52 protein-coding genes, 2 pseudogenes, 1 riboswitch and 3 other annotated features (1 of these 58 running past the window's edge) are annotated in these 57,671 nt (G+C 30.7%); of the genes and pseudogenes, 50 read left to right on the forward strand and 4 right to left on the reverse strand.

Going from position 1 to position 57,671, the window contains the following annotated elements; all coding sequences use genetic code 11:
* Positions 1 to 42: 42 nt before the first annotated feature.
* Positions 43 to 456, reverse strand: coding sequence for a universal stress protein (locus HMPREF3131_RS07195; RefSeq protein ID WP_048679566.1), 414 nt, complete (start codon positions 454 to 456; stop codon positions 43 to 45).
* Positions 457 to 672: 216 nt separating this feature from the next.
* Here HMPREF3131_RS07195 and HMPREF3131_RS07200 point away from each other — a divergent pair, with 216 nt between their 5' ends.
* The 8 genes and pseudogenes from HMPREF3131_RS07200 (at position 673) to pyk (ending at position 11,550) form a co-directional block, all read left to right on the forward strand.
* Positions 673 to 1,971: a DRTGG domain-containing protein gene (locus HMPREF3131_RS07200; RefSeq protein ID WP_061544566.1), complete on the forward strand. Its 1,299-nt coding sequence runs from the start codon at positions 673 to 675 to the stop codon at positions 1,969 to 1,971.
* A gap of 30 nt (positions 1,972 to 2,001) precedes the next feature.
* A complete protein-coding gene (locus tag HMPREF3131_RS07205; RefSeq protein ID WP_048761533.1) occupies positions 2,002 to 2,940 on the forward strand; it encodes a DHH family phosphoesterase in 939 nt (312 codons plus the stop codon).
* A 20-nt stretch (positions 2,941 to 2,960) separates the two neighbouring features.
* On the forward strand, positions 2,961 to 6,164 hold the full coding sequence (locus HMPREF3131_RS07210) for a DNA polymerase III subunit alpha (RefSeq protein ID WP_054105796.1): 3,204 nt from the start codon (positions 2,961 to 2,963) through the stop codon (positions 6,162 to 6,164).
* A 194-nt stretch (positions 6,165 to 6,358) separates the two neighbouring features.
* Positions 6,359 to 6,517: pseudogene (locus HMPREF3131_RS11330) on the forward strand (NAD-dependent malic enzyme); the annotation flags it as partial.
* 310 nt (positions 6,518 to 6,827) lie between these two features.
* Positions 6,828 to 7,694 carry an acetyl-CoA carboxylase, carboxyltransferase subunit beta gene (gene accD, locus HMPREF3131_RS07215; protein ID WP_017176124.1) on the forward strand — a complete coding sequence of 289 codons (867 nt, stop codon included), beginning with the start codon at positions 6,828 to 6,830 and terminating at the stop codon, positions 7,692 to 7,694.
* Complete coding sequence (locus tag HMPREF3131_RS07220) at positions 7,687 to 8,631, forward strand: acetyl-CoA carboxylase carboxyltransferase subunit alpha (RefSeq protein ID WP_017176125.1); 945 nt, start codon at positions 7,687 to 7,689, stop codon at positions 8,629 to 8,631. Before accD ends, HMPREF3131_RS07220 begins: the two co-directional genes overlap by 8 nt.
* A 172-nt stretch (positions 8,632 to 8,803) precedes the next feature.
* Positions 8,804 to 9,772: a 6-phosphofructokinase gene (gene pfkA / locus HMPREF3131_RS07225; RefSeq protein WP_017176126.1), complete on the forward strand. Its 969-nt coding sequence runs from the start codon at positions 8,804 to 8,806 to the stop codon at positions 9,770 to 9,772.
* A gap of 17 nt (positions 9,773 to 9,789) precedes the next feature.
* Entirely contained in the window at positions 9,790 to 11,550 is a 1,761-nt protein-coding gene (gene pyk, locus HMPREF3131_RS07230) for a pyruvate kinase (protein WP_017176127.1), read from the forward strand.
* 306 nt (positions 11,551 to 11,856) lie between these two features.
* On the opposite strand, the gene HMPREF3131_RS07235 is transcribed toward pyk, so the two are convergent.
* A complete protein-coding gene (locus tag HMPREF3131_RS07235) occupies positions 11,857 to 13,209 on the reverse strand; it encodes an amino acid permease (protein WP_017176128.1) in 1,353 nt (450 codons plus the stop codon).
* A gap of 349 nt (positions 13,210 to 13,558) precedes the next feature.
* On the opposite strand from HMPREF3131_RS07235, the gene HMPREF3131_RS07240 reads away from it, so the two are divergent.
* The 28 genes and pseudogenes from HMPREF3131_RS07240 (at position 13,559) to HMPREF3131_RS07375 (ending at position 45,488) form a co-directional block, all read left to right on the forward strand.
* The gene (locus HMPREF3131_RS07240; RefSeq protein ID WP_017176129.1) at positions 13,559 to 14,677 is read left to right on the forward strand and encodes a citrate synthase; all 1,119 of its coding nucleotides are present in this window, start codon (positions 13,559 to 13,561) and stop codon (positions 14,675 to 14,677) included.
* A 35-nt stretch (positions 14,678 to 14,712) separates the two neighbouring features.
* Positions 14,713 to 15,984: an NADP-dependent isocitrate dehydrogenase gene (gene icd / locus HMPREF3131_RS07245; RefSeq protein WP_049381990.1), complete on the forward strand. Its 1,272-nt coding sequence runs from the start codon at positions 14,713 to 14,715 to the stop codon at positions 15,982 to 15,984.
* 224 nt (positions 15,985 to 16,208) lie between these two features.
* Positions 16,209 to 16,919 carry a response regulator transcription factor gene (locus HMPREF3131_RS07250; RefSeq protein ID WP_017176131.1) on the forward strand — a complete coding sequence of 237 codons (711 nt, stop codon included), beginning with the start codon at positions 16,209 to 16,211 and terminating at the stop codon, positions 16,917 to 16,919.
* Complete coding sequence (gene pnpS / locus HMPREF3131_RS07255; protein ID WP_048681004.1) at positions 16,919 to 18,616, forward strand: two-component system histidine kinase PnpS; 1,698 nt, start codon at positions 16,919 to 16,921, stop codon at positions 18,614 to 18,616. The genes HMPREF3131_RS07250 and pnpS overlap by 1 nt, the downstream gene beginning before the upstream one ends.
* 180 nt (positions 18,617 to 18,796) lie before the next feature.
* Positions 18,797 to 21,433 carry a DNA polymerase I gene (gene polA / locus HMPREF3131_RS07260; protein WP_049419697.1) on the forward strand — a complete coding sequence of 879 codons (2,637 nt, stop codon included), beginning with the start codon at positions 18,797 to 18,799 and terminating at the stop codon, positions 21,431 to 21,433.
* A gap of 15 nt (positions 21,434 to 21,448) precedes the next feature.
* A complete protein-coding gene (gene mutM / locus HMPREF3131_RS07265) occupies positions 21,449 to 22,321 on the forward strand; it encodes a bifunctional DNA-formamidopyrimidine glycosylase/DNA-(apurinic or apyrimidinic site) lyase (protein WP_002449011.1) in 873 nt (290 codons plus the stop codon).
* A gap of 21 nt (positions 22,322 to 22,342) precedes the next feature.
* Positions 22,343 to 22,945 carry a dephospho-CoA kinase gene (coaE, locus tag HMPREF3131_RS07270; protein ID WP_070436588.1) on the forward strand — a complete coding sequence of 201 codons (603 nt, stop codon included), beginning with the start codon at positions 22,343 to 22,345 and terminating at the stop codon, positions 22,943 to 22,945.
* A 188-nt stretch (positions 22,946 to 23,133) separates the two neighbouring features.
* Positions 23,134 to 24,159: a type I glyceraldehyde-3-phosphate dehydrogenase gene (gene gap / locus HMPREF3131_RS07275; RefSeq protein WP_002448943.1), complete on the forward strand. Its 1,026-nt coding sequence runs from the start codon at positions 23,134 to 23,136 to the stop codon at positions 24,157 to 24,159.
* A gap of 289 nt (positions 24,160 to 24,448) precedes the next feature.
* Positions 24,449 to 24,919 carry a transcriptional regulator NrdR gene (gene nrdR, locus HMPREF3131_RS07280; protein WP_002448939.1) on the forward strand — a complete coding sequence of 157 codons (471 nt, stop codon included), beginning with the start codon at positions 24,449 to 24,451 and terminating at the stop codon, positions 24,917 to 24,919.
* On the forward strand, positions 24,920 to 26,290 hold the full coding sequence (locus HMPREF3131_RS07285) for a replication initiation and membrane attachment family protein (protein WP_049437856.1): 1,371 nt from the start codon (positions 24,920 to 24,922) through the stop codon (positions 26,288 to 26,290). It begins immediately after the preceding gene.
* Complete coding sequence (gene dnaI / locus HMPREF3131_RS07290; RefSeq protein WP_019835439.1) at positions 26,291 to 27,211, forward strand: primosomal protein DnaI; 921 nt, start codon at positions 26,291 to 26,293, stop codon at positions 27,209 to 27,211.
* 310 nt (positions 27,212 to 27,521) lie between these two features.
* Positions 27,522 to 29,459, forward strand: a complete 1,938-nt coding sequence (gene thrS / locus HMPREF3131_RS07295; RefSeq protein WP_070436589.1) for a threonine--tRNA ligase — start codon at positions 27,522 to 27,524, stop codon at positions 29,457 to 29,459.
* A gap of 48 nt (positions 29,460 to 29,507) precedes the next feature.
* A riboswitch (Lysine riboswitch) is annotated at positions 29,508 to 29,683 on the forward strand.
* Positions 29,684 to 29,835: 152 nt separating this feature from the next.
* Positions 29,836 to 31,329, forward strand: coding sequence for an amino acid permease (locus HMPREF3131_RS07300; protein ID WP_002448996.1), 1,494 nt, complete (start codon positions 29,836 to 29,838; stop codon positions 31,327 to 31,329).
* 63 nt (positions 31,330 to 31,392) lie between these two features.
* Positions 31,393 to 31,520: a sequence feature (ribosomal protein L20 leader region), on the forward strand.
* 23 nt (positions 31,521 to 31,543) lie between these two features.
* Positions 31,544 to 32,071 carry a translation initiation factor IF-3 gene (gene infC / locus HMPREF3131_RS07305; RefSeq protein ID WP_029376817.1) on the forward strand — a complete coding sequence of 176 codons (528 nt, stop codon included), beginning with the start codon at positions 31,544 to 31,546 and terminating at the stop codon, positions 32,069 to 32,071.
* Positions 32,072 to 32,098: 27 nt separating this feature from the next.
* Positions 32,099 to 32,299, forward strand: coding sequence for a 50S ribosomal protein L35 (gene rpmI / locus HMPREF3131_RS07310; RefSeq protein WP_002448990.1), 201 nt, complete (start codon positions 32,099 to 32,101; stop codon positions 32,297 to 32,299).
* Between the two features lie 53 nt (positions 32,300 to 32,352).
* Entirely contained in the window at positions 32,353 to 32,709 is a 357-nt protein-coding gene (gene rplT, locus HMPREF3131_RS07315; RefSeq protein ID WP_002448983.1) for a 50S ribosomal protein L20, read from the forward strand.
* Positions 32,710 to 32,890: 181 nt separating this feature from the next.
* The gene (locus HMPREF3131_RS07320; RefSeq protein WP_017176142.1) at positions 32,891 to 33,502 is read left to right on the forward strand and encodes an NUDIX domain-containing protein; all 612 of its coding nucleotides are present in this window, start codon (positions 32,891 to 32,893) and stop codon (positions 33,500 to 33,502) included.
* 12 nt (positions 33,503 to 33,514) lie between these two features.
* A complete protein-coding gene (locus HMPREF3131_RS07325) occupies positions 33,515 to 34,432 on the forward strand; it encodes a hypothetical protein (protein ID WP_017176143.1) in 918 nt (305 codons plus the stop codon).
* A 154-nt stretch (positions 34,433 to 34,586) separates the two neighbouring features.
* Positions 34,587 to 35,903 carry a trigger factor gene (gene tig / locus HMPREF3131_RS07330; protein ID WP_017176144.1) on the forward strand — a complete coding sequence of 439 codons (1,317 nt, stop codon included), beginning with the start codon at positions 34,587 to 34,589 and terminating at the stop codon, positions 35,901 to 35,903.
* A gap of 156 nt (positions 35,904 to 36,059) precedes the next feature.
* Positions 36,060 to 37,322, forward strand: coding sequence for an ATP-dependent Clp protease ATP-binding subunit ClpX (gene clpX / locus HMPREF3131_RS07335; protein ID WP_002448985.1), 1,263 nt, complete (start codon positions 36,060 to 36,062; stop codon positions 37,320 to 37,322).
* 151 nt (positions 37,323 to 37,473) lie between these two features.
* Complete coding sequence (gene yihA, locus HMPREF3131_RS07340; protein ID WP_002448982.1) at positions 37,474 to 38,064, forward strand: ribosome biogenesis GTP-binding protein YihA/YsxC; 591 nt, start codon at positions 37,474 to 37,476, stop codon at positions 38,062 to 38,064.
* 136 nt (positions 38,065 to 38,200) lie between these two features.
* Positions 38,201 to 39,538, forward strand: a complete 1,338-nt coding sequence (gene hemA, locus HMPREF3131_RS07345; RefSeq protein ID WP_002488006.1) for a glutamyl-tRNA reductase — start codon at positions 38,201 to 38,203, stop codon at positions 39,536 to 39,538.
* A gap of 21 nt (positions 39,539 to 39,559) precedes the next feature.
* Positions 39,560 to 40,371, forward strand: a pseudogene (ccsA, locus tag HMPREF3131_RS07350) (cytochrome c biogenesis protein CcsA).
* A 28-nt stretch (positions 40,372 to 40,399) separates the two neighbouring features.
* On the forward strand, positions 40,400 to 41,332 hold the full coding sequence (hemC, locus tag HMPREF3131_RS07355) for a hydroxymethylbilane synthase (RefSeq protein WP_017176145.1): 933 nt from the start codon (positions 40,400 to 40,402) through the stop codon (positions 41,330 to 41,332).
* A gap of 31 nt (positions 41,333 to 41,363) precedes the next feature.
* A complete protein-coding gene (locus HMPREF3131_RS07360) occupies positions 41,364 to 42,035 on the forward strand; it encodes a uroporphyrinogen-III synthase (RefSeq protein ID WP_002448958.1) in 672 nt (223 codons plus the stop codon).
* The gene (gene hemB, locus HMPREF3131_RS07365) at positions 42,035 to 43,009 is read left to right on the forward strand and encodes a porphobilinogen synthase (protein WP_002448944.1); all 975 of its coding nucleotides are present in this window, start codon (positions 42,035 to 42,037) and stop codon (positions 43,007 to 43,009) included. The genes HMPREF3131_RS07360 and hemB overlap by 1 nt, the downstream gene beginning before the upstream one ends.
* Before the next feature lie 21 nt (positions 43,010 to 43,030).
* Entirely contained in the window at positions 43,031 to 44,314 is a 1,284-nt protein-coding gene (gene hemL / locus HMPREF3131_RS07370) for a glutamate-1-semialdehyde 2,1-aminomutase (RefSeq protein ID WP_070436590.1), read from the forward strand.
* Positions 44,315 to 44,417: 103 nt separating this feature from the next.
* Complete coding sequence (locus HMPREF3131_RS07375) at positions 44,418 to 45,488, forward strand: AbrB family transcriptional regulator (protein WP_070436591.1); 1,071 nt, start codon at positions 44,418 to 44,420, stop codon at positions 45,486 to 45,488.
* Between the two features lie 48 nt (positions 45,489 to 45,536).
* Here HMPREF3131_RS07375 and HMPREF3131_RS07380 read toward each other — a convergent pair whose 3' ends face one another.
* Positions 45,537 to 46,094 (reverse strand): DNA-3-methyladenine glycosylase I, encoded by a 558-nt coding sequence (locus HMPREF3131_RS07380; protein ID WP_002448956.1) that lies wholly within the window; start codon positions 46,092 to 46,094, stop codon positions 45,537 to 45,539.
* 58 nt (positions 46,095 to 46,152) lie between these two features.
* Positions 46,153 to 46,379, forward strand: a binding site (T-box leader).
* Positions 46,380 to 46,418: 39 nt separating this feature from the next.
* On the opposite strand from HMPREF3131_RS07380, the gene HMPREF3131_RS07385 reads away from it, so the two are divergent.
* The 5 genes from HMPREF3131_RS07385 (at position 46,419) to HMPREF3131_RS07400 (ending at position 52,328) form a co-directional block, all read left to right on the forward strand.
* Positions 46,419 to 49,049 carry a valine--tRNA ligase gene (locus tag HMPREF3131_RS07385; protein WP_002449015.1) on the forward strand — a complete coding sequence of 877 codons (2,631 nt, stop codon included), beginning with the start codon at positions 46,419 to 46,421 and terminating at the stop codon, positions 49,047 to 49,049.
* Between the two features lie 11 nt (positions 49,050 to 49,060).
* Entirely contained in the window at positions 49,061 to 50,329 is a 1,269-nt protein-coding gene (locus HMPREF3131_RS07390) for a bifunctional folylpolyglutamate synthase/dihydrofolate synthase (RefSeq protein WP_070436592.1), read from the forward strand.
* A 249-nt stretch (positions 50,330 to 50,578) separates the two neighbouring features.
* Positions 50,579 to 51,268, forward strand: coding sequence for a prepilin peptidase (locus HMPREF3131_RS11045; protein WP_002487997.1), 690 nt, complete (start codon positions 50,579 to 50,581; stop codon positions 51,266 to 51,268).
* A 23-nt stretch (positions 51,269 to 51,291) separates the two neighbouring features.
* Positions 51,292 to 51,969 (forward strand): RadC family protein, encoded by a 678-nt coding sequence (gene radC, locus HMPREF3131_RS07395; RefSeq protein ID WP_017176150.1) that lies wholly within the window; start codon positions 51,292 to 51,294, stop codon positions 51,967 to 51,969.
* 77 nt (positions 51,970 to 52,046) lie between these two features.
* Positions 52,047 to 52,328: a hypothetical protein gene (locus tag HMPREF3131_RS07400; protein ID WP_017176151.1), complete on the forward strand. Its 282-nt coding sequence runs from the start codon at positions 52,047 to 52,049 to the stop codon at positions 52,326 to 52,328.
* 90 nt (positions 52,329 to 52,418) lie between these two features.
* On the opposite strand, the gene HMPREF3131_RS07405 is transcribed toward HMPREF3131_RS07400, so the two are convergent.
* Positions 52,419 to 52,598, reverse strand: a complete 180-nt coding sequence (locus HMPREF3131_RS07405; protein WP_002455241.1) for a hypothetical protein — start codon at positions 52,596 to 52,598, stop codon at positions 52,419 to 52,421.
* Between the two features lie 167 nt (positions 52,599 to 52,765).
* Here HMPREF3131_RS07405 and HMPREF3131_RS07410 point away from each other — a divergent pair, with 167 nt between their 5' ends.
* From HMPREF3131_RS07410 to HMPREF3131_RS07445, 9 genes are all read left to right on the forward strand, one after another.
* Entirely contained in the window at positions 52,766 to 53,236 is a 471-nt protein-coding gene (locus HMPREF3131_RS07410; RefSeq protein ID WP_017176152.1) for a DUF4930 family protein, read from the forward strand.
* An 80-nt stretch (positions 53,237 to 53,316) separates the two neighbouring features.
* Positions 53,317 to 53,445 carry a hypothetical protein gene (locus tag HMPREF3131_RS11555; RefSeq protein ID WP_017176153.1) on the forward strand — a complete coding sequence of 43 codons (129 nt, stop codon included), beginning with the start codon at positions 53,317 to 53,319 and terminating at the stop codon, positions 53,443 to 53,445.
* Between the two features lie 168 nt (positions 53,446 to 53,613).
* Positions 53,614 to 54,447 carry a rod shape-determining protein MreC gene (gene mreC / locus HMPREF3131_RS07415; RefSeq protein WP_070436593.1) on the forward strand — a complete coding sequence of 278 codons (834 nt, stop codon included), beginning with the start codon at positions 53,614 to 53,616 and terminating at the stop codon, positions 54,445 to 54,447.
* Entirely contained in the window at positions 54,447 to 54,947 is a 501-nt protein-coding gene (gene mreD / locus HMPREF3131_RS07420; RefSeq protein ID WP_017176155.1) for a rod shape-determining protein MreD, read from the forward strand. Before mreC ends, mreD begins: the two co-directional genes overlap by 1 nt.
* A gap of 54 nt (positions 54,948 to 55,001) precedes the next feature.
* Positions 55,002 to 55,085, forward strand: a sequence feature (ribosomal protein L21 leader region).
* 13 nt (positions 55,086 to 55,098) lie between these two features.
* Complete coding sequence (gene rplU, locus HMPREF3131_RS07425) at positions 55,099 to 55,407, forward strand: 50S ribosomal protein L21 (protein ID WP_002448968.1); 309 nt, start codon at positions 55,099 to 55,101, stop codon at positions 55,405 to 55,407.
* Positions 55,408 to 55,409: 2 nt separating this feature from the next.
* Positions 55,410 to 55,730: a ribosomal-processing cysteine protease Prp gene (locus HMPREF3131_RS07430; RefSeq protein WP_017176156.1), complete on the forward strand. Its 321-nt coding sequence runs from the start codon at positions 55,410 to 55,412 to the stop codon at positions 55,728 to 55,730.
* 11 nt (positions 55,731 to 55,741) lie between these two features.
* Entirely contained in the window at positions 55,742 to 56,026 is a 285-nt protein-coding gene (rpmA, locus tag HMPREF3131_RS07435) for a 50S ribosomal protein L27 (RefSeq protein ID WP_002449010.1), read from the forward strand.
* Between the two features lie 143 nt (positions 56,027 to 56,169).
* Entirely contained in the window at positions 56,170 to 57,462 is a 1,293-nt protein-coding gene (obgE, locus tag HMPREF3131_RS07440; protein ID WP_019835431.1) for a GTPase ObgE, read from the forward strand.
* Positions 57,463 to 57,474: 12 nt separating this feature from the next.
* Positions 57,475 to 57,671, forward strand: the 5' end (the start) of a protein-coding gene (locus HMPREF3131_RS07445) for an ACT domain-containing protein (protein WP_017176158.1). 259 nt of this gene lie beyond the right edge of the window; 197 of the gene's 456 nt are visible here — the first part of the coding sequence; it begins with the start codon at positions 57,475 to 57,477; its stop codon lies beyond the right edge, outside the window.

Genomic DNA, 57,671 nt, shown 5'->3' on the forward strand with positions numbered 1-57,671 from the left:
TGTTAGGAATTATGTCCCAGCCTCTTTTTTATAAGATTAAAATTATTTAACTATTAAAACAGGGATAGTAGCACGTTTAGCAACTTTATGACTAACACTACCTAAAACAAATTTCTTTTGTTGTTCAGCTTTACGGTTACTTAATACGACAATGTCATATTTACCACTATTTGCATGTTTCACCAATTCATCTTTTGGATTTCCACGAACGATAATTTGATCATAATTAATACCATAATCATCTAAAGTATGACGTGTGTGTTCAAGTCCTTGATCACGACGATGTGTCAATTTTTCGATGTGAGTCCCTCCTTTAATAGAGGCTTGGATGTCTTGTTCACCAATCGCATTCATGATTGTAACAACGGTACCTGGGCCAGCTAATTTTGAAATTTCTTTCAATGCTTTGTCATTTTTTAATTGAGTATCTACACCTAGTAATATGTTTTTATACATAGGTCATCCCTCCTTATATTTAATTATATAATTAGTGATTTAATATTTCCATCAAATTTATATTTTTATTATTTAAATTAACTTCATTTTTATACATTAAAAACAAAATGATACCGATATGTTAGTTTTTGATACTTTTGTCACATTCAAATCGATTTTTATAAATAAAAAAGTTATAATATATTAGACATTGTCTAAAAATGAAGAGGGTTGAAAATGACTAAACATGAACAAATTGTATCTTATATAGAATCATTAAATATAGGACAAAAAATTTCAGTTAGAAAAATAGCCAAAGTAATGAATGTTTCTGAAGGGACTGCTTATAGAGCAATTAAAGATGCTAGTCAACTTGGCTTTGTAACCACCATCGATAGAGTGGGTACAGTTCGGATAGATAAAAAGAGTCGCGAACAAATTGAACATCTTACTTTTCAAGAAATTGTGAATATTATTGAAGGTGACATCATAAGTGGGAAAAATGGTTTAAATAAAACTGTTAGTAAATTTGCAATTGGAGCTATGGAACTAAAAGATGTAGTAAAGTATATTGGAAATCAAACGTTATTGATTGTAGGTAACCGTCCTGAAGTTCAGATGGAAGCATTAAAAAGAGGAAGCGGTATACTTATTACCGGTGGATTTAGTACAGCCCAAAATATTATTGATTATGCAAATAAACAAGAGTTACCTATTATTTCTTCAAATTATGATACATTTTTAGTAGCTAATATCATTAATAGAGCCATGTATAATCAAATGATAAGAAAAGAGATACTTATTGTTGAAGATATCGTAAAACCTATCAATGATATGACGGTAGTGTTTGATGAAATGGGTTTAGAAGACTATATTTCTCGTGCAAAAGTCACAGGACATTCTCGTTTTCCAGTAGTAAATAAAGATTGGAAACTTGTGGGAATTGTAACGAGTAAAGAAATTATTCATATGAACGAAGATGATAAGATTAATAAAGTCATGACAAGACGACCTATCAATGTTGAATTAACAACTACAGTAGCGAGTTGTGCTCATATAATGATTTGGGATGGAATTGAAATTTTACCTGTCACAACAAGAAATAAAAAAGCAATAGGTGTTATTACACGAAATGATGTGTTAAAAGCAATGCAATTAATTGGAAGACAACCTCAAATTGGAGAAACCATTATCGATCAAATTGCCAAACATATCTCAATAAATCATAATGAGACTTCAGTTAAAATTTCACCAGTTTTAACCAACCAATATGGTACGTTGAGTAAAGCAATATGTGTCGCAATTATTGAAGAAACAATTAAACATGAATTGCGTAAGTATAAAAAAGTAGATGTTATGATTGAAAGCTTGAATATCATTTATATTAAAAATGTCGCAATTGAAAGTACGCTTGATGTAAAGTATAACATGTTAGATGTAGGAAGAAATTTTGCTAAATTAGAGGTCACTATGACTTGTAAAAATGAGAAAGTTGCAAATGCAATGATTATATGTCAAATGTTTGAAGATGTTTAAAATAGTTTTTGAAATTAAAGGAGAAAAGAAATGGTAGAAATTTTTAATAAAATAATGAATGAAATTGATAAATATGAAACTGTTATTATTCATAGACACGTTCGTCCTGATCCAGATGCATATGGTTCACAGTTAGGCTTAAAATATTATTTGCAACGTAAATTTCCAGAAAAGTCTATTTATGCAGTTGGGCAACCAGAATCTTCTTTAGCATTTATAGGGGATTTAGACAGAGTTAGAGATGATATGTATCAAAACGCTCTAGTGATTGTTTGTGACACAGCAAATGCACCTCGTATCGATGATCAAAGATTTAATCAAGGCAAAGATTTAATTAAAATTGATCACCATCCTGCTACTGATCAATATGGCAGAATAAATTATGTAGATACTAATGCAAGTTCAACAAGCGAAATCATTTTTGATTTTATTACACATTTTAATGATATTAATATTATCGATGAATCTGTCGCACGTGTTCTATATTTAGGAATTGTCGGAGACACAGGTCGTTTTTTATTTAGTAATACCACACCACATACTATGAAGGTTGCTAGTCGTTTGCTAGAATTTCCATTTAATCATAATGAGATATTAAATCAATTGGGTGAGAAAGATCCAAAACTTATGCCATTCCAAGGATATATTTTACAAAATTTCCAATTAAGTGAAGATCATCAATATTGCCAAATAAAGATTACTAAAGACGTCCTAAACCAATTTCAAATTGCACCTAACGAAGCATCTCAGTTTGTTAATACCGTAGCGGATATCAAAGGTCTAAAAATATGGATGTTTGGTGTTGATGAAGGTGATCAAATTAGATGTCGATTACGTTCTAAAGGAATTACTATTAATGATATAGCTAATCAATTTGGCGGTGGAGGACATCCAAATGCATCTGGAGTCTCTGTTGAAAATTGGGAACAATTTGAGACTTTAGGTGAAGCCTTACGCCAAAAACTATAAATTACGAAAGGAAGTCATATATGTTTGTACATTTGAATATTCATTCAACATATGATTTATTATATTCAAGTTTAAAAATTAACGATGTTGTATCAAAGGCAAAAGAAAATAGATATCAAGCACTTGCAATTACTGATACGAACGTATTATATGGCTTCCCTAAGTTTTATGACGCATGTGTTAAAGAGGGAATTAAGCCAATATTTGGAATGACTGTAATGGTTTCTGATGAAATTAGCACAATTGAAACAGTATTATTCGCAAAGAATAATGAAGGTCTCCATGCTCTGTATCAACTTTCTTCTGCAATAAATATGAAACAAAAGACTACGATACCCCTAAAATGGCTACAAAAATATAGTTATCATCTTGCTATTGTTTTTAAAGATGCTCATGCGTCTCATCAATCGTTAATTCAAACACTAAAGAATAATGAGTCAGTATTCATAAATCACACAAGTCAATTAGATTTTTCAGACGATAAAATTGTCTTTCTTAATAATGCAAGATATTTAAATCCTGAAGATGCAGATACAATACCTGCATTAAAAGCAATAAAAAACAATACAAAATTGGATTTAGTAAATGATATTAAGGATGCTCATGAATATTTTCCAACTAGTGAAAATATTAAAGCATTTCAATTGTCTGAAAAAATAATAGCTAATACAAAGGCTTTAGCTGATGAGTGTAACGCAGAAATTCAATATCATCAAAATCTATTGCCTAACTTTAAAACCCCTAATCAACAAAGTACTAAATCCTATCTTTTAGAAAAGTTAAAATATAGTCTTAAAGAATTTAAATTAGATAAAGATCAGCGATATATTGACCGATTACATCATGAATATTCAATAATAACGAATATGGGATTCGAAGATTATTTTTTGATAGTGAGCGATTTAATACATTTTGCTAAAACGCATGACGTGATGGTTGGACCTGGACGTGGTTCATCTGCAGGATCTTTAGTCAGTTACTTATTAGGTATCACAACTATTGATCCAATTAAATTTGATTTATTATTCGAGCGCTTTTTAAATCCAGAACGTGTCACTATGCCAGACATTGATATCGATTTTGAGGATACAAGAAGAGAAAAAGTGATTCAGTACGTACAAGAAAAGTATGGTCAATATCACGTATCAGGTATCGTCACTTTTGGTCACCTATTAGCAAGAGCTGTAGCGAGAGATGTAGGCCGTATTATTGGTTTTGACGAAAAAACGTTAAATGAAATATCGAATTTAATCCCACATCAATTAGGTATTACACTAGAAGAAGCCTATCAAAATGAAAAATTTAAAGCATTTGTTCATAAAAGTTATCGTCATGAAAAATGGTTTGAAATTAGTAAAAAACTAGAGGGCTTACCACGTCATACATCTACCCATGCTGCTGGAATAATTATTAATGATAAACCATTGTATGATTTTGCTCCTTTAACAATGGGAGATACAGGTATATTGACTCAATGGACAATGACTGAAGCAGAACGATTAGGTTTATTAAAAATTGACTTTCTTGGTCTTAGAAATTTATCAATTATTCATCAAATTATCACTCAAGTAAAAAAAGATTTAAATATTGATATCGATATAGAACAAATCCCTTTTAATGATCAAAAAGTATTTAAATTATTATCTCTAGGAAACACTACAGGTATATTTCAATTAGAATCAGAAGGTGTTAGAAGAGTACTGATGGAATTACAGCCTGAACACTTTGAAGACATCGTTGCTGTAACATCATTGTATAGACCTGGTCCAATGCAAGAAATTCCTACATACATATCAAGAAGACATCGTCAAAGTGACATTAAATACTTACATCCTGATTTAGAGCCTATTTTAAAGAAGACGTATGGCGTCATTATTTATCAAGAACAAATCATGCAAATTGCTAGTCAATTCGCTAATTTTAGTTATGGTCAAGCAGATATATTGAGACGTGCAATGAGTAAAAAAAATAGAGCTATTCTAGAAAGTGAACGTCAACACTTTATTGAAGGGGCTGTAAGTAATAATTATGATGCATCAATTAGTGAACGTATTTTCGAACTAATATTAAAGTTTGCGGATTATGGTTTTCCTAGAGCTCATGCAGTGAGTTATTCTAAAATTGCATATATCATGGCTTATTTAAAAGTGCATTATCCTAATTATTTCTACGCGAATATTCTCAGTAATGTTATAGGTAATGAAACCAAAACGGCAATAATAATAGAAGAAGCTAAAACTCAAAGTTTAAATATTTTACCTCCAGATATTAATAAAAGTCACTGGTTTTACAAAGCGACAGAAAAAAATATTTATTTATCGTTGGGTGCAATAAAAGGTGTGGGATATCAAAGCGTCAAATCTATAGTAGACGAACGATCTGAAAATGGATTGTATAAAGACTTTTTTGATTTCACCAGAAGAATTCCTAAGAAAATTAAAACTAGAAAATTATTAGAAGCATTAATATGTGTGGGCGCATTTGATTCATTTGGTAAAACTAGATCAACACTATTATCTACAATTGATGAAGTTATTGATCAAGTTTCGAATGTTGAACAAGATGAATTTTTATTTAATATGTTAACACCGAAGCAAGCCTATGAAGATAAAGAGGAATTCAGTGATCAAATCATTAGTGCTTATGAAAAAGAATACTTAGGATTTTATATTTCTAACCATCCAGTTGAAAAATTATTTTATATCAAACAATATTTAGGTATATTTACGATTAAGAATAGCTTAGATTATCAACCTATACTTGTTCAGGTTAATCAATTTAAGCAAATAAGAACAAAAACTGGACAACATATGGCTTTCTTGGTTCTAGATGATGGTAGAACCACTATTGATGGTGTTTTGTTTCCAGATAAGTACAAACAATATGAGACAATGAGTCAACAACAAAATGATATTCTAGTCGTTCATGGCAAATTTGAAGAACGAAATCAAAAGAGACAAATTATCATTCAAAGTATGGATACAATTAACGACTTTGAAAATAACAAATTATCTCAAGCCAAACAAATAATGGTTAGAAACGTCAATCAATTAGAAGATATTAAATCATTTTTAATAGATCAAACGACACATAACGATTTAGAAGTAGTTTTATTTAATGAAATGCAACAACAAACTCAATCTTTAGGATTTTTACAAAAAGAAATGGAACAAGTCGAAAGGTTTATAAAGATGTTCAAGCCAAGTGACATCAGAATTATATAACTTTTATATGCAAAAAAATTATGATATAGTTAATTGATGGTTATAAAGAAAAATTAATAATTTTATTGATTTTTTTATCTCTTGATTTAATAACATGTAGCATATAAAAATGGTTTTTAAAATTGAACTTAATTGTTACAAAAATCCTTCTTTTCAAAAGTAATTTAATTATAAATCAATTAGAGATTGATTAAATGTTTTTAAGAGACGATGCATTACAAATGCATAAAGAGAATCAAGGTAAATTAAAAACTACACCTTATGTTAAAGTAACCAATATAGAAGAGCTAAGTTTAGCATACTCTATAGAGGCAGTAGAATCGTGTAAAGAAAGCTATGAAGAATCAAGGAAGTAGTGCTAAAGTAGTAGGAACGAGACGACCTTATTTTCGAAATCAAATTAATAAGATATTAGCTTATCTAGGTGTTTTTAGAGTTGTTTTAGATATTGAATCTACTCCTTTCGATTAAAGAGTGACACCATCAGCGACACAAGATTTAACACAATCTGCTATGGAATTAGGTGTTGCATGTATTGAAGTAGATTTCCATGACGTATATGATAAAACAATGAAGTTAACAGATTTAAAATAAAGTAAGCGAATTTAAAAGTAACTATTTAAAATAACGAAATTATTGAGTGAGTTATGCGGAGGTTTACGCATGTTTAAAGATTTTTTTAATAGAAGTAGTAAAAAAAAGAAATATTTAACGGTACCGGATTCTAAACAAAATGACGTACCAGCGGGTATCATGACTAAATGTCCTAATTGTAAAAAAATAATGTATACAAAAGAACTAACTGAAAATTTAAATGTATGCTTTAATTGTGATCATCATATCGCACTTCCTGCATACAAAAGAATAGAAGCTATTTCAGATGAAAATTCGTTCAAAGAATTCGATAAAGAAATGACATCTTCTAATCCTTTAGATTTTCCTGGTTATCAAGAAAAGGTGGAAAAAGATCAAAAGAAAACGGGTTTAAATGAAGCCATCGTAACTGGTACAGCAGAATTAGATAGCGTGAAATATGGCATTGCAGTTATGGACTCACGATTTAGAATGGGAAGTATGGGTTCAGTCGTAGGGGAAAAAATCTGTAGAATCGTTGATTATTGTACTGAACATCGGTTACCATTTGTATTATTTTCTGCAAGTGGTGGTGCCAGAATGCAAGAAGGTATTATTTCATTAATGCAAATGGGAAAAACAAGTGTATCATTAAAACGACATTCTGATGCTGGATTATTATATGTTTCTTATTTAACACATCCTACTACTGGTGGTGTATCAGCTAGTTTTGCTTCTGTGGGTGATATTAACCTAAGCGAACCTAAGGCTTTAATCGGTTTTGCTGGACGTAGAGTTATAGAACAAACAATTAACGAAAAATTGCCGGAAGATTTTCAAACTGCTGAGTTTTTATTAGAACATGGTCAATTAGATAAAGTTGTGCATAGAAAAGACATGAAAGCAACACTTTCTGAAATTTTAAAACTACATCAAGAGGTGAAGACGAATGCTTGATTTCGAGAAATCTTTATATGAGATTAAAGAAAAGATTAATTCATTGAAGGAATCTCAAGAAAAAAATGACGTCGACTTACAAGATGAAATTGATTTGTTAGAAGCCTCTTTGGAAAGAGAAAGAAAAAAAATATACACCAATTTAAAACCTTGGGATCGAGTACAAATTGCAAGACTTCAAGAAAGACCTACAACACTTGATTATATTCCATATATCTTTGATTCATTCATTGAATTACATGGAGATCGTAATTTTAGAGATGATCCTGCGATGATTGGTGGAATAGGATATCTCAACAATCAACCGGTAACTATCATAGGTCAGCAACGAGGGAAAGATACTAAAGATAATATTTATCGTAATTTTGGAATGGCTCATCCTGAAGGTTACCGTAAAGCTTTACGCTTAATGAAACAAGCTGAAAAATTTAATCGTCCTATTTTTACGTTTATTGATACAAAAGGTGCATATCCGGGAAAAGCAGCTGAAGAACGAGGGCAAAGTGAATCAATTGCGAAAAATTTAATTGAGATGGCTTCTCTTAAAGTACCTGTGATTGGTGTTGTCATCGGTGAAGGTGGAAGCGGTGGTGCGCTTGGTATTGGTATAACTAATAAATTATTAATGCTTGAAAATAGTACTTATTCTGTTATTTCTCCAGAAGGGGCGGCAGCATTACTTTGGAAAGATAGCTCTTTAGCAAAAATGGCTGCTGAAACGATGAAAATTACTGCAAAAGATTTACTGGAACTAAACGTGGTAGATGAAGTTATTAATGAACCACAAGGCGGCGCTCACAGAGACGTCGTTTTTCAAGCAAAACAAATTAAACAATCTTTTATTCATCAGCTTAATGAATTAAATAAATTAGATGGACAAGCTTTAGCGAATCATCGATTTAATAAATTTAGAAATATTGGTACCTTTATTAATTAACACAGAATGACTAGAAATTTAATTAAAATTTCTAGTCATTTTTTTTATATAAATTAAATTAAAAATTTAAAACGTTTACATATATATAATCTATCAATATTAATGGAATAGAAAATAAAATTATGGTAATTTATACATGAAGATTATTATAGTTAGGAAAGGGTATGTCGCTATGAAGAGAATTGCGGTATTAACAAGTGGTGGAGATTCACCAGGCATGAATGCTGCTGTTAGAGCAGTCGTACGAAAAGCAATTTATAATAATATCGAAGTTTTTGGTGTTTATCAGGGTTATCAAGGTTTACTTGATGATAATATCCACAAACTTGAATTAGGAAGTGTTGGAGATACGATTCAACGAGGAGGAACTTTTCTATATTCTGCTAGATGTCCTCAGTTTAAAGATGAGAGTGTAAGACAAAAAGGGATTGAGAACTTACACAAGCATGGTATTGAAGGACTTGTAGTAGTCGGTGGAGATGGCAGTTATAGAGGTGCTCAACGTATTAGCGAAGAAACAACCGATATAAAAACAATTGGTATCCCTGGAACAATTGATAATGATATTAATGGTACTGATTTCACTATTGGTTTCGATACAGCATTAAATACGATTATTGACTGTGTCGATAAAATCAGAGATACTGCTTCAAGTCATGCGAGAACTTTTGTTGTAGAAGTAATGGGACGTGATTGTGGTGATTTAGCACTGTGGGCTGGATTGTCAGTAGGTGCTGAAACAATCTTAGTTCCAGAAGAGCACACAGATATTAAAGATGTTGCTGAAAAAATTGAAAGTGGTATTAAACGTGGAAAAAAACATTCTATCGTTATGGTAGCAGAAGGTTGTATGAGTGGCCATGAATGTGCAGAACAATTAACTAAATATATCAATGTTGATGCACGTGTATCTGTTCTTGGTCACATCCAACGTGGTGGTAGTCCATCTGGTGTAGATCGAGTACTTGCTTCAAGATTAGGCGGTTATGCTGTAGAATTGTTAATGCAAGGTCAAACAGGATTCGGTGTAGGTATACAAAATAACCAACTTACAGCAACACCATTTGATGAAATTTTCAATAATGAAAGCCATAAATTCAACACTCGTATTTATGACTTAGCAAAAGAATTATCTATATAATTTAGGAGGCTTTTATAATGAGAAAGACTAAAATTGTATGTACTATAGGACCTGCTTCAGAGTCTGAGGAAATGTTAGAAAAATTAATGAATGCTGGAATGAACGTTGCACGTTTAAATTTCTCTCATGGTAGTCATGAAGAACATAAAGCACGTATTGATTCAATTCGTAAAGTATCTAAAAAATTAGGTAAAACTATTGGTATTTTATTAGATACTAAAGGACCTGAAATTCGTACACATGATATGAAAGACGGCTTGATTGTACTTGAAAAAGGTAAAGAAGTTATTGTGAGTATGTCTCAAGTTGAAGGTACACCTGAAAAATTCTCAGTCACATATGAAGATTTAATTAATGATGTTCAAATTGGATCATACATTTTATTAGATGATGGTTTAGTAGAATTACAAGTTAAAGATATTGATAAAGATAAAGGCGAAGTTAAATGTGATATCTTAAATACTGGTGAATTAAAAAATAAAAAAGGTGTAAACTTACCTGGTGTTAAAGTAAACTTACCTGGTATCACTGATAAAGATGCTGCAGATATTAAATTTGGTATTAAAGAAGATATTGATTACATTGCAGCAAGCTTTGTACGTCGTCCTAGTGATGTATTAGATATTCGCGAAATTTTAGAACAAGAAAATAATGATAATATTACGATCTTCCCTAAAATTGAAAACCAAGAAGGTATTGACAATATCGAAGAGATTTTAGAAGTATCTGATGGTTTAATGGTTGCGCGTGGTGACATGGGTGTTGAAATTCCACCTGAATCTGTGCCAATCGTTCAAAAAGATTTAATTAGAAAATGTAATAAATTAGGAAAACCTGTCATTACTGCAACTCAAATGCTTGATTCAATGCAACGTAATCCACGTGCAACAAGAGCTGAAGCAAGTGACGTTGCTAATGCAATCTATGATGGTACAGATGCAGTTATGTTATCTGGTGAAACAGCTGCAGGACAATATCCTGAAGAAGCAGTTAAAACAATGAGAAATATCGCAATTTCAGCTGAAGCTGCTCAAGATTACAAAAAATTATTATCTGATCGTACTAAATTAGTAGAAACATCATTAGTAAATGCGATTGGTGTATCTGTAGCACATACTGCTCTAAACTTAAATGTTAAAGCAATTGTAGCTGCAACTGAAAGTGGTTCAACAGCGATTACAATTTCTAAATATCGTCCACATTCAGATATTATTGCAGTAACACCTAGTGAACATACTGCAAGACAATTAGCACTAGTATGGGGTGCATATCCAGTTGTTAAAAAAGGACGTAAAACAACAGATGATTTATTAAATAATGCAGTAGCAACAGCTGTTGCTACTGAAAAAGTTGGTAATGGTGATTTAATTATCATTACTGCTGGCGTTCCAACTGGTGAAAAAGGTACGACTAATATGATGAAATTACATTTAGTAGGTGATGAAATTGCTAAAGGTCAAGGTGTTGGTCGTGGATCAACAACTGGTAAAACAGTGATTTCTAAAACTGCTAGTGATTTAGAAGGAAAAGACCTAAGTGAATCAATTATTGTGACTAATTCAGTAGACGAAAGTTATGTTCCATATGTTGAAAAAGCTGCAGGTTTAATTACTGAAGAAAACGGTATAACATCACCAAGTGCAATCGTTGGACTTGAACAAGGTATCCCAACTATTATTGGTGTTGAAAATGCAACTAAAGAATTGAAAAATGACTTATTAATTACTGTTGATGCAAATCAAGGTAGAATTTTTGAAGGGTATGCGAATGTCCTTTAATTAAACAACTGTATAAGTATGTTTAATTAAAATGCTAGAAGAGCGAGAATAACCACATTAGTGGATAAAATTCTCGCTCTTTTTTATATTATTTAAACATATTAAAAAAGTGGAATAGAGCCGTATTCGTCGTCCCACCTTGCGTTGAACGTAGATTTTCATTAAGAAAATCTCTATGTTGGAGATAGTAGTGTTTAAAAATGCTTATTACAAGAGTATTTCAATTCAGACATCGACTGCATTAACATAAAAATGACTGGAACATTATCAATTGTTCCAGTCATTTTTTATATTGATATTTTAATGTTAATTTGCTACTTTTTTATATCTTAAATACATAATACCTAAAATAATAAACCAAATGGGTGTTAAGAAAATAGCGTTTCTTGTTGTTGCATTTACAAATAGTAAACAAAACACAAATATGAAGAATGCTAAAATAATATAGGCCATATATTTTCCACCAGGAAGTTTGAATTTTGCTTTTTTATGTAATTCAGGATTTTTTCTATGATAATTAATATAAGCCCAAATAATTAAAGCCCACACGATAATAAATAATACTGTTGAAATTGTTGTAACATATGTAAATACTAGCGTTGCATTTGGAAAAATATAGTTTAATAATGCTGTCACCAATAATAACGCAGATGATACTATAATTGCGATATGTGGTACACCTTGTTTGTTAGTACTTTTAAATATAGAAGGCGCTTGTTTTTGTTCAGATAATCCAAATAACATACGACTATTTGAGAAGATACCACTATTACAAGATGAAGCAGCAGCAGTTAAAACTACAAAGTTAATTAATCCAGCTGCAAACGGAATACCAATTAATGAGAACAATCTAACAAATGGGCTCTCATTTGGATCCACTTTGTCCCAAGGAATAATAGACATAATGACTGCTAAAGCACCTACATAGAAAATTAAAATTCTAATTGGTACTGCATCTATAGCTTTAGGTATTGTTTTTTCTGGATCTTTAGTTTCACCAGCGGTTACCCCAATCATTTCAATACCAACAAATGAGAATAAAGCCATTTGGAATGACATAAAGAAACCAGAGGTTCCATTGGTAAAAATACCATGTTTATAAAGATTAGTTAAACTTGCATGTCCAAATTGAGTTTTATAAGCAAATAAAATCATTATTGCACCAATGACGATTAAAGCTATAATAGTTATAATTTTAATAATAGCAAACCAGAATTCTAATTCTCCAAATAATTTTGCACTTAATAAGTTAAAAACCATTAATATTAATACGCAAAACAGAGCAGTAATCCAGTTTGGTATAGTTGGAAACCAGAAACTAACATATTTAGCAACTGCAGTTACTTCTGCCATTCCCGTTATAATCCAGCATAACCAATATGTCCATCCAGTAACGAATCCTGCAAACGGTCCAATATACTCGTTTGTTACATCAGCAAATGATTTAAAACGAGTATTTTGAATGATGATTTCTCCAAGACCTCTCATAAACATAAATAGCATGAATCCAATAATGATATAGGTTAATAGAATAGAAGGTCCAGTCATAGCTATAGTTTGACCTGCACCTAAGAATAATCCAGTTCCGATAGCGCCACCAAGAGCAATCAATTGTACATGACGATTACTTAATCCTCTTTGTAATTTTTCTTCTGCCATAAGACAACTCCCTTACATTTAATTAATATTAATTATGCACTTATATATTAAATTCGACAATTATTTTTCTAAATTTTTTCTAAAAATTTTATTAACATTGAGTTAATAAAAAATAATCATTGTTGATAAATAATTAAAATATTCATTATTTTCATATAAGTCAACCTTGTCTTACTATTCATAAATAGCTTTATAACGATTTTTACTATCATTATAATTAAAATTAATATATAAATAATTTACCAATGAAAATTTAAACCACATATATAATTATTCACAAAACTTATAATTTTAGATATACTATTTTATGAAAGCCATTACATTATGTAAAAGAAAAGGGGAATTACTTATGGCAGAATTACAAAAAGGTTTAGAAGGGGTTATCGCAGCAGAAACTAAAATTAGTTCAATTATTGACAGTCAATTAACTTATTCAGGATATGATATTGATGATTTAGCTGAAAATGCTCAATTTGAAGAAATCATGTTCTTATTATGGAATTATAGATTACCAACACAAGAAGAACTTGAAGAATTAAAAGAGAAACTTAAACAATATATGACATTAAATCCAAGGGTATATAAGCATTTTGAAGAATATGCTACGGATGATGTACATCCAATGACTGCATTACGTACCTCTGTTTCTTATATTGCACACTTTGATCCAGATGCTGAAGAGGAAACAGATGAAAGTCGAAAAAATCGAGCTATTCGTATCCAAGCAAAGATTGCATCATTAGTTACAGCGTTTTCACGCGTGCGAGAAGGAAAGGAACCTGTTAAGCCCAATTCTGATTTAAGCTATGCAGCAAACTTCTTGTATATGTTAAAAGGGGAATTGCCATCTGATACTGAAGTTGAAGCTTTTAATAAAGCTTTAATATTACATGCTGATCATGAACTTAATGCTTCAGCATTTACAGCAAGATGCGCAGTATCATCTTTATCTGATATGTATTCAGGTATTGTAGCAGCAATTGGTTCATTAAAAGGCCCTTTACATGGTGGAGCAAATGAACAAGTTATGAAAATGCTATCAGAAGTTAAATCACTTGATGAAGTAGATAATTATTTAGATAAGAAACTCGCTAACAAAGAAAAAATCATGGGATTCGGTCATCGTGTATATAAAGAGGGAGATCCACGTGCCAAGTACTTAAAAGAAATGAGTCGAAAAATAACTTCTGAAACTGGACATAACGAATTATATGAAATTTCTCTTGCAATTGAAAAGCGTATGCATGATGAAAAAGGTTTAATTCCAAATGTAGACTTCTTTAGTGCAACTGTTTATCATAGCATGGAAATTCCACACGATATTTTTACACCTATCTTTGCTGTAAGTCGTACTGCAGGATGGACCGCGCATATTTTAGAACAATATCGTGATAATCGAATTATTCGTCCGCGTGCAAAATATGTTGGAGAAACAAATCGTAAATATGTAGCAGTAGAAGAAAGATAAAATATTTCAAAATTTAATTTATGGAGGCTTTTATAATGGCAGCTGAAAAAATTACTAGAGCAAATGATGAATTATTAAATGTACCTAATGAACCAATTATTCCATTTATTATTGGGGATGGTATCGGTCCTGATATTTGGAAAGCAGCTAGTCGTGTTGTTGATGCGGCGGTTGAAAAAGCATATAACGGTGAAAAGCGTATTGAGTGGAAAGAGGTATTAGCTGGTCAAAAAGCGTACGATGAAACTGGTGAATGGTTACCACAAGAAACTTTAGATACCATCAAAGAATACTTAATCGCAATTAAAGGGCCATTAACTACACCAATTGGCGGAGGCATTCGTTCTTTAAATGTAGCATTAAGACAAGAATTGGATTTGTTTACTTGTCTTCGTCCAGTACGTTGGTTTAAAGGTGTACCTTCACCAGTAAAACGTCCTCAAGATGTTGATATGGTTATCTTCCGTGAAAATACTGAGGATATTTATGCTGGAATTGAATTTAAAGAAGGAACAGAAGAAGTTAAAAAAGTTATTGACTTCTTACAAAATGAAATGGGTGCTACAAATATTCGTTTTCCCGAAACTTCTGGTATTGGTATTAAACCAGTTTCTAAAGAAGGAACCGAACGTTTAGTAAGATCAGCTATTCAATATGCAATTGATAATAACCGTAAATCAGTAACATTAGTTCACAAAGGTAATATTATGAAGTTTACAGAAGGATCATTTAAACAATGGGGTTATGATTTAGCTCATAACGAATTTTCTGATAAAGTATTTACTTGGCAACAATATGATGACATTGCTGAAAAAGATGGTAAAGATGCTGCAAATGACGCACAACAACAAGCTGAAAAAGACGGTAAAATTATTATTAAAGATTCAATAGCAGATATTTTCTTACAACAAATTTTAACACGTCCAGCAGAACATGATGTAGTAGCTACAATGAACTTAAATGGCGACTATATCTCAGATGCACTTGCTGCACAAGTAGGAGGAATCGGTATTGCTCCTGGTGCTAATATTAACTATGAGACAGGGCATGCTATTTTTGAAGCAACACATGGTACAGCACCAAAGTATGCTAACTTAAATAAAGTGAATCCATCATCTGAATTATTAAGTTCTGTATTAATGTTAGAACATTTAGGATGGCAAGAAGCGGCTGATAAAATTACTGATGCTATTGAAGCTACAATTGCTTCTAAAATTGTGACATATGATTTTGCTCGCTTAATGGACGGAGCGACTGAAGTATCAACTTCAGAATTTGCCGATGAATTGATTAAAAACTTAAAATAATATTTATTTTGATAAAACAGTCTAAGATGGATTTTGATGTCTTAGACTGTTTTTGTTCATTATTAATAAATATCAAAACAAGATTAACGAAAAATATTCTTAACAAATTGAAAATAATAAGTAAATGTTAAGTTTATGTAAATTCAATATGTTGTATGTTATTTTTATTTAAATTTCAGTTATAATAAAATTGAAATTGTTAATTCTATTTAGGGAGGCAAATCATGTCACAAAAAGTATTAGTGGTTGATGACGAGCAATCAATAGTAACGTTACTAAAATATAACTTAGAAACAGCAGGTTATATTGTAGATGTAGCGTATGATGGTGAAGAAGCACTCAAAAAAGTTAAAGAGGTTAAACCTGAACTGATTGTATTAGATGTCATGTTACCTAAAAAAGATGGAATAGAAGTATGTAAAACGATTCGATCTGATAAAAATCTTGTACCTATTTTAATGTTAACGGCTAAAGATGATGAGTTTGATCGTGTTTTAGGCTTAGAATTAGGTGCTGATGATTACATGACTAAACCTTTCTCTCCAAGAGAAGTTGTAGCAAGAGTAAAAGCTATTTTAAGACGCTCTCAAATTGCTAATGAAGTCGTAAAAGATGACGTGGAGGATGAAGATATTGTAATTGATAATATTAGAATTCGTCCTGAATTCTTTGAAGTCTATAGAGATGATACCTTGCTTGAACTTACTCCTAAAGAATTTGAGTTATTACTTTATCTTATTGAACGTCAAGGACGCGTAATTACTAGAGAACATATGTTAAATTCAGTGTGGAATTACGAGTTTGCAGGAGATTCAAGAATTGTAGATGTTCATATTAGTCATTTAAGAGATAAATTAGAAGAAAATCCTAAACAACCTAAGTTGATAAAAACAGTTCGTGGATTGGGTTATAAATTAGAAAGACCTAAAGCTTAATGATTAAATTTCATCATAGATTATTACTTCTACTATGTACAATCACAATTATTAGTTTTATAGGCTTAGGTGCAATTCTTCATCATACGATTTATCAGATATTATCAGATACTCAAACTAGAGAATTAAATCATTTATCAGAAAATATCGTAAATTTAAATAAGCGAAATAAACAAGCAGACATTCAGCGTATAGCACAAAATCAAAATTTGGTTGTTAAAATTTCTGAAAATGGACATGTGTTATATCAAACTGGCAATCAACATCAAATTAATCATACTATTGATAATGCAGCTAATCCTTCGAATATTATATATCATAAAAATAAGGATAAGGTGGATTACACATTTAAAAATACTGTAAGTAATCAAACAATATACATAAGTGGTATTAATACTGAAATTTTAGATTTACAAAAAAATATGTGGAAGTACTTATCATTAATTGGAATCATTGTGTTATTTGCTATTTATTTAGCTGTAAGAAGCATTAATCGCACCTATATACGACCAATCAACGAAGTTACTTATGCGACATCTTTAATTGCAGATGGATATTATCATGTTAGAGTACCTGAAAGTAATGTGAAAGAAACAAAAGCATTATTTGTTACTACCAATGATTTAGCAAGACGATTGCAAAAATTAAATAATAAACAAAAAATGCAATCTAATCGCCTTAAAACAACATTAGAAAATATTCCTAGTTCGGTATTAATGATAGATAAACAAGGTGAAATTGTTATTGCAAACCATGCTTATTACGAGGTGTTCAAACCAGATAGTAAAGTCGAAAATAAAGATTATACTGTACATTTAGATAAAGAAATTCAACATCTTATTATTGAAAGCTTTAAAACTGAAAAACCGTTGCATGAACAAATTGAGTTATACATTAATGATGTTCATCAAAAATATTTTGATGTTTCTTGTATTCCCATTTTAAGTAAATCAAAAAAGAAACTTCAAGGTATGGTTGTAGTATTACATGATATCACTAATCTAAAAAAATTAGAGAATTTGAGACGTGAGTTTGTTGCAAATGTTTCACATGAACTTAAAACTCCAATCACTTCAATTAAAGGATTTGCAGAAACCTTAATTGAAGGTGCAAAGAATGATGAACAATCTCTTGATATGTTTTTAAATATTATTTTAAAAGAATCAAATCGTATAGAATCACTTGTCATGGATTTATTGGATTTATCTCATATTGAACAACAAACTGAGATTGAGACTACTTATGTTAATCTTTCAGATTTAGCACATAATACAATCCATAATCTACAAACTCAAGCTAAGTATAAAAATATCGCTATTAAATCTGAAATAGAAAATGATGTTATTATTGAAGCGCATGAAGGAAAATTGTCTCAAGTTATCACGAATTTACTTTCAAATGCCATTAACTATTCATATGAAAATAATAAAGTTATTGTTAGAGTTTACAGAGAAGATATAAAAGTTAATCTAGAAATCCAAGATTATGGCATTGGGATAGACAAAAAAGATCAAAAGCATATTTTTGAGAGATTTTATAGAGTAGATAAAGCAAGAAGTCGTGACTCTGGTGGAACAGGTTTAGGATTATCGATTACAAAACATATTGTAGAAGCACTTCACGGTACCATTATGGTCGAAAGTGAACTGAATAAAGGATCGCTATTTAGAGTCTCATTTATAGATAAAATCGAATAACTATTTTGTCCTACAAGTTTAGGTCATCCACACTTTAAAATACTTTTTTATGTTTTTAGGATTTTAAAGGGACCTAAACTTGTAGGATTTTATTTTTTGACATTCGTAAAATATCGTTCAGTCGTTATGACCAAAGGTTTATGCTAAAATATAATTAAACTCATTCTGGAGGTTTAAAATTTGAATAAATTAGTATTGATAGATGGCAATAGTTTAAGTTTTAGAGCTTTTTACGCATTGCCACTTTTATCTAATAAAGCAGGTATTCATACAAATGCGATTCTTGGGTTTGCCAAATTACTCGAAAAAATTATCAGAGAAGAACAACCTACACATTTCTTAGTAGCCTTTGACGCAGGTAAGACTACTTTTAGACATTCTAAATATAGTGAATACAAAGGTGGACGTCAAAAAACACCACCCGAATTAAGCGAACAATTCCCCTATATTCGACAATTGTTAGATGCTTATCATATTAAACATTATGAATTAGAAAACTACGAAGCAGATGACATTATTGGTACATTAAGTAAAGAAGCAGATCAAAATGATTTTGAAACTATTATTGTAACTGGAGATAGAGACTTAACACAGTTAGCAACTCAAAATGTGACTATTTATTATACTAAAAAAGGGGTCACAGACGTTGATCACTATACTCCAGAATTTATAGCAGAAAAATATAATGGTTTAAAACCAATACAAATTATTGATATGAAAGGTTTAATGGGAGATAGTTCAGACAATATACCCGGTGTAGCTGGAGTAGGAGAAAAAACAGCAATTAAACTTTTAAATCAATTTGATTCTGTAGAAGGTGTCTATGAGAATATTGATAAAGTATCTGGTAAAAAATTAAAAGAAAAGCTCGAACTTAGTCATGAAGATGCATTAATGAGTAAAGAGCTTGCTACAATTAATCGACATAGTCCAATAGAAGTCACTTTAAGTGATACGAAATTAAGTGATATCAAGGATAATCATGAAAAAATTGAACTTTTCAAGAAATTAGAATTTAAACAATTATTAGCAGATATAGATAATGAAGCATCTGAATTTGAGCAAGAACAAAAACAAGTTTCTTTTGATATTTTGCCTACATTTGAATATGTTGATTTTAATCATCTTGATGAAGCAGTGATTCATTTCGAAATAGATGGTTCTAATTATTTAAAAGATGATATTTTAAAGTTTGGATTTTATGATAAAGAACGTTATATCGTAGTTGATGCAGATAATATTAAAGATTATCCAGAACTTATTAAATGGTTGGAAAATGAAAATTCTAAAAAGGTAGTTTATGACGCAAAGAAAACATTTGTTATAGCACACAGATTAAATATTACCATTCAAAATATCGTTTTTGATGCGATGTTAGCAAGCTACATTATTGATCCATCACGAACGATTGATGATGTCTATTCGGTTGTAACAAATTATCATCAAACGTATGTTAAAGAAGATGTCTCTATTTATGGGAAAGGTAAAAAGCGACAAGTTCCTAATGCTGAAATTTTAAATACGCATATTGCATCTATTACTAAATCTATTGATGCTGTTAAACCGTTAATGGAAAAAGAACTAGAATCACATCAACAAATGAATTTACTAAAAGATTTAGAACTTCCGCTAGCACGTATTTTAAGTAAAATGGAAGAAATTGGTATTTATACAGATATAAATGATTTACAACGCATGCAACAAGAATTACAAGAGAAGTTAGAATTGTTAGTTCAGCGTATTCATGATGCAGCAGGTGAAGAATTTAACATTAATTCGCCTAAACAACTCGGTGTTGTTTTATTTGAAACATTAAAACTACCTGTCATTAAAAAAACAAAAACTGGTTATTCTACAGCAGTCGATGTTTTAGAACAGTTACAGAATGAACATCCTATCATTAATGATATTTTGGAATATCGTCAATTAGCTAAATTACAATCTACTTATGTGGAAGGTTTACAAAAAGTCATTAGTAATGATAAGCGTATACACACTCGTTTTAATCAAACATTAGCACAAACTGGACGATTATCTTCAGTTGATCCTAATTTACAAAATATACCGATTCGACTTGAAGAAGGGCGTAAAATACGTAAAGCATTTAAACCTTCATCTGAAGACAGTGTTATTTTATCTGCAGATTATTCTCAAATTGAATTACGTGTCTTAGCGCATATTACACAAGATGACAGTTTAAAAGAAGCATTCATTCATGGACAGGACATTCATACTGCTACAGCACGAAAAGTATTTGGTGTTGAAGCGGAGGAAGTCACTGATTTAATGCGTAGACAAGCCAAAGCTGTAAATTTTGGAATCGTTTATGGTATTAGTGATTATGGCTTAAGTCAAAGCTTAAATATAACACGTAAAGAGGCAAAAATATTTATTGATGATTATTTAGCAAGTTTCCCTGGAGTTAAGCAATATATGAGTGACATTGTAAAGGATGCTAAAGCAAATGGCTATGTTGAAACATTATTGCATCGTAGACGTTATATTCCTGACATCACTAGTCGTAATTTTAATTTAAGAGGTTTTGCGGAACGTACAGCAATGAACACTCCAATTCAAGGAAGTGCAGCCGATATTATTAAACTTGCTATGGTTGAATTTGATAAGCAAGTTCAACATACGTCTTACAAAGCTAAATTACTTTTACAAGTACATGATGAATTAATATTTGAAGTGCCTAAGTCTGAAGTTGAAGAATTTAGTTTATTTGTTGAAGATATAATGGAGCATGCATTAGACTTAGATGTTCCATTAAAAGTAGACTCTAATTATGGTCCTACTTGGTATGATGCGAAATAGAAAGAGGAATGAATAATGCCAGAATTACCAGAAGTTGAACATGTTAAAAGGGGAATAGAACCTTTTATTGTAAATGCTACAATTAAAAGTATTTCATTTTCTAAAAAAGTAATTGAAGGTAAAAGTCAGAATAAAGAAACGATTATCAAAGGAATGAATTTAGATGGTTTTCGTTTGAATTGCGAAGGCTATAAGATAATTAAAGTCGAACGAAGAAGTAAATATATTGTTTTTCATATTGAAAAACATAATCGTAAACGTGTGTTACTTAGTCATTTAGGTATGGCTGGTGGGTTTTTCATTGTCAATCACCTATCTGAGATAGCAATTCCCAACTATCGTAAACATTGGCACGTGATTTTCCATTTAAATAATGGAAAAAAATTAGTGTTTTCAGATATACGTCGATTTGGTGAGATTAGAAACCTAAATTCATTTGAAGATTATCCTTCATTTTTAGAAATAGCGCCTGAGCCTTTTGACGAAGAAGCGTTACAACATTTTAATCACTATTTATCTCAAAAAAAAGTAGCCAATAAACCTATTAAACAGATGTTACTGGATCATAAAATCATAGCAGGATGTGGAAATATCTATGCTTGTGAAGCATTGTTTAGAGCAGGTATCCATCCTGCGAGAAAAGTAAAAGATACGTCTCATCAAGAAAGACAAATGCTCTTTTATTATGTACAAGAAGTTTTAAAAGAGGGTATTGATAATGGTGGAACAAGTATTTCAGATTATCGTCATGCTGACGGAAAAACTGGAAAAATGCAATTACATTTAAATGTATACAAACAAAAGACATGTAAAGTATGTGGCCATGATATTGAACAAAAAGTTATAGCATCTAGAAACAGTCATTTTTGCCCATATTGTCAGAAATAAATAAAGTGAGCGGTGATACAAATGCCTAAAGTAATTGGATTAACAGGTGGAATAGCTACCGGAAAGTCAACAGTTTCTAAATTATTATCAGAATATGGATTTAAAATTGTCGATGCAGATATAGCTTCAAGAAAAGCAGTAGAGAAAGGATCAACTGCTTTGGAACAAATAAAAGAAACGTTTGGTGACGAAGCAATCACAAGTGACGGAGAAATGAATCGACAATACATTGGAGAATTAATATTTAATCATCCAGAAAAACGATTAGAACTTAATGAAATTATTCATCCTATTGTAAGAACGATTATGGAACAAGAAAAGCAACAGTATTTACAACAAGGGTATGATGTGATTATGGATATTCCGCTTCTGTTTGAGAATGATTTACAAGATACTGTGGATGAAGTTTGGCTGGTCTACACATCTGAAAGTGTACAAATTGAACGTTTAATGAAACGTAACAATTTAGACTTGGATCAAGCAAAAGCGAGAGTTCATAGTCAAATATCAATTGATAAAAAAAGCAGAATGGCTGATCATGTTATAGATAATTTAGGAAGTAAATCTGAATTAGAAACCCTTCTTAAACAACTATTGATTGAAAAAGGATACATTCATGAATAATATGAAAAAAAGAGTTTAGGACTTTATTTTTAGTCTTAAACTCTTTTTATTTATATAATAAATATATTAGTTATATAAACTTAAAATGTAAAAAATATTACATTATTTTCGGTAAACGCTTTCAATCGGAATCTATTATGTTATACTAATTTTATAAAGTATAACATATAAAACAAGGGGTGCTTTAAATGTCAACAAATATTGCAATTAATGGAATGGGTAGAATAGGAAGAATGGTTTTAAGAATTGCATTACATAATGAAAATTTTAATGTGGTTGCGATTAATGCAAGCTATCCACCTGAAACAATTGCACATCTAATTAACTATGATACAACGCATGGACGTTATGATAAAAAAGTAGAACCAATTGAGGATGGTATACGTGTTGATAACCATAACATTAAGTTAGTGTCAGATAGAAATCCTGAGAATTTACCATGGAAAGATTTAAATATAGATATCGTAATTGAAGCAACTGGAAAATTTAATCATGGTGATAAAGCAGTTGGACATATTCATGCTGGAGCTAAAAAAGTATTACTAACTGGCCCATCTAAAGGTGGAGAAGTCCAAATGATTGTTAAAGGGGTAAATGATGACAAATTAGATGTTGAAAAATATGACATTTTCAGTAATGCTTCATGTACGACAAATTGTATAGGACCAGTTGCTAAAGTTTTAAATGATCAATTTGGTATTGTCAATGGATTAATGACTACTGTTCATGCAATTACTAATGATCAAAAAAATATTGATAATCCCCATAAAGATTTACGTAGAGCACGTTCATGTAATGAAAGTATTATTCCAACTTCTACTGGAGCAGCAAAAGCATTGAAAGAAGTTTTACCAGAACTAGAAGGTAAACTTCATGGGTTAGCTTTACGTGTGCCTACAAAAAATGTTTCTTTAGTTGATTTAGTTGTAGATTTAGAAAAACCGGTAACTGTTGACGAAATTAATAATGCATTTCGTCATTCAGATTTAGATGGTGTTTTAGAAGTGGAAAATGCACCTTTAGTATCTGTCGATTTCAATACAAATCCACATTCAGCTATTATCGATGCTGAGAATACAATTGTAATGGATGATCATAAGGTGAAAGTGATTGCTTGGTATGATAATGAATGGGGTTATTCTAATAGAGTAGTAGAAGTAGCTGAAATGATTGGTGAACAACTAGTAGAAAAGTCTACCGTGACTGCAGTTTAAGCTTTTAATAAATAAAAGATTGTTAATTTTAGAGTTGATATTCTAATATAATGTCATTGATTTTATAGATTAAAAAATTATAAAATATTAAATAATTTTTTTAATGAGTCATATGTAGGAAAGTGAAAAAAGAATTTATATTGAATTCTATTTCACTTTCCTTTTTATATTTTATTATAGGTTTAGACAGCTAAGTTGTATCAATTTATTATCAACACATATGAGTTCTTTTGTCATAAATCGTTTTTATAGTATAATGAAGCATAATCTATTCAAGAGGGTGACAGATATGAAATGCCCAAAATGTAGTGCCACACATTCACGTGTGGTAGATTCAAGACATGCTGATGAAGCTAACGCAATACGTAGAAGACGTGAATGTGAGAATTGTGGGACAAGATTTACAACATTTGAACATATTGAAGTGAGTCCACTTATTGTGGTCAAAAAAGATGGCACACGTGAACAATTTTTAAGAGAAAAAATATTAAATGGTCTTGTAAGATCTTGTGAAAAAAGACCAGTTAGATATCAACAATTGGAAGACATTACTAATAAAGTAGAATGGCAATTACGCGATAAAGGTCATACAGAAATTTCATCTAGAGATATAGGTGAATATGTAATGAATTTGCTCATGCATGTAGATCAAGTCTCTTATGTACGATTTGCGTCAGTATATAAAGAGTTTAAAGATGTGGATCAATTACTAGCATCGATGCAAGGTATTTTGGATGATAACAAACGGAGTGATTCATAAATGAGTTTTAAATCTTATGAGTATGGTTTAAGTCCACACGATGGATTTAAAGTATATCGACATTTTTTCTTTAATCATCAACAATTAGAGATATTAAATCGATTGTACATACCGTTAATTGGCTTTAAAGCTATTGGTGTATATCATTTCATGAACCAATTTATCGATGAAGTTGAAGATACTATTCTCACACATTACACTATCATGAATGAGCTTAAAATAAATTTATTAGAATTCCGTGAATATATGGATTTACTTGAAGGCATTGGGTTAATTAAAACATTTGTAAAACATGATAGTAATCAGTCATTGTTTATATATGAATTGATTCAACCTCCAACGGCATACCAATTTTTTAATGATCCAATGTTATCTATATACCTATACAATGAAGTTGATAATCGAAGATATAAAGATTTAAAAGCGTATTTTGAAAAAGATGAACCAGATTTAAAAGAATTTCAGCAAGTAACGCGCAAATTTACTGATGTATTCAAAGTTCCACATAAAAATATATCTATTGATGCTTCAACAATTCAAAAGGAAAATCATTCAGCTACTATAGATTTAGATAATGAATCATTTGACTTTGATATGTTGAGAGATATGTTACAACATCATTTTATAAGTGGAGAAATTATTACTAAAGAGGCAAAACAATTAATTTTACAATTGGCTACTTTATATGGGTTAACGCCTACTTCTATGAAACGAATCATTCTTAACTCTATCACACAAAATCAAACGTTATCATTTGAAGAGATGAGAAAACAAGCAAGGTCTCATTACTTAATTGAGCATCAACAACAGCTTCCTAAGTTACAAACTAAAGCTAATCCTTCTAATTATTTAGAACAATCACAGCGTCCAAATGAGACTACTGATGATATAAAGGAAAGTGATAGTTGGTTTAAGTTATTAGAAAACACAAGTCCTATTGATATGTTAGCGTCTTGGTCTGAATCAGAACCAACTTTACAACAAAAAAGAATGGTAGAAGAGTTAATAGAGCGTGAAAAATTGTCATTTGGTGTAATTAATATTTTATTACAATTTGTAATGCTTAAGAATGAAATGAAACTTCCTAAATCCTATATATTTGAAATCGCTTCAAATTGGAAAAAGTTAGGTATTAAAACTGCACAACAAGCATATGATTATGCGCTGAAAACAAATCAACAAATCAATGATAGTATAACTAAAAAAACAAAACGTCAATATAAACAACGTGACGTTGCATCAATAGAAAAAACACCAAAATGGTTAAAAGATAAAAACCAACAAGATGAAAAACCAAACAATAATGATGCGCAATTTGAAAAAGATAGAGAAGCGTTTCGTGCTCAATTAGAACAAGATTGGGAGGATTAGATGAAACCATTTAGTAAACTTATAAAAAATCAAGATAATTTAAACAAAAGAATTGCTAAAATAAAACATCAAGTCATTAATGATTCTGATGTTAAACAATTTTTAAATCAACACCAGTCAGAACTTACTAATGAAATGATTGATAAAGATTTAAATGTACTTCAAGAATATAAAGATCAACAAAAACACTACGATGGTCACGATTATGCACACTGTCCAAACTTTGTTAAAGGTCATATTCCAGAATTATATATAGAAAATGAGCGTATTAAAGTTCGTTATCGATTATGTCCTTGCAAAATTAAATACGATGAAGAACGTTTAAGTTCACAACTCATTACTGCTCATCACATGCAACGAGATACGTTAAATGCAAAAGTTAAAGATATCTATACTAACGATAGAAGTCGACTTGAAATAGCTATGGAAGTTAACGATATTTGTAAAAAGTTAGTTAACGGTGAACGCGTTAAGGGTCTTTATATACATGGCCCTTTTGGAACAGGCAAATCTTTTATTTTAGGAGCTATCGCAAACCAGCTTAAGTCAAAACATGTGCCATCTACAATAGTATATTTACCTGAATACATTCGTATACTAAAAGGTGGTTTTAAAGATGGGAGTTATAATGAAAAGTTAGAGCGTATACGAGAAGCAAATATATTAATGTTAGATGATATCGGAGCTGAGGATGTCACAACATGGGTAAGGGATGAGGTGATAGGTCCCTTATTACATTATCGTATGGTTCATGAATTACCAACATTCTTTAGTTCAAATCTAAATTTGGAAGAATTAGAACATCATTTATCTATATCAAACAAAGGGGCAGAAATAACGAAAGCTGCTCGAATTATCGAACGTATCAAAAGTTTAGCAAATGAATTTTATTTAGATGGAAAAAATTTACGAAATAATTGAAATTTACAATGTGTGATGTATAATAAAGATAAATCTAAATCGTTGAAATAAATGAAGATATGATAATTTAATCTCTATCATACAGCAAGCCAACAATTGATGAGAATTTGGTTGATATATTAAATTATTACTCCTTCATATTTAGATGCTGGTAATCAGTATCCGGCTCAAGACCGTTATCTTATGAAGAGATATCTAGAATACATCTAGATAACTAGGGTGGTACCGCGACGAACTCGTCCCTTTTATAGGGAGGAGTTTTTTTATTTTCTTCAGCGATCATAGAATAAAATTTATGGAGGGTTTCGATATGGAACAAATTAATATTAAGTTTCCAGATGGCAATTCAAAATCATTTGATAAAGGAACTACTACAGAAGACATTGCACAATCAATTAGTCCTGGACTTCGAAAAAAAGCAGTAGCAGGAAAATTTAATAATCAACTCGTTGATTTAACTCGTCCACTTGAAGAAGATGGGGCAATTGAAATTGTTACACCTGGTAGTGATGAAGCTCTAGAGGTATTACGTCATTCAACTGCTCATTTAATGGCTCAAGCATTAAAACGAATTTATGGAGATGTTAAATTCGGTGTTGGTCCAGTGATTGAAGGCGGTTTTTACTACGACTTTGACATGGATAAAAAAGTATCATCAGATGACTTTGAAAAAATCGAAAAAACAATGAAACAAATTGTTAACGAAAATTATAAAATTGAACGTAAAGTGGTTTCTCGTGAAGAAGCAAAAGATTTCTTTAAAGATGATCCATATAAATTAGAATTAATAGATGCAATTCCTGAAGATGAGAATGTAACATTATATACTCAAGGTGAATTTACAGATTTATGCCGTGGTGTTCATGTGTCATCAACTTCAAAAATTAAAGAATTTAAACTTCTTTCTACTGCAGGTGCATATTGGCGTGGGGATAGCGACAATAAAATGTTACAACGTATATATGGTACTGCTTTCTTTGATAAAAAAGATTTAAAAGCACATTTAGACATGTTAGAGGAACGTCGTGAACGTGATCATCGTCGTATTGGTAAAGATTTAGAATTATTTACAAATAATCAACTTGTTGGTGCTGGTCTTCCACTATGGTTACCAAATGGTGCAACAATTCGCCGTGAAATTGAACGTTATATTGTAGATAAGGAAGTAAGCATGGGATATGATCATGTATATACCCCAGTTCTAGCTAACGTTGAACTTTATAAAACTTCAGGTCATTGGGATCACTATAGAGATGATATGTTCCCACCAATGAAATTAGATGAAACTGAAGAAATGGTATTACGTCCAATGAACTGTCCACATCATATGATGGTTTATAATAATAAACCACATTCTTATCGTGAATTACCAATTCGTATTGCTGAATTAGGTACTATGCATAGATATGAAGCAAGTGGTGCAGTATCAGGCTTACAACGTGTAAGAGGTATGACTTTAAATGATTCTCATATCTTTGTGCGTCCTGACCAAATTAAAGATGAATTCAAACGCGTTGTTCATATGATACAAGATGTCTATGAAGACTTTGGTTTTGAAGATTACACTTTCAGATTAAGTTACAGAGATCCTGAAGATAAAGAAAAATATATGGACGATGATGACATGTGGAATAAAGCTGAGTCTATGCTTAAAGAAGCAGTAGATGAAATGGGCTTACCATATGTTGAAGCCATTGGAGAAGCAGCATTCTATGGCCCTAAATTAGATGTTCAAGTTAAAACTGCAATGGGTAAAGAAGAAACCCTTTCAACTGCACAACTTGATTTCTTACTACCTGAACGATTTGACCTTTCTTATATTGGTAGTGATGGTGAAAATCACCGTCCTGTTGTTATTCATCGTGGCGTAGTTTCAACTATGGAACGTTTTGTAGCTTTCTTAACTGAAGAAACTAAAGGTGCTTTCCCAACATGGTTAGCTCCAAAACAAGTTGAGATTATTCCAGTAAATGTAGATTTACATTATGACTATGCGAGAAATTTACAAGATGAATTAAAATCTCAAGGTGTTCGTGTAGAAATTGATGATCGTAACGAAAAAATGGGCTATAAAATTCGAGAGGCACAAATGCAAAAAATTCCTTATCAAATTGTAGTAGGAGATAAAGAAGTTGAAAACAACGAAGTAAATGTTCGTAAGTATGGCTCACAAGATCAAGAAACAATAGAAAGAGATGAATTTATCTGGAACTTAGTAGATGAAATTCGTCTAAAAAAACGTAGATAGTCTTGATAAAATAATATTCTTAATGTATATTACAAAGTAGTTAAATAAAAATGAGTTAGAGGTTGCATCTTTAAAAAGTAATACTTCAGAAGTTGATATGGAACGTATGTTGAAAGTATGAAAGGTAAAGATGCCGAAACAAATGATAACCATACTTATGATTTGTTGGGACAGTTATCGAATAGAAACTGTACTGTCACAGTTTGTGATGTGCTACCGATATAGATTAAGTAATGGGTGCATATCTTAACGGTATGTACCTATTTTTTAATTTGTAATTTGATTTACATATCATTTATAAAAATTAAATATGTTAATTATCTTCACATAACAAATAAATACTTAGCTAACCTCTACATTAAGAAAGGGAGCTTATATGAGTAAAGTTGAAAATCAAGATAGTGGTATGAAGAGAGGGTTAAAAGATCGTCACATCTCCATGATTGCAATGGGAGGCTGTATTGGTACAGGCCTATTTATGACCTCAGGTGGTGCTATTCACGATGCCGGTGCATTAGGTGCGCTTATTGCATATGCAATTATTGGAGCTATGGTATTCTTTTTAATGACTTCTTTAGGAGAAATGGCTACGTATTTACCTGTTTCGGGTTCATTTAGTACCTATGCAACACGATTTGTAGATCCATCATTAGGATTCGCATTAGGCTGGAACTATTGGTTTAACTGGGTAATTACTGTAGCGGCAGATGTAACTATTGCAGCGCAAGTCATTCAGTATTGGACACCTATGGCAGGGATACCAGCATGGGTATGGAGTTGTATCTTTATAGTTATTATTTTCGCATTAAACTCTTTATCTGTCAGAGTATATGGTGAAAGTGAATATTGGTTTGCACTTATAAAAGTGATTACAGTAATTATTTTTATAATTATTGGTATTTTAACTATATTAGGAATTATGGGTGGACATTTTGTAGGATTTGAGACATTTACTAAAGGTGATGGGCCAATCCTAGGTGGAAATCTTGGCGGTAGTTTACTTTCAATTCTAGGTGTATTCTTAGTTGCTGGTTTCTCCTTCCAAGGTACTGAATTAATAGGCATTACTGCTGGAGAATCTGAGAATCCAGAACGTGCTGTTCCAAAAGCAATTAAACAAGTTTTCTGGAGAATATTATTATTTTACATTTTAGCCATCTTTGTTATTGGTATGTTAATTCCTTACAATAGTAATGCATTAATGGGTGGAGATAACGATGTTGCAACATCTCCATTTACGCTTGTCTTTAAAAATGCAGGGTTAGCATTCGCTGCTTCATTTATGAATGCAGTTATTTTAACCTCAGTATTATCAGCTGGTAATTCAGGGATGTATGCATCAACACGTATGTTATATTCAATGAGTAAAGATAAATTAGCTTTCGCTTCATTTGGTAAAACGAATAAACATGGCGTGCCATATTTATCATTGATTGCTACTGGTGTACTTGTAGTCGTTATTTTCTTAGTACAAAAATTAAGCGGAAATGCTTATGAATATATTGTAGCTGCCAGTGGTATGACAGGGTTTATTGCTTGGGTAGGTATTGCAGTAAGTCATTATCGCTTTAGACGAGCATTTAATGTTCAGCATCATCGTAAATCAGAATTGAAATATAAAGCGAAATGGTTCCCATTCGGTCCAATATTTGCAGGTATATTGTGTGTGATTGTGATTGTTGGACAAGATGTAGATTTCATTAAAACAGGGCACTTTGATCTTAATCGATTTATTATTACGTATATGGGTATTCCAGTATTTTTAGTATTCTTTATTTATCATAAATTAAGATATAAAACTAAAAAAATACCTCTTGAAGAAGTTGATTTAAGCCAAGATGTCTCAATGAATGAAGTAAAACATCACTAATTTTAAAAAAACAATTGACATGCTTAATAAAACTTGATATGATTAGTATCGTTGATTACGAAACGAACCAAGTAGAAACACCCGTTTCTCACCTGTAGCGACGCAAAAAGCTGTTGGCAGGTTAATCATGTCACACAATTATCGTGTATGAGTGAAGAGCGGGCAAATATTGTCCGCTCTTTTTGCTTGGGAAAATTTCGTAAAATTTTGGGAGGTGTCAACCATAGCAAAAGATCAAACGCAAGTTAACGAAAAAATTCGCGCAAAAGAATTACGTTTAATTGGCCAAAATGGTGACCAAATTGGTGTTAAATCTAAAAGAGAAGCTCTTGAGATGGCTGAAAGAGTTGAATTAGATTTAGTAGTTGTTGCACCAAATGCTAAACCACCTGTTGCAAGAATTATGGATTATGGTAAATATAAATTCGAACAACAGAAAAAAGAAAAAGAAATGAAGAAAAAACAAAAAGTTATCAATGTTAAAGAAATTCGTTTAAGTCCAACTATTGAGGAACACGATTTCCAAACTAAGTTGAAAAATGGACGTAAATTCTTAACTAAAGGTGACAAATGTAAAGTTTCTATTCGTTTCAGAGGTCGTGCAATTACACACAAAGAAATTGGTCAACGTGTTTTAGAAAAATTTGCAGACGAATGTAAAGATATTGCCACTGTTGAACAAAAACCTAAAATGGAAGGGCGCCAAATGTTTATTATGTTAGCGCCTATAAACGAAAAATAATTTACTTTTATTAGGAGGAAATGAATCATGCCAAAAATGAAAACTCACCGTGGAGCAGCTAAACGTGTTAAAAGAACTGGTTCAGGTCAATTAAAACGTTCTAGAGCTTTCACATCTCACTTATTTGCAAATAAAAATACTAAACAAAAACGTAAATTACGTAAAGCTAAACTAGTATCTAAAAGCGATATGAAACGCGTAAAACAATTATTAGCTTACAAAAAATAATTAATATTACTTTCGAACGATGATAAAGCGATATATTTAAGGAGGAATTTAACATGCCACGAGTTAAAGGTGGAACAGTAACAAGAGCACGTCGTAAAAAAACGATTAAATTAGCTAAAGGTTACTTCGGTTCAAAACATACATTATATAAAGTAGCAAAACAACAAGTGATGAAATCAGGTCAATACGCATTCCGTGACCGTCGTCAACGTAAACGTGATTTCCGTAAATTATGGATTACACGTATTAATGCAGCTGCACGTCAACATGACATCAGCTATTCTCGTTTAATGAACGGTTTGAAAAAGGCTGACATTAACATTAACCGTAAAATGCTTTCTGAAATTGCTATTTCAGACGATAAAGCTTTCGGTGAATTAGTATCAAAAGCTAAAGATGCTTTAAAATAATTAATATTTAAAAGCCAATAAGGTAACTATAAAACCTTATTGGCTTTTTTATTTACTTTTATTCATCAAATATTCTTTAATAGAATTATGATAAGTAAACGAACCAGTTAAATATCATTGTGATTTAAATCATTGGTTTGTTAAACTATTAAAAAAGAATATTAATTTCAAGGAGTTAACTATGTCTAAATTTGATGAACAAATCATCGTCGTATCAAGAGAATTATTATTTGATAATGAAAAAAATGCATTTAATGGATTCTTATCGAAAAACGATGTTCAAGGTGAAGAAATATTTAATACGTTTAAAAACTATGAAGTAAAAAGACGTGGAGATATGGAAGAAGATCCATCTTATAAACAACTTATTTCATATTGTCTTTTAGAAAATGAAAATGATGAAATCTTAGTATATCAACGTTTAAGTGGTGGCGGAGAAGAACGCTTACACGGACAGTCTTCAGTGGGTGTTGGTGGACATATGAATAATGTTGTTGGTGCCGATTCAATTAATGAAGTTTTAAGAGTGAATGCACAAAGAGAACTTAATGAAGAAGTAGGATTATCTGAAGATAGATCTCAAAATATGGAATATATTGGTTTTATTAATGATGATACTAATGCAGTAGGTAAAGTTCATATAGGTGTTGTTTTCAAAATTAAGGTGAAATCTAGTGATGTAGAAGTTAGAGAAACTGACACTTTAAAAATTAATTGGGTATCACAAGATGAAATAAATGATTTAAATCATTTTGAATCATGGAGTGCGTTAATTTTAAAAGATTTAAAATAAAGGGGGCTCAATATGTCTGATATTATCCCTTTTCCTCAATCAAAGCAAAAATTATATCATAATATTTTAAATGCACAACAACAAAATAAATATAAAGAAATGTATCAATTGTTTGATATATATGAAGCCTCATTCGAGTTAGATAATCAATTATCTTTGATTAAATGTGACATGTTAAATGAATTAGGGTTATATTTAGAATTAAGAGAAGAAGCAATTATTTTCTTAAAAAAAGGTATACCTCATTACGACGAACTAATTATTTTCTATATTAAAGCATTAATAGGTTTAAATCAGAATTATGAAGCAATTGAAGTCATTAATCAAATCATTAACGAAGTGAAAGAACATAAAACTAGAATGGCACTCTTTCCATTAAAAGAATATGCCCAATCTAAATTAGATGAAGACAAGAAACTTTCTAGTCAATTATTATCAGAATTTACTAGTTTAGATTTAAATCGTCAAACTAAATTAATGATTAAACTCATTGATAACGGACATTATGAATTCAGAAAGACGGTTGCTTTTTTATTATCTAATCAAGTAGAATCTTATAATTTAAAAAGTCTCATGCTTGAGTATTTACGTTTTTCAAATTATGATAGTGAAATAAAAATTGAGAAGTATGGTTATGAAGTCAACATCCTCCCTACAACATTAAAAGGTTTAGAACACACAGATATGAAAACTACTGTTATTCCCAAAGTTCTCGATAGATTAGAAAATGGAGCTTTGAATATACAAAATGAAGCTCAGTATGTGATGAATAATCATTCAATAAAACTATATCCACTTGATATATTTTCACTTTTTAATGAAGAAGATTGGATAATAGCTTATGATGTTTATTTTAAGTCAATGATTGGTATAGAAGTAAGTGAAGCAAATCAAGAATTATTAACATTAATTTATCAGTTAGATAATTAAATGTGAGCAAATCATTTTAGTTTACTTAAATGATTCTGTAAAGTTGAATTACTATTTAAAATCCCCTATAAAACATTGTTTGTGTCCATATTGGACCTATGATATAATAGGGAAGTTGAAAAAATTAAAAATGTAAGCATGGAGGTATTTATACATGACAGCAACTTGGGAAAAAAAAGAAGGTAACGAAGGTTTATTAAAAGTTACTGTTCCAGCAGAAAAAGTAAATAAAGCATTAGATCAAGCATTTAAAAAAGTGGTTAAACAAATTAACGTGCCTGGTTTCCGTAAAGGTAAAGTGCCTCGTCCAATTTTCGAACAACGTTTTGGCGTTGAAGCATTATATCAAGATGCAGTAGATATTCTTTTACCTGAAGCTTATGGTGAAGCCATTGAAGAAACTAAAATCAATCCAGTCGCTCAACCTGAAATTAATGTAACTCAAATTGAAAAAGGTAAAGATTTCGAATTTGAAGCAACAGTGACTGTTGAACCTGAAGTTAAATTAGGAGATTATAAAGGTCTTGAAATTGAAAAACAAGATTCTGAATTAACTGATCAAGATTTACAAGATGAAATTGATCATAGTTTAGGTCATTTAGCTGATATGGTTGTTAAAGAAGATGGTGCAGTTGAAGAAGGAGACACTGTAAATATTGACTTTGATGGTTATGTAGATGGCGAACAATTTGAAGGTGGCCAAGCTGATGGTTATGATTTAGAAATCGGTTCAGGTTCATTTATTCCAGGATTTGAAGATCAATTAGTAGGCGTTAAAACTGGAGAAGAAAAAGACGTTGTTGTAACATTCCCAGAAGAATATCACGCTGAAGAATTAGCTGGTAAAGAAGCTACATTCAAAACTAAAGTAAATGAAATTAAATACAAAGAAGTACCCGAATTAACTGATGAAATTGCAAATGAATTAGATTCAGATGCTAATTCAGTAGATGAGTATAAAGAAAACTTACGCAAACGTTTATCAGAACAAAAAGCACAAGATGCTGAAAATGTGGAAAAAGAAGAAGCAATTAATAAAGTAACTGAAAATACAACAATTGATATTCCACAAGCTATGATTGACACTGAATTAGATCGTATGGTTCAAGAATTTGGTCAAAGAATCCAACAACAAGGTTTAGACTTACAAACTTACTTCCAAATTTCTGGTCAAGATGAATCTCAATTAAGAGAACAAATGAAAGATGATGCAGAGCAACGTGTTAAAACAAACTTAACATTATCAGCAATTGCAGATGAAGAAAATATCGAAGTCACAGATGAAGATATTGATAAAGAATTAGAAAAAATGAGCAGTCAATTTAATATCTCAGTAGAAGATATTAAACAAACTCTTGGTAATACTGATATCATTAAAAATGATGTACGTATTCAAAAAGTAATTGACTTATTAAGAGACAATGCTAAATATGTTGATTCAGCTAAAGAAGATAAAAAAGAAGACAAATAATAAACTTTTAAATTGATATAAAGTTTAAAAATAAGTAGCAGGTGCATCATTATATGTATCTGCTACTATATGTTTTAAGCATTTTAGTTGTTAACTATCAATTTGCATTGTAGAATGCTATCTAGTATAGTCGTTTAAGGATAGAGGTGTAAATGAATGTTTAAATTTAATGAAGATGAAGAAAATTTAAAATGTTCTTTCTGTGGTAAGGACCAAGATCAAGTTAAAAAATTAGTAGCAGGTAGTGGTGTATACATTTGTAATGAATGTATCGAACTATGTTCTGAAATTGTTGAAGAAGAATTAGCTCAAGCTACTTCAGAAGAATTTACTGAATTACCGACGCCTAAAGAAATTATGGACCATTTAAATGAATATGTTATTGGCCAAGAAAAAGCTAAAAAATCTTTAGCAGTGGCAGTTTACAATCATTACAAACGTATTCAACAATTGGGTCCAAATGAAGATGATGTTGAGTTACAAAAAAGTAATATCGCCTTAATTGGACCAACGGGTAGCGGTAAAACATTACTTGCACAAACACTTGCTAAAACATTGAATGTACCATTTGCTATTGCAGATGCAACAAGTTTAACTGAAGCAGGTTATGTTGGTGATGATGTTGAAAATATTTTATTACGTTTGATTCAAGCTGCTGATTTTGACATTGATAAAGCAGAAAAAGGAATTATTTATGTAGACGAAATTGATAAAATTGCTAGAAAATCTGAAAATACATCAATTACGCGTGATGTTTCTGGTGAAGGTGTACAACAAGCATTACTTAAAATCTTAGAAGGTACAACAGCAAGTGTACCACCTCAAGGTGGCCGTAAACATCCTAACCAAGAATTGATTCAAATTGACACAACTAATATTCTATTTATATTAGGTGGTGCGTTTGATGGTATTGATGAAGTCATTAAACGCCGTTTAGGTGAAAAAGTTATCGGTTTTGCTAGCAATGAAGCAGATAAGTATGATGAAGAAGCTTTATTAGCACAAATTCGTCCTGAAGATTTACAAGCATATGGTTTAATTCCAGAATTTATTGGACGTGTACCAATAGTTGCTAATTTAGAAACATTAGATGTTGAAGCGCTTAAAAATATTTTAACGCAACCTAAAAACGCGTTAGTTAAGCAATATACAAAAATGTTAGCTCTTGATAACGTTGAATTAGAATTTACTGAAGAAGCTTTGGCAGCAGTCAGTGAAAAAGCAATTGAACGAAAAACTGGAGCACGTGGATTACGATCAATTATAGAAGAATCTTTAATTGATATTATGTATGATGTACCTTCAACAAGTGATGTTGCTAAAGTTGTAGTAACTGCTCAAACAATTAATGAGGAAATCGAGCCTGAAATGTATGATTCAGAAGGTAATTTATTGAACGGTACTAAAACTTCAGCTTAATTATCAACCATATAATAAGGAAGTGGTGATAGAATTCATTTGAGTTCGAAACTGCTTCCTTATTTTTATACATATCATTTTTTTAAAATTTTAGATTTTTAAACATTTATATTATAATAAAGCAGCTATAATAATGAAGAGGTGTTTGAATATGAATATTAACCCAAATAATATAGAATTAATGATTAGTGCAGTGAAAGAAGAACAATATCCTGAAACCAATTTAACTGAAATCGCTTTAAGTGGACGTTCTAATGTGGGTAAGTCCTCTTTTATTAATAGTATGATTGGTAGAAAAAATATGGCTCGTACTTCACAACAGCCTGGAAAAACGCAAACTCTAAACTTCTATAATATTGATGAACAACTTATTTTTGTTGATGTTCCTGGATATGGATATGCAAAAGTAAGTAAATCACAGCGTGAAAAATTTGGGAAAATGATAGAAGAGTATTTAACTAAACGAGAAAATCTAGGTTTAGTCATTCAACTTGTAGATTTACGACATAATCCTACCGAAGATGATGTATTAATGTATAATTATTTAAAACATTTCGATCTGCCAACACTAGTCATTTGTACTAAGGAAGATAAAATTGCGAAAGGTAAAGTTCAAAAACATATAAAAAATATAAAACAAAAATTAGATTTAGATCCAAACGATACAATTATAAGTTACTCTTCTATTCAAAATTCTAAACAGCAATACATTTGGGATATTATTGCTAATTATATAAATTAAAAGAAATATCTTGTAATTAAGTGACGAAATTTTGACTTCACATTAGAATGTTTCTAATTTATTTGAGCATCAAACTTAAATTCATTCTAAAATGTGTTATACTAACGATATTGTTAGTATATGGAGGGCGTTATAAATGCATTTTATTGCTATTAGCATAAATCATCGTACTGCTGATGTAGCTTTAAGAGAGCAAGTTGCTTTTAGAGATGATGCCTTACGATTAGCCAATGAAGATTTATTCGAAACTAAAGCAATTTTAGAAAATGTAATATTATCGACATGTAATCGTACAGAAGTATATGCTGTAGTGGATCAAATTCATACAGGACGATATTATATTCAACGATTTTTAGCTCGTTCATTTGGATTTGAAGTAGATGATATTAAAGCAATGTCTGAAGTTAAAGTGGGGGACGAAGCAGTAGAACATCTATTGCGTGTAACTTCAGGTTTAGATTCAATTGTGTTAGGAGAAACACAAATTTTAGGCCAAATGCGTGATGCATTTTTCTTAGCGCAAGATTTAAAAACAACTGGAACTATCTTTAATCATCTATTTAAACAAGCAATTACTTTTGCTAAAAAAGCACATAATGAAACAGATATCGCAGATAATGCTGTAAGTGTTTCATATGCTGCTGTGGAATTATCAAAAAAAGTATTAGGTAAATTAAAAAATAAACATGCTGTTATTATTGGTGCAGGTGAAATGAGTGAATTGTCGTTATTAAATTTACTCGGCTCAGGCATTAATCATATTACAATTGTAAATCGAACAGAAAGTAAAGCTAGAATTTTAGCTGAAAAACATCAAGTTAGTTATGATAAGCTAGAATCTTTACCTAGTTTATTAACTTCAACTGATATTGTTATTAGTTCTACTAGTTCACCAGATTATATTATTACTAAAAGTATGATTAATCAGGCACTATCATATAGAAAATCTAAATTATTATTATTAGACATTGCAGTACCACGAGATATTGAACCATGTCATAATTTAAGTGATGACGTATTTAATTATGATGTAGATGATTTAAAAGGTTTAGTTGATGCTAATTTAAAAGAACGACAAATGGCGGCTGAAGCTATTTCTAATGAAATTCCTGCTGAAATTAAAGCACATAATGATTGGGTAAATATGTTGGGTGTAGTTCCTGTAATAAGAGCTTTACGTGAAAAAGCAATGACTATTCAAGCTGAAACAATGGATAGTATCGATAGAAAATTACCGAATCTATCTGAACGAGAACGAACAGTCATTTCTAAACATACTAAAAGTATTATTAATCAAATGTTGAAAGATCCAATTAAACAGGCTAAGGAATTGAGTAACGATAAAAAAAGTAATGAAAAATTAGAGCTATTTCAAAATATATTTGATATTGAAGCCGAAGATCCTTATAAAGCAGTGAAAGAACGAAAAAAAGAAAAGGAACTTTCAGTACGACATATCTTTAGTTTTGAATAAGCATATTAAAATGGTGATAATATGCAAGAAACGCTATTTATTAGATTTCATGAAATTATATTAATTGTATATTTAATTAGCATTCTTTGTTATTTTATAGACTTTGTTCGGAAGAGTCATAAGATTAGAGTACTTGGAATTTATGCCTTAGGGATTGTTTGGTTTTTACAAACAATCTCTTTGTCTATGTATATTACTTCGCATAGTGATGTATTGTTTAATTCCATATTTGATGTTTTTTTCTTCTTGTCATGGATGATTATTTCTATTTCTCTAGTTTTAAATATTATTAAAGTTCTAAGTTTTTCTGTTTTTTTTTGAATGTAATTGGATTTATCTTATTAACGATGAATACATTTAGACCTGAACACTATACAAACAGTATACAAAAAGTACAAGTTATAAATGAATTATTACTTGTACATGTAGGGCTTGCAGTATTGAGTTATGCTTTTTTTGCACTTGCATTTGTAAATGCATTGCTATATATCATTCAATATAAAAACCTTAAAGAAAAAAACTTTAATCAGAAATATTTTAGAATTGGCAGTGTAGCAACTCTTGAAAAAATTATATTTTTTTCAACTTTGGGCGGTTTAGTAATATTAATATTGAGTGTAATTTTAATTGCTCAATGGGGAATCTATGCGGTTGGTATAGCAATATTTAAAGATCCGAAGGTTATGTTGTCTGTCATTATTACGCTTCTTTATACAGTATATATCGTTATGTATTTAAAAAAGAAAATCATCTCAATTAATTTAATTTATTTTAATATTATGATATTTTGCCTATGTATGGTGAATTTATTCTTCACTACTCATTTTAATTAAAAGAAAACTTATGTAGGAGGCCTTGTTTATGCGTAAATTAGTTGTGGGTTCACGTAGAAGTAAACTTGCTTTAACACAAAGTAAACAATTCATTGATAAATTAAAAGCCATTGATCCATCTTTAGAAATCGAAATTAAAGAGATTGTCACAAAGGGAGATCGAATTGTGAATCAACAACTATCTAAAGTTGGAGGAAAAGGCCTATTTGTTAAAGAGATTCAAAATGAACTATTTAACAACGATATCGATATGGCAATACACTCATTAAAAGATGTTCCTAGTATTATTCCAGAAGGTTTAACATTAGGTTGTATTCCTGATAGAGAAATACCATTTGATGCCTATATTGCCAAAAATCACGTACCATTAGAAGAACTTCCTAAGAATAGTATAGTTGGTACAAGTTCATTAAGAAGAGGTGCACAAATATTATCTAAATATCCTCATCTAAAAATTAAATGGATTCGTGGTAATATTGATACACGTTTAAATAAATTAGAAACAGAAGATTATGATGCGATTATTTTAGCAGCAGCAGGACTCAAACGTATGGGTTGGTCTGATGACGTAGTAACAACTTATTTAGATAAAGACACATTACTACCTGCAATCGGTCAAGGTGCTCTTGGCATTGAGTGCCGTAGTAACGATATTGAACTTCTCGAGTTACTTCAAAAAGTTCACAATAATGAAGTTGCAAATTGTGTAACGGCCGAACGAACATTTTTAGCTGCAATGGATGGAAGTTGTCAAGTTCCAATTGGTGGATATGCGAATTATAACAATAACAATGAAATTGAGTTTACAGGCTTAATCATGACACCAGATGGTAAGGAACGTTATGAACATACTGAAGTAGGAACTGACCCTGTAAAATTAGGGAACAGAGTAAGTGAGATACTTAAAGAACAAGGTGCGTATGAAATTATAAGAAAATTAAACGAAGAAGCATCACATTAATACTAAATCTTAGTAGAGGTGTTACAGTTAGATGAAACCAGTGATAGTTATGACGCAAACGAGTAAAGTACAGAGTGATATGGTAGAAGTCATTCATAAGCCATTTATTAAAATTCAATCACTTGAATTTGATACTCAACTCTTGCATGATAATTATGACTGGCTTATTTTTTCTTCAAAAAATGCCGTACATTTATTTTATAAATATTTAGAGTACGTGAATGTAAAACATATTGCAGTAGTAGGCGCTAAAACTGCGCAGTTATGTAAACAATTAGGTATAAATATAGATTTTATACCTAACGATTATTCTCAAGAAGGTTTATTAGAAGGATTAAATCTAGAAAAATCTTCTATTTTAATTCCGAGCAGTGCACAGGCAAGACCAAAATTGCAACAAACTCTCGCTGAACATAATAATGTTGTGAAAATTGACTTGTATACACCTATAGCGGATAGAGAGAATATTATTGAAGTTATCAATCTAATTCAACATAATCAAGTTGAAGCATTAACATTTTCAAGTTCATCTGCAGTGCGTTATTATTTTAGTGAGGCATTTCCTAAGCATTTTAAAAATTACTATGCTATAGGTCAACAAACTGCAAATAGCATTAGAGCCTATGGTTATGAACCTTATATTGCAGATAAACAAACTTCTGAAGCATTAATAAACACATTTTTAGAAAGTAGGAATAAATAATGAAATTCGATAGACATAGAAGATTACGCTCTTCAGCTACAATGAGAAGTTTAGTAAGAGAAAATCATGTTAGAAAAGAAGATTTAATTTATCCAATTTTTGTAGTAGAAAAAGATAATGTTAGAAGCGAAATTAAATCGTTACCTGGTGTATATCAAATAAGTTTAAATCTATTAGATGATGAAATTAATGAAGCATATGATTTAGGTATTAGAGCGATTATGTTCTTTGGCGTACCTAATGAAAAAGATGATGTGGGTTCTGGTGCATACGATCATAATGGCATTGTTCAAGAGGCAACACGTAGAGCAAAAAAACTTCATAAAGATTTATTAATCGTTGCTGATACTTGTTTATGTGAATATACGGATCATGGTCATTGCGGTATCATTGATGATCATACGCATGATGTTGATAATGACAAATCTTTACCATTATTAGTTAAAACAGCAATTTCTCAAGTCGAAGCTGGCGCTGACATTATTGCTCCAAGTAATATGATGGATGGTTTTGTTACCGAAATTCGACAAGGTTTAGATGAAGCTGGTTATTATAATATTCCAATTATGAGCTATGGCATTAAATATGCTTCTAGTTTCTTTGGACCATTTAGAGATGCTGCAGATTCAGCTCCTTCATTTGGAGATAGAAAAACGTATCAAATGGATCCAGCTAATCGTTTAGAAGCACTAAGAGAATTAGAAAGTGACTTAAAAGAAGGCGCAGACATGATGATTGTCAAACCAGCTTTAAGTTATTTAGATATTGTTAGAGATGTAAAAAATAACACTAATATTCCTGTTATTGCTTATAATGTTAGTGGTGAATATGCTATGACTAAAGCAGCATCTCAAAATGGTTGGATAGATGAAGAACGTGTGGTTATGGAACAAATGGTATCAATGAAACGTGCGGGCGCAGATATGATTATTACTTATTTCGCGAAAGATATTTGTCGTTACTTAGATAAATAATGGTTAAGGAGGAACAAGTTAATGACTTATGAAAAATCACAAGAAGCAATGCGCATTGCTGAAACACTTATGCCTGGTGGTGTCAATAGCCCTGTAAGAGCATTTAAATCAGTAGATACACCAGCAATTTTTATGGATCATGGTGAAGGTTCGAAAATTTATGATATAGATGGCAATGAATACATTGATTATGTATTAAGTTGGGGACCATTAATTTTAGGTCATAAAAATAAACAAGTCATTAGTAAATTACATGATGCTGTAGATAAAGGCACTAGTTTTGGTGCTTCAACACTAGAAGAAAATAAATTAGCTGAACTTGTTATTGAAAGAGTGCCTTCAATTGAAAAAGTAAGAATGGTTTCTTCAGGTACTGAAGCTACTTTAGCGGCATTAAGACTGGCTAGAGGTTACACTGGTAGAAATAAAATTGTTAAGTTTGAAGGATGCTATCACGGACATAGCGATTCATTGCTTATCAAAGCAGGTTCAGGTGTAGCAACTTTAGGTCTTCCAGATTCACCAGGAGTACCTGAAGGCACAGCTAAAAACACAATTACAGTACCTTATAATGATTTAGATGCGATTAAAGTAGCATTTGAAAATTATGGAGATGATATTGCTGGTGTGATAGTAGAACCAGTTGCAGGAAATATGGGTGTTGTACCCCCTAAAAAAGGTTTCTTAGAAGGATTAAGGGAAGTCACTAAAGAATATGGTTCTTTACTTATCTTTGATGAAGTCATGACAGGTTTCCGTGTAGGGTATAACTGTGCTCAAGGTTATTTTGGTGTGACACCAGATATCACATGCCTAGGAAAAGTGATTGGCGGTGGCTTACCTGTAGGTGCTTTTGGAGGCAAAAAAGAAATTATGGATAAAATTGCTCCAGTAGGTAATATTTATCAAGCGGGAACTCTATCTGGTAATCCTTTAGCAATGACAAGTGGTTATGAAACACTAAGTCAATTAACGCCTGAATCATATGAGTATTTCCAAGAATTAGTCGATATATTAGAAAAAGGACTTAAAGAGGTATTTGCTAAACACAATGTTCCTATTACAGTAAATAGAGCTGGTTCTATGATTGGTTATTTCTTAAATAAAGGACCTGTAACCAACTTTGAAGAAGCGAATCAAAGTGATTTAGAGTTATTTAGTAATATGTATAGAGAAATGGCTAAAGAAGGCATATTTTTACCACCTTCTCAATTTGAAGGAACATTCTTATCTACCGCACATACCAAAGAAGATATTGAAAAAACGATTCATGCTTTTGATAATGCATTAAGTAGAATTGTTTAATATTTAAAAGTTAATATAATAAAAGTGGAACAAAGATGAGATAATATCATCGTTCCACTTTTTTTAATTTAAATGCTTTTAATCTAGAAAGAAGTGATGATTTTTGAGGCGAATTTGGCTAAATAATATTATATTATTAATAATAGCGATGATCATGAGTTTAATATTAAAATTATCTCATATGCTTTTACCCTTTATGTTTGGGCCCATTATAGCCTCAATTATTGTGGTTAAAGTACTAAAACTAAATATTAAATGGCCTTTTTGGATTAGTCAGATTGGCTTAATATTACTTGGAGTACAAATAGGATCTACGTTTACGTCACAAGTCATTAATGATATCAAAAATGAGTGGTTAACCATTGTGACGGTGACTGTTTTACTCATCACGTTATCATTATTGATTGCTTATTTTTTCAAAAAAATTGCAAGAGTTAATACTGAAACTGCTATCTTGAGTGTAATACCTGGCGCTTTAAGTCAAATGTTAATTATGGCTGAAGAAGATAAAAAAGCGAATATCTTAGTAGTAAGTTTAACCCAAACTTCTAGAGTTATTTTTGTAGTCGTACTTGTACCACTTATTTCTTTTTTATTTAGCAATTCATCATCAAGTGAAGAGATGATTCATAAAGCTACACCATTAACAAGAGCTTTAAATGTGCCCCAAATTGCTTTAATTATGATTGCTATAGCTTTTGTTTATTTCTTAATGTCAAAAATAAATTTTCCAACAAAACAATTACTCGCTCCAATTGTCGTTTTAATTGTTTGGAATTTATCAACTCATCTGACTTTTACTTTAGATAATTATATTCTTGCTTTTGCACAAGTGATTTATATGAGTAGAATTGGTTTACAAATTGCACATTTATTAGGTGATTTAAAAGGTCGCATTGCTATAGCAATTATGTATCAAAATATAAGTTTAATTTTAGGATCATTTTTGATGGTCTTTATTGTTCATTTGTTTACTCATAATTCATTAAACGAATTATTTTTAGGTGGAGCTCCTGGAGGTATGAGTCAAATTGTACTAGTTGCCATAGCTACTGGTGCAGATGTTGCTAAGATATCAAGTTTTCATATCTTTAGGATATTTTTTATATTATTTTTAGTAGCACCAATAATTAATTACTTTTTAAAACGAAAAAAAAGTGATAATCAATCATAAGGAGTAGAACTACGAATTCAAAATAATCTGTTCTACTCCTTTTAATATTTAATGATTAGGTTTTGAAGGACATCCTTCTAAGTGAGCATCATATAGACCAGCCGCTTCCATAAACGAGAATACAGTCACAGGTCCTAAAAATTTAAAACCATAAGCTTTTAAATCTTTTGAAAGTTGTTTTGCTCTTTCATCAACTGTAATACGTTCTGAGGGAGTTTTATAGTGCAAGTCAATAGGATGTCCATCAACATATGACCATAAAAACTTACTGAAGCTACCATATTCTTTTTCAATTTGTAAATAACCCTTAGCTTGAGATACTATGGCTTCTAATTTCTTTCTATTATGTACGATATTTGGAAAGGTCATTAAAGCATTAATATCTTTCTCTGTCATTTTAGAAATTTTTATAGGATCAAATTGATGAAATGCTTTTTCATAAGCCTCTTTCTTTTTTAATATAGTTAACCAAGATAAACCAGCATGTTGAGATTCAAGTGCAAGTAATTTGAAAAGTGAAAGACTATTAAAATCTGGTTGTCCCCATACTTTATTATGATAATCTAAATAAATAGGGTCTGTAGTTCCAAAGGCACATGCGTTCATAAATATTCCTCCAAAAGATTGACTTATCATTGTTTTCTATTATACTATTAATTAGTAATTAAATATATTTTTTGGGAAGAGTACGTTTGATACTTATCAAAGAGAGCATATGGACGGTGTAAATATGTATAATGATCAAACTGAAGGTAGCCCACAAGTTCTTTTATTGAATACACATATAATAGTAGATAGAAGCGTGTATGAGCGTTAATCATAAATAAGTGCAAGAAGATATGGAGGTATCGTCTTGAATTTAGGTGGTACCACGGAGCATCCGTCCTATATATTAGGAAGGATGCTTTTTTATTTTAGGAGGTTATTTCAATGAAAATGGAATCAAAGTATAATCCTCGTGAAGTTGAAGCGGGGCGTTATGAAGAATGGGTAAAAAATGAATACTTTAAACCTCTAGAAGATGAATCTAGAGAAGCATATACAATTGTTATTCCGCCGCCGAATGTGACTGGTAAATTACATTTAGGACATGCTTGGGATACAACATTACAAGATATTATTACTCGAATGAAACGTATGCAAGGATACGATACGCTTTATTTACCTGGTATGGATCATGCGGGTATTGCAACACAAGCTAAAGTAGATGCTAAATTAAAAGAACAAGGTATTTCTCGTCATGATATAGGACGTGAAAAATTTTTAGAACATGCTTGGTCTTGGAAAGAAGAATATGCATCTTTTATTCGTAAACAATGGGCTAAATTAGGCTTAGGTCTTGATTATAGTAGAGAACGTTTTACTCTTGATGACGGCTTAAGTAAAGCGGTTAGAAAAGTATTTGTTGATTTATATAATAAAGGAATTATTTATCGTGGAGAGCGAATTATAAATTGGGATCCAGTCGCACGTACAGCATTGTCAGATATAGAAGTGATTCATGAAGATGTGCAAGGTCATTTTTATCATTTTAAATATCCTTATGCTGATGGTAATGGATATATTGAAATTGCCACAACTCGTCCTGAAACAATGTTAGGGGATACTGCTATAGTCGTTAATCCAAATGATGAACGTTATAAAGATGTCATAGGAAAAAAAGTGATTTTACCAATTATAGGTAGAGAATTACCAATTTTAGCAGATGAGTATGTTGATATTGAATTTGGTAGTGGAGCTATGAAAGTTACACCTGCACATGATCCTAATGACTTTGAAATTGGTCAGAGACATCATTTAGAAAACATTATTGTAATGGATGAAAATGGAAAAATGAATGACAATGCATCTCAGTATGCTGGTTTAGACCGTTTCGAATGTCGTAAAAAATTAGTAGAAGATTTAAAAGCTCAAGATTTAGTGATTAAAATTGAAGAACATATGCATTCTGTAGGTCATTCAGAACGTTCAGGTGCAGTAGTAGAACCTTATTTATCTACACAATGGTTTGTAAAAATGAAACCACTTGCGCAACAAGCACTAGATAATCAAAAAACAGATAATCGAATTGATTTTTATCCACCACGTTTTGAAAATACATTTAATCGTTGGATGGAAGAAATTAGAGATTGGACTATTTCTAGACAATTATGGTGGGGTCACCAAATTCCAGCTTGGTATCATAATGAAACAGGTGAAGTATATGTTGGAGAAGAAGCACCTGCTGATATCGAAAATTGGACTCAAGATGAAGATGTGTTAGATACATGGTTCTCAAGTGCGTTATGGCCATTCTCAACTTTAGGTTGGCCTAATGAAGAAGCAAAAGATTATCAACGTTACTATCCAACGAATGTTCTTGTAACCGGTTATGATATTATCTTCTTCTGGGTAGCAAGAATGATTTTCCAAGGATTAGAATTTACTGGTAAACGACCATTTAATGATGTACTTCTTCATGGTTTAGTAAGAGCTGAAGATGGTCGTAAAATGAGTAAATCACTTGGTAATGGTGTAGATCCAATGGATGTCATCGAAAAATACGGAGCAGATAGTTTACGCTACTTCTTAGCAACTGGTTCTTCTCCAGGTAATGACTTACGTTATTCTACCGAAAAAGTTGAATCTGTATGGAACTTTATTAATAAAATTTGGAATGGTGCTCGCTTTAGCTTGATGAATATTGGAGAAGACTTTAAAGTGGAAGACATTGATTTATCTGGTAATTTATCTTTAGCGGATAAATGGATTTTAACACGACTAAATGAAACAATAGAGACCGTTACTAATCTGAGTGAAAAATATGAATTTGGTGAAGTTGGACGTGCTTTATATAACTTTATTTGGGATGAATTCTGTGATTGGTATATTGAAATGAGTAAAATACCAATGAATGGTGAAGATGAAGCTCAAAAACAAACAACACGTTCTGTTCTAAGTTATACACTTGATCAAATAATGAGAATGCTACATCCATTTATGCCATTTGTAACTGAAAAAATTTGGCAAAGTTTACCGCATGAAGGAGAAACAATTGTAAAAGCAGCATGGCCGACAGTTAAAGAAGAGTTTGTGTTTGATGAAAGTAAACAGACAATGGAACAATTAGTTGAAATTATTAAATCTGTGAGACAATCACGCGTAGAAGTAAACACACCACTTTCTAAATCAATCCCTATTCTCATTCAAGCTAAAAATGAAGAAATTAAAACAATCTTAGAAAAAAATGCGGATTATATTCATAGATTTTGTAATCCAAGTGAATTAACCATCGATACAAATGTAGATATTCCTGAAAAAGCGATGACAGCGGTAGTAGTTGCTGGTAAAGTCATTTTACCGTTAGAAGGACTTATTGATATGGATAAAGAAATTGAACGTTTAGAGAAAGAGTTAGACAAACTTCAAAAAGAATTAGACCGTGTTGATAAAAAATTATCAAATGAGAATTTTGTTAATAAAGCACCTGAAAAAATTATAAATGAAGAGCGCGAAAAACAACAAAAATATCAAGAAAAATATAATGGTGTTAAAAACAGAATTGAACAATTAAAAGCATAGGAGAATTGTCAATGAATTACCTAGATAGCTTATATTGGATACATGAGCGCACTAAGTTTGGTATTAAACCTGGTGTTAAAAGAATGGAATGGATGCTTAACCACTTAAATAATCCTCAATTAAATATTCGCGGTATTCATGTGGGTGGAACAAATGGTAAAGGTTCTACAGTAGCTTATTTAAGAGCTGCATTAGTTGAGAATGGATATGAAGTTGGAACATTTACTTCTCCTTTTATTGAAACGTTTAATGAACGAATTAGTTTAAATGGTTATCCGATCTCAAATGACGAAATAGTTGAATTAGTAAAGCGAGTTAAACCAGTAAGTGAAGCGTTAGAACAAGAAACCGAACTCGGTTCTGCAACAGAATTTGAAATTATAACAACAATGATGTTTTTATATTTTGGAGAGATACATCCTGTAGATTTTGTTATTGTAGAAGCGGGACTAGGAATTAAAAATGATTCAACTAATGTGTTTACTCCTATTCTTTCAATTTTGACAAGTATAGGATTAGATCATACTGATATTTTAGGAAGTACGTATTTAGATATCGCAAAAGATAAAGGTGCTATCATAAAACCTAATGTACCCGTCATCTATGCAGTCAAAAATGAGGAAGCTTTAAAATACATTAGAGATTTAGCGGAAAATCAGAATGCAAAGCCAATTGAACTAGATAGAGAAATCATTATTGTATCTGAAGATGATGAATTTACTTATAGATATAAAGATTATGAGTTAGAAACAATCATCTTAGATATGATAGGTGATCATCAAAAAGAAAATGCTTCATTAGCTATTACAGCTTTAATAGAGTTGAACGAAGAAAATATTATTGAATTAGATTTTAATAAAATGATTGATGCTATTGAAAGTGTTTGTTGGACAGGACGTATTGAGCAAGTTAAAGAAAAACCTCTTATTATTATTGACGGAGCACATAATAATGAAAGTGTTGAAGCATTAGTTTCAACAATCAAAAATTATTATGATTTTGAGAAAATGGATGTTTTATTTTCAGCCATTAAAGGTAAACCTGTAAACGAAATGTTAAGTAAATTACAAAATTTAGCTGGTACATTTTATTTTACTGAATTTGATTTTCATAAAGCCTTATCTAAACAAGAATTACTTGAGAGTATAGATGCTGATAACATCGAATATATTGATGATTATGTAGATTTTATAAATCATTATGATGGTGAGGGCTTATTGATTACAGGCAGTTTATATTTTATAAGTGAAGTAAAATCGAAAGTTGAATTTAATTCATAATATATAGTATGTTAAATATCTAAATATAGCTATGAAGAAAGTTACAAATTAAACTTCTTCATAGCTTTTTTATTAGTTATATAATTGATAGATTAAGAGTGGACTGATTATTTTTAATAAAGGTTTTATTCATTTTATTGAATTTAAAATGCTTTAAAGAAGATATATTTATTTATTGAAATGAATTTAATCTAATCCTCGTTATTCCATTTACTTAGACCATATTTTAGTTATAATGAATGATATGAGGTGATCAGTATAATAGTATTATTAGCATTTACGTGTAGTGTAATATTTAGTTTTTTATATCAATTTTCAAGTATAGAGAAAGTGAATCTTCAATATTTCAAGCGACGATCACAATGTGATTATTGTCATACATCATTAAAGTGGTTTGATACTATACCATTATTAAGTTTCATATTCTTAAAAGGACGCTCGAGATGCTGTTCAAATCCTTTAAAACGCTCCTATATTATAGGTGAAATATTATCGTTTCTTATTGTCCCATATTTAATATTTATCGATATACATATAAATTATTCTCTCTTTATATTAACTTGTTTAATGTTGATAACGATGTCTCTAACCGATATTCAAACATTAACAATCAACAGTAACTTAATCCTCGTTTTTTTCTTTGTCGGTATCTATATTTCTTCATTACATTTGATTTCATTTATATTTATTTTCTTTCTATTACATACATTTTTTCTGTTAAATTCTAAAAGTATAGGGTACGGTGATATTTTATTACTTAGTATACTTTCTATATTTTATACTTATGAATTTATACTTCATCTAATATTATTAACTTGTGCAATTGGTCTTATGTTTTATATCATCTTGTTTCGTTTTAAGATACGTAAAATCCCACTTATTCCTTTTATTTCAATCTCATATATTTTATTAATTAATTTTTCCAACAATATTATGTAACTAATAAAGAAAAGGTGATGTTTTTGAAAATTAAAGATATGGCCAAAAGTGAGCTTCCTAAAGAGAGACTCATTCAATATGGTGAAAAAAGTTTGTCTAACAGTGAATTATTAGCAATTTTAATTAACACTGGACGACAAGGGGTTTCAAGTATTGATATTGCAAATGAAATGATTAATAAAGTAAATAATTTAAAAGAATTAAAATTACTTTCAATACATGATTTGTTAAAAATAAAAGGTATAGGATTGCATAAAGCAGTGACACTAAAAGCCGCTTTCGAATTGGGAGAAAGAATAAATAAACGTAATTCAATTGAAAAAGTAAAGATTAAATCTCCTAAAGATGTCGCAGATATGATGATGTCTAAAATGAAAGATTTAACTCAAGAGCATTTAGTTGCTTTATTTTTAAATACTAAAAATATAGTGATAAAAGAAGAAACTATATTTATAGGAACATTAAACTCTTCAGTGATACACCCAAGAGAAGTCTTTAATGCTGCCATTAGAGCTTCATGTAATGCAGTAATTGTGATTCATAATCATCCATCTGGAGATGTGACGCCTTCAAAAGAAGATATTGCTACTACCATTAGACTTAAAGAATGTGGACAAATTCTTGGCATTGAATTACTTGACCACATTATTATCGGTGATCAAAAATTTACTAGTTTAGTAGAGGAGGGGTATTTCGTATAAAAGATTAAAAATTATTTATAGTCTCATTGTTAAAATTTTAGTATAATAAGCCTTAATTATATATTTAGAGGTGTATGATGACTTTAATTTTAATCATAGGGGTGTTAATACCTATTATTTACATAATGAGATTGAATATTAAACAAAAAACAATTCGTTTAAAAGAAACGCTTAATACCGTGTTATTATCGATTGTTGGTATTACCATTTTTTCTTTTATTGGAGTATTCGTCAACCATACGCATACTCAATTATATATTTTACTCATTAGTGATATAGTAACTGGAACGATATTTGGGTTACTATTAGCAACAATATATAAAATTTATGAATACTTGTCTCAAAGCAATCGTAAATAAAGCTAGTTAACTTTTCATACAATACAATCATAAACGAATTAATAAAGGGTAGATTGTATTAATTATATTGAAAAGTAACTAGCTTTTTCATTATCTTATATAAGCTGAAAGCACATTAAAATTTTCTAAAATCCAAAGAACACCTTGATAGGCTAAATACAGTCCGAGAATAATAAAAGCAGCAGAGATTAAAAATCTTAAAAGTGCAAATCCTACTTTAAAAAGTATAACTGCAAGCAAGATAAGTAAAATAATTGTAAGAATGTTCATTTCTCACACTCCTCTAAATTTATTTTACGAGTGATATTAATTATTATAATATATTTTAAGAAAATGTTAATCAGTCTTAAGAATTTACTTAATTTACTTCTTTAGACCGATGGATAAAATCTATTTTATATTTATAATAATTTAGATTTAAAATTGGAGGGATTTTATTGCGAATGGTTTTTAGTATTTTTAAAAATATAGTAGCAGTTATTGCAATCCTTAGTATTGTTTATTTTGCATTAAAATATGCCCCGTTTTTAAGAGAACAGGACTGGAATCCTATGAATCAACCTCCCAATAACCAATTCGAGCTCTTGCCAAGTAATCAAACATCAACACCAGTGCCTACTAATGGAAAAAGTTATACTATAGAAGAAAATCATTTACTTCAGAATATTCCTGCTAGTCAAACAAAAAATGTGTTTAAATTTATAGATAAAAAAGAATTTATGGAAGTTTCAGGTATAGTTAGAATGGGATATAATGATAATTACATTGTAGGGCAAAGAGATAATGAATTTATCATCTATAAATTCGGAAGTGATACGATTAAAGTCTTTAGTACGGAAATTGAAATGGAACAGGAATTAAATCGCCTAGGACAATCAATCACTTTAAAACCTCAGAATGAGTATTAAAAAATATAATTTGAAAAAAATAAATAAATGCGTTAATGTCTAAAATAGATACAATAATCTTTTGAAGGTTGGTGTAATGTATGTCTGAACAATCTAAAGAAAAACAGGCAAATGAACAAGCAAAAGCACAAAATTTATTTTCTAAATGGAGAAAAGACGAAACGCTCTATGAAGAAGATAAAAAAGATAAGCCGAATAAAGAATCGTAAAATTAAATAAGATGACATTTGATAGGAGCAAGTACTAGAATTCAATGAAGATTCTAACTTGTTCCTTTTTTTCTTTGAAGATAATATTTAATATTATTCTTTATTTCAATCCTAGAGTAATATAAAATAGAATATAATAATTTAAAATAAATAGTAGAGGTGTTATGAGTGTTAAATTTTTTTAAAAATAACAAGTTAATTGTTGTTTTTTGTGCAATAATTATTTTTATTGCATTGATTGGTTTGTCCATTCGTTCACAAACTCAATCACCTCCTGAGCAATATGTGGGGGACTCAGTGTCATTTGGTCAGAGAGTAATTAGTTACCCTGTCAATTTTGTGACTGGAGCTATAGGTAACTTCTTTCAATCTAACAAATCAAATCATAATGAAGTTAATCAATTAAAAGCAAAAAACGAAGCATTAGAAGCGGAAAATAAAAACTTAAAAAAAGAACTTGATATGACTGATGCTTCAAAATACGATGCAATTTCAGGTGCCATCATAGCACGTAATCCAGATCAATGGATGAATACTGTGATTATTGATAAAGGTAAAAAAGCTGGTGTAAGCAATAATATGGCAGTGTTTACTAGTGATGGTTTAATTGGAAGAGTAACTAGAGTGAATCAATTTTCTTCTCAAGTTGATTTACTTTCAACGAATACAAGAGCTGGAAAACTATCAGTCAATATTCAACATCATTCTAAAAATGTTTTTGGATTAATTGATCACTATGATAATAAAACTCAGGAATTAATTATTAGTAATATCAATAATAAGGATAAAATTTCAAAAGGTGACAAACTAGTAACAAGTGGATTAGCCGATCAATTGCCAAGTGATTTATACATAGGAGAAGTGACGAAGGTAGAAAATGATGAATATGGTTTAGCAAAAGAAGTGAGGGTGAAAACTGGAGCAAATTTATCAGATATTCAACATGTATACATAGCGAAAAAAAGTAATAACACGGATTTCAATGAAAGAGAGACTCGATAATGAAAGCGTTCGTTTATATAATGATCGGTATCATCGTTTTTTATCTTGATACACTTATTGGTTTGGTTATTCCTTTTCATATAGGCAACCTAACATTTATCTTAGTTCCTCATTTAACTCTAATGTATTTATTACTTTTATCAATTTATAGACCATTTATGGTCACATTATTACTAAGCATTTTTTTAGGTATGATAACTGATATCTACTTTGGCAGTGTATATGGTTTATATTTGTTTGGTTATATATTCTTAATAACAATATTTAATAAGTTCTTGAAGATTTTTTACCGAGACTATATTATGGTATATTGGTTCAGTATCATTGGTGTAATGATTCTTGAAATATTTGTAGCAATTATATATTCTGTTATTAGCTATGTAGAATTTGATTTACTAAACTTTATATTACTACGTATTATCCCAACACTTATATTAAATATTATTTTATTAATTATTTTGATGCCTATATTCTTTAAATTCTTTAAAAAGCCAATATAATAGATTGACATTGAATATAAGTAATGGTAAGATGCAATAGTTGAGTAGTTTTATAGCTACATACAACCGCTCAAATACAGGTTTAAGCGTTAAAATGTTATATTTTATCACCTGTATATGGCGTGACTTATAATTATAGGAGGTGCAAGGTATGTTTGCTATTATCGAAACAGGCGGTAAACAAATTAAAGTAGAAGAAGGTCAAGAGATCTTCGTTGAAAAATTAGATGTTAATGAAGGTGATTCATTCACATTTGATAAAGTATTATTTGTAGGTGGAGATTCAGTTAAAGTTGGTGCTCCAACTGTTGAAGGAGCTACAGTAACTGCTACTGTGAACAAACAAGGTCGCGGTAAAAAAATTACTGTTTTCACTTACAAACGTCGTAAAGATTCAAAACGTAAAAAAGGTCATCGTCAGCCTTATACTAAATTAACAATTGATAAAATCAACGCTTAATTATGATTACTGTTGATATTTCAATTAATGATGAAGGTAAAGTAACAGACGTCATCATGGATGGCCATGCTAATCATGGTGATTATGGCTATGATATTGTTTGTGCAGGGGCTTCAGCTGTTCTTTTTGGAAGTGTGAATGCTATTTTAAGTTTAACTTCTGAAAATCCGGATATTGATTATGATGATGACGGTGGTCATTTTCACATTAGATCAGTAGACACTAACAATGAGCAAGCACAATTAATTCTTCAAGCAATGCTTGTGTCTTTACAAACGATTGAAGATGAATATAATGAAAATATAAGATTAAATTATAAGTGAGGTGTATCCCGATGTTAAAATTAAACTTACAATTCTTCGCATCTAAAAAAGGGGTAAGTTCTACAAAAAACGGTCGTGACTCAGAATCAAAACGTTTAGGTGCTAAACGTGCAGACGGTCAATTCGTAACAGGTGGCTCAATTTTATATCGTCAACGCGGTACTAAAATTTATGCTGGTGAAAATGTAGGTCGTGGTGGCGATGATACATTATTCGCTAAAATCGACGGCGTTGTTCGTTTCGAACGTAAAGGTCGCGACAAAAAACAAGTTTCTGTATATGCAGTAGCTGAATAATTTTTGTCTAATTAACACCAGAAGTGAAGACTTCTGGTGTTTTATTTTTGTTTAAAAATGATTATAATAGAATCTAACGTTTTAGAGTTAATGATATAATATTAGCGATGAATTAATAAAATATATAAAAAGAGGTGAGATATATGTTTGTCGATCAAGTAAAAATATCTCTAAAAGCAGGCGATGGAGGTAATGGTATTACTGCTTATCGTAGGGAAAAATATGTACCATTTGGTGGCCCTGCTGGTGGCGATGGAGGTAAAGGTGCTTCAGTCATTTTTGAAGTTGATGAAGGTTTAAGAACACTTTTAGACTTTAGATTTCAACGTCATTTTAAGGCTAAAAAAGGTGAAAATGGTCAAAGTAGTAATATGCATGGTAAAAATGCGGAAGACTTAGTTTTAAAAGTGCCTCCTGGTACCATTATTAAAAGTGTAGAAACTGAAGAAGTTTTAGCAGATTTAGTTGAAGAAGGTCAACGTGCAGTTATTGCTCGTGGAGGTCGTGGAGGTCGTGGAAATTCACGTTTTGCAACCCCTCGAAATCCAGCTCCAGACTTTAGTGAAAATGGAGAACCTGGAGAAGAACTAGATGTTACCTTAGAATTAAAGCTACTTGCTGATGTGGGACTCGTTGGATTCCCAAGTGTAGGGAAATCAACATTGTTATCTATTGTATCTAAGGCAAAACCTAAAATTGGAGCTTATCATTTTACAACAATTAAACCAAATTTAGGTGTGGTTTCAACACCTGATCATAGAAGTTTTGTGATGGCGGATTTACCAGGTTTAATTGAAGGAGCTTCAGAAGGAGTCGGTTTAGGTCATCAATTTTTACGTCATGTTGAAAGAACAAAAGTTATTGTTCATATGATAGATATGAGTGGTTCTGAAGGAAGAAATCCACTTGAAGATTATCAAATCATCAATAATGAACTGATAAATTATAAACAAAGATTAGAAGATAGACCTCAAATTATAGTGGCAAATAAAATGGATATACCGGAATCAAACGATAACCTAGAATTATTTAAAAAAGAAATTGATGAAGATGTAACTATTGTTCCAGTTTCTACAATTACAAGAGATAATATTGATCAATTACTATATACAATTGCTGATAAATTAGAAGAAGTAAAAGATATTGATTTTAGTGTAGAAGAAGACGAAGATGCAGGTGTTAATCGCGTATTATATAAACATACACCATCTCAAGATAAATTTACGATTACAAGAGATGATGATGGTGCCTATGTAGTAAGCGGTAATGCAATCGAACGCATGTTTAAAATGACAGACTTTAATAGTGATCCAGCAGTAAGACGTTTTGCACGTCAAATGCGCTCTATGGGTATTGATGATGCATTAAGAGAACGTGGATGTAGTAATGGTGATATTGTTAGAATACTTGGGGGAGAATTTGAATTCGTCGAATAGGAGGGCTTTTTAGTGGACAGCAAAGATTATAAAAAGTTTTATTTAATACGTGAAGACGTTTTACCAGAATCAGTGGTTAAAACGCTTAAAATTAAAGACGCTTTAAAAAATGATGCCACACTGTCCATTTATGAAGCAGTTAAGCAGTTTAATCTATCAAGAAGTGCTTTTTATAAATATAGAGATACTATTTTTCCTGTAGATGAAAA

Source organism: Staphylococcus sp. HMSC14C01, from assembly GCF_001808085.1.
GTDB classification, from domain to species: domain Bacteria; phylum Bacillota; class Bacilli; order Staphylococcales; family Staphylococcaceae; genus Staphylococcus; species Staphylococcus hominis.

What these genes read in the sequence shown, in the direction of transcription:
- HMPREF3131_RS07385 (WP_002449015.1), top strand. Translation starts at nt 46,419, where the DNA reads ATGAAAATGGAATCAAAGTATAATCCTCGTGAAGTTGAAGCGGGGCGT.
- obgE (WP_019835431.1), top strand. Translation starts at nt 56,170, where the DNA reads ATGTTTGTCGATCAAGTAAAAATATCTCTAAAAGCAGGCGATGGAGGT.
- mreD (WP_017176155.1), top strand. Translation starts at nt 54,447, where the DNA reads ATGAAAGCGTTCGTTTATATAATGATCGGTATCATCGTTTTTTATCTT.
- clpX (WP_002448985.1), top strand. Translation starts at nt 36,060, where the DNA reads ATGTTTAAATTTAATGAAGATGAAGAAAATTTAAAATGTTCTTTCTGT.
- HMPREF3131_RS07390 (WP_070436592.1), top strand. Translation starts at nt 49,061, where the DNA reads ATGAATTACCTAGATAGCTTATATTGGATACATGAGCGCACTAAGTTT.
- HMPREF3131_RS07360 (WP_002448958.1), top strand. Translation starts at nt 41,364, where the DNA reads ATGAAACCAGTGATAGTTATGACGCAAACGAGTAAAGTACAGAGTGAT.
- tig (WP_017176144.1), top strand. Translation starts at nt 34,587, where the DNA reads ATGACAGCAACTTGGGAAAAAAAAGAAGGTAACGAAGGTTTATTAAAA.
- HMPREF3131_RS07195 (WP_048679566.1), bottom strand. Translation starts at nt 456, where the DNA reads ATGTATAAAAACATATTACTAGGTGTAGATACTCAATTAAAAAATGAC.
- rplT (WP_002448983.1), top strand. Translation starts at nt 32,353, where the DNA reads ATGCCACGAGTTAAAGGTGGAACAGTAACAAGAGCACGTCGTAAAAAA.
- rplU (WP_002448968.1), top strand. Translation starts at nt 55,099, where the DNA reads ATGTTTGCTATTATCGAAACAGGCGGTAAACAAATTAAAGTAGAAGAA.
- rpmI (WP_002448990.1), top strand. Translation starts at nt 32,099, where the DNA reads ATGCCAAAAATGAAAACTCACCGTGGAGCAGCTAAACGTGTTAAAAGA.
- HMPREF3131_RS07205 (WP_048761533.1), top strand. Translation starts at nt 2,002, where the DNA reads ATGGTAGAAATTTTTAATAAAATAATGAATGAAATTGATAAATATGAA.
- gap (WP_002448943.1), top strand. Translation starts at nt 23,134, where the DNA reads ATGTCAACAAATATTGCAATTAATGGAATGGGTAGAATAGGAAGAATG.
- HMPREF3131_RS07235 (WP_017176128.1), bottom strand. Translation starts at nt 13,209, where the DNA reads ATGGCAGAAGAAAAATTACAAAGAGGATTAAGTAATCGTCATGTACAA.
- HMPREF3131_RS07220 (WP_017176125.1), top strand. Translation starts at nt 7,687, where the DNA reads ATGCTTGATTTCGAGAAATCTTTATATGAGATTAAAGAAAAGATTAAT.
- HMPREF3131_RS11555 (WP_017176153.1), top strand. Translation starts at nt 53,317, where the DNA reads ATGTCTGAACAATCTAAAGAAAAACAGGCAAATGAACAAGCAAAAGCA.
- pfkA (WP_017176126.1), top strand. Translation starts at nt 8,804, where the DNA reads ATGAAGAGAATTGCGGTATTAACAAGTGGTGGAGATTCACCAGGCATG.
- accD (WP_017176124.1), top strand. Translation starts at nt 6,828, where the DNA reads ATGTTTAAAGATTTTTTTAATAGAAGTAGTAAAAAAAAGAAATATTTA.
- mutM (WP_002449011.1), top strand. Translation starts at nt 21,449, where the DNA reads ATGCCAGAATTACCAGAAGTTGAACATGTTAAAAGGGGAATAGAACCT.
- hemC (WP_017176145.1), top strand. Translation starts at nt 40,400, where the DNA reads ATGCGTAAATTAGTTGTGGGTTCACGTAGAAGTAAACTTGCTTTAACA.
- nrdR (WP_002448939.1), top strand. Translation starts at nt 24,449, where the DNA reads ATGAAATGCCCAAAATGTAGTGCCACACATTCACGTGTGGTAGATTCA.
- HMPREF3131_RS07325 (WP_017176143.1), top strand. Translation starts at nt 33,515, where the DNA reads ATGTCTGATATTATCCCTTTTCCTCAATCAAAGCAAAAATTATATCAT.
- HMPREF3131_RS07400 (WP_017176151.1), top strand. Translation starts at nt 52,047, where the DNA reads ATGACTTTAATTTTAATCATAGGGGTGTTAATACCTATTATTTACATA.
- icd (WP_049381990.1), top strand. Translation starts at nt 14,713, where the DNA reads ATGGCAGCTGAAAAAATTACTAGAGCAAATGATGAATTATTAAATGTA.
- hemB (WP_002448944.1), top strand. Translation starts at nt 42,035, where the DNA reads ATGAAATTCGATAGACATAGAAGATTACGCTCTTCAGCTACAATGAGA.
- HMPREF3131_RS07250 (WP_017176131.1), top strand. Translation starts at nt 16,209, where the DNA reads ATGTCACAAAAAGTATTAGTGGTTGATGACGAGCAATCAATAGTAACG.
- dnaI (WP_019835439.1), top strand. Translation starts at nt 26,291, where the DNA reads ATGAAACCATTTAGTAAACTTATAAAAAATCAAGATAATTTAAACAAA.
- yihA (WP_002448982.1), top strand. Translation starts at nt 37,474, where the DNA reads ATGAATATTAACCCAAATAATATAGAATTAATGATTAGTGCAGTGAAA.
- HMPREF3131_RS07285 (WP_049437856.1), top strand. Translation starts at nt 24,920, where the DNA reads ATGAGTTTTAAATCTTATGAGTATGGTTTAAGTCCACACGATGGATTT.
- thrS (WP_070436589.1), top strand. Translation starts at nt 27,522, where the DNA reads ATGGAACAAATTAATATTAAGTTTCCAGATGGCAATTCAAAATCATTT.
- pnpS (WP_048681004.1), top strand. Translation starts at nt 16,919, where the DNA reads ATGATTAAATTTCATCATAGATTATTACTTCTACTATGTACAATCACA.
- coaE (WP_070436588.1), top strand. Translation starts at nt 22,343, where the DNA reads ATGCCTAAAGTAATTGGATTAACAGGTGGAATAGCTACCGGAAAGTCA.
- pyk (WP_017176127.1), top strand. Translation starts at nt 9,790, where the DNA reads ATGAGAAAGACTAAAATTGTATGTACTATAGGACCTGCTTCAGAGTCT.
- HMPREF3131_RS07320 (WP_017176142.1), top strand. Translation starts at nt 32,891, where the DNA reads ATGTCTAAATTTGATGAACAAATCATCGTCGTATCAAGAGAATTATTA.
- HMPREF3131_RS07405 (WP_002455241.1), bottom strand. Translation starts at nt 52,598, where the DNA reads ATGAACATTCTTACAATTATTTTACTTATCTTGCTTGCAGTTATACTT.
- HMPREF3131_RS07200 (WP_061544566.1), top strand. Translation starts at nt 673, where the DNA reads ATGACTAAACATGAACAAATTGTATCTTATATAGAATCATTAAATATA.
- HMPREF3131_RS07240 (WP_017176129.1), top strand. Translation starts at nt 13,559, where the DNA reads ATGGCAGAATTACAAAAAGGTTTAGAAGGGGTTATCGCAGCAGAAACT.
- hemA (WP_002488006.1), top strand. Translation starts at nt 38,201, where the DNA reads ATGCATTTTATTGCTATTAGCATAAATCATCGTACTGCTGATGTAGCT.
- rpmA (WP_002449010.1), top strand. Translation starts at nt 55,742, where the DNA reads ATGTTAAAATTAAACTTACAATTCTTCGCATCTAAAAAAGGGGTAAGT.
- HMPREF3131_RS07380 (WP_002448956.1), bottom strand. Translation starts at nt 46,094, where the DNA reads ATGAACGCATGTGCCTTTGGAACTACAGACCCTATTTATTTAGATTAT.
- HMPREF3131_RS07300 (WP_002448996.1), top strand. Translation starts at nt 29,836, where the DNA reads ATGAGTAAAGTTGAAAATCAAGATAGTGGTATGAAGAGAGGGTTAAAA.
- HMPREF3131_RS07430 (WP_017176156.1), top strand. Translation starts at nt 55,410, where the DNA reads ATGATTACTGTTGATATTTCAATTAATGATGAAGGTAAAGTAACAGAC.
- HMPREF3131_RS07210 (WP_054105796.1), top strand. Translation starts at nt 2,961, where the DNA reads ATGTTTGTACATTTGAATATTCATTCAACATATGATTTATTATATTCA.
- hemL (WP_070436590.1), top strand. Translation starts at nt 43,031, where the DNA reads ATGACTTATGAAAAATCACAAGAAGCAATGCGCATTGCTGAAACACTT.